This window comes from Dyadobacter chenwenxiniae (assembly GCF_022869785.1).
Classification (GTDB): Bacteria; Bacteroidota; Bacteroidia; order Cytophagales; family Spirosomataceae; genus Dyadobacter; species Dyadobacter chenwenxiniae.
In genome coordinates this window covers 3,979,338-4,037,008 of sequence record NZ_CP094997.1, presented here as the reverse complement: position 1 = coordinate 4,037,008, position 57,671 = coordinate 3,979,338, and the positions used below count along the sequence as shown (strand labels likewise).

At 44.9% G+C, this 57,671-nt stretch carries 41 protein-coding genes (2 of these 41 cut by a window edge); 24 read left to right on the top strand and 17 right to left on the bottom strand.

Features of this window, described 5'->3' with window-relative positions; genetic code table 11:
• The 3 genes from MUK70_RS17220 to MUK70_RS17210 form a co-directional block, all read right to left on the bottom strand.
• On the bottom strand, positions 1–2,360 hold the 5' portion of the coding sequence (locus tag MUK70_RS17220) for an ABC transporter permease (RefSeq protein ID WP_234654029.1). It extends 46 nt beyond the left edge of the window; the window shows 2,360 of its 2,406 coding nt (coding positions 1–2,360); it begins with the start codon at positions 2,358–2,360; its stop codon lies off the left edge, out of view.
• Positions 2,361–2,449: 89 nt separating this feature from the next.
• Positions 2,450–4,825 (bottom strand): ABC transporter permease, encoded by a 2,376-nt coding sequence (locus MUK70_RS17215; protein ID WP_234654028.1) that lies wholly within the window; start codon positions 4,823–4,825, stop codon positions 2,450–2,452.
• Positions 4,826–4,904: 79 nt separating this feature from the next.
• The gene (locus MUK70_RS17210; protein ID WP_234654026.1) at positions 4,905–7,298 is read right to left on the bottom strand and encodes an ABC transporter permease; all 2,394 of its coding nucleotides are present in this window, start codon (positions 7,296–7,298) and stop codon (positions 4,905–4,907) included.
• A gap of 345 nt (positions 7,299–7,643) precedes the next feature.
• Between MUK70_RS17210 and MUK70_RS17205 the strand changes: the two genes are divergently transcribed.
• The 3 genes from MUK70_RS17205 (at position 7,644) to MUK70_RS17195 (ending at position 10,838) form a co-directional block, all read left to right on the top strand.
• Positions 7,644–8,714: a DUF6973 domain-containing protein gene (locus MUK70_RS17205; protein ID WP_234654025.1), complete on the top strand. Its 1,071-nt coding sequence runs from the start codon at positions 7,644–7,646 to the stop codon at positions 8,712–8,714.
• A 39-nt stretch (positions 8,715–8,753) separates the two neighbouring features.
• The gene (locus MUK70_RS17200) at positions 8,754–9,203 is read left to right on the top strand and encodes a hypothetical protein (RefSeq protein ID WP_234654022.1); all 450 of its coding nucleotides are present in this window, start codon (positions 8,754–8,756) and stop codon (positions 9,201–9,203) included.
• Between the two features lie 150 nt (positions 9,204–9,353).
• Entirely contained in the window at positions 9,354–10,838 is a 1,485-nt protein-coding gene (locus MUK70_RS17195) for a glycine--tRNA ligase (protein WP_234654020.1), read from the top strand.
• Positions 10,839–10,911: 73 nt separating this feature from the next.
• On the opposite strand, the gene MUK70_RS17190 is transcribed toward MUK70_RS17195, so the two are convergent.
• Complete coding sequence (locus tag MUK70_RS17190; protein ID WP_234654019.1) at positions 10,912–11,169, bottom strand: helix-turn-helix domain-containing protein; 258 nt, start codon at positions 11,167–11,169, stop codon at positions 10,912–10,914.
• A gap of 319 nt (positions 11,170–11,488) precedes the next feature.
• Here MUK70_RS17190 and MUK70_RS17185 point away from each other — a divergent pair, with 319 nt between their 5' ends.
• Together MUK70_RS17185 and MUK70_RS17180 are read left to right on the top strand one after the other, a co-directional pair.
• Entirely contained in the window at positions 11,489–12,958 is a 1,470-nt protein-coding gene (locus MUK70_RS17185) for a nicotinate phosphoribosyltransferase (RefSeq protein WP_234654016.1), read from the top strand.
• A gap of 10 nt (positions 12,959–12,968) precedes the next feature.
• A complete protein-coding gene (locus tag MUK70_RS17180; protein WP_234654014.1) occupies positions 12,969–13,202 on the top strand; it encodes a DUF3820 family protein in 234 nt (77 codons plus the stop codon).
• Positions 13,203–13,235: 33 nt separating this feature from the next.
• Here the strand turns inward: MUK70_RS17180 and MUK70_RS17175 are convergent, their stop codons facing one another.
• The 5 genes from MUK70_RS17175 to dinB all read right to left on the bottom strand — a co-directional run bounded on the left by MUK70_RS17175 (position 13,236) and on the right by dinB (position 22,040).
• Positions 13,236–16,046, bottom strand: a complete 2,811-nt coding sequence (locus tag MUK70_RS17175) for a M16 family metallopeptidase (protein WP_234654012.1) — start codon at positions 16,044–16,046, stop codon at positions 13,236–13,238.
• Positions 16,047–16,115: 69 nt separating this feature from the next.
• Positions 16,116–16,571: a hypothetical protein gene (locus tag MUK70_RS17170; protein WP_234654009.1), complete on the bottom strand. Its 456-nt coding sequence runs from the start codon at positions 16,569–16,571 to the stop codon at positions 16,116–16,118.
• Between the two features lie 95 nt (positions 16,572–16,666).
• Entirely contained in the window at positions 16,667–17,704 is a 1,038-nt protein-coding gene (locus tag MUK70_RS17165; RefSeq protein ID WP_234654007.1) for a bifunctional transcriptional activator/DNA repair enzyme AdaA, read from the bottom strand.
• 98 nt (positions 17,705–17,802) lie between these two features.
• Positions 17,803–20,772, bottom strand: a complete 2,970-nt coding sequence (locus MUK70_RS17160; RefSeq protein ID WP_234654005.1) for a DNA polymerase III subunit alpha — start codon at positions 20,770–20,772, stop codon at positions 17,803–17,805.
• Between the two features lie 38 nt (positions 20,773–20,810).
• Positions 20,811–22,040, bottom strand: coding sequence for a DNA polymerase IV (gene dinB, locus MUK70_RS17155; protein WP_234654003.1), 1,230 nt, complete (start codon positions 22,038–22,040; stop codon positions 20,811–20,813).
• A 125-nt stretch (positions 22,041–22,165) separates the two neighbouring features.
• Between dinB and MUK70_RS17150 the strand changes: the two genes are divergently transcribed.
• Positions 22,166–22,957, top strand: a complete 792-nt coding sequence (locus MUK70_RS17150; RefSeq protein ID WP_234654002.1) for an XRE family transcriptional regulator — start codon at positions 22,166–22,168, stop codon at positions 22,955–22,957.
• Positions 22,958–22,970: 13 nt separating this feature from the next.
• Here MUK70_RS17150 and MUK70_RS17145 read toward each other — a convergent pair whose 3' ends face one another.
• The 3 genes from MUK70_RS17145 to MUK70_RS17135 form a co-directional block, all read right to left on the bottom strand.
• Entirely contained in the window at positions 22,971–23,363 is a 393-nt protein-coding gene (locus MUK70_RS17145) for a type II toxin-antitoxin system VapC family toxin (protein WP_234653999.1), read from the bottom strand.
• A complete protein-coding gene (locus MUK70_RS17140; protein ID WP_234653998.1) occupies positions 23,354–23,569 on the bottom strand; it encodes a hypothetical protein in 216 nt (71 codons plus the stop codon). The genes MUK70_RS17145 and MUK70_RS17140 overlap by 10 nt, the downstream gene beginning before the upstream one ends.
• A gap of 63 nt (positions 23,570–23,632) precedes the next feature.
• Positions 23,633–25,414 (bottom strand): ABC transporter ATP-binding protein, encoded by a 1,782-nt coding sequence (locus tag MUK70_RS17135; protein WP_234653996.1) that lies wholly within the window; start codon positions 25,412–25,414, stop codon positions 23,633–23,635.
• A gap of 244 nt (positions 25,415–25,658) precedes the next feature.
• Here MUK70_RS17135 and nusB point away from each other — a divergent pair, with 244 nt between their 5' ends.
• The 6 genes from nusB to coaE are packed head-to-tail and all read left to right on the top strand — an operon-like array spanning position 25,659 to position 29,351.
• Positions 25,659–26,825, top strand: coding sequence for a transcription antitermination factor NusB (gene nusB / locus MUK70_RS17130; protein ID WP_234653994.1), 1,167 nt, complete (start codon positions 25,659–25,661; stop codon positions 26,823–26,825).
• 35 nt (positions 26,826–26,860) lie between these two features.
• Positions 26,861–27,163, top strand: coding sequence for a YtxH domain-containing protein (locus MUK70_RS17125; RefSeq protein WP_234608017.1), 303 nt, complete (start codon positions 26,861–26,863; stop codon positions 27,161–27,163).
• A gap of 10 nt (positions 27,164–27,173) precedes the next feature.
• Positions 27,174–27,614, top strand: coding sequence for a DUF1573 domain-containing protein (locus MUK70_RS17120; protein ID WP_234608018.1), 441 nt, complete (start codon positions 27,174–27,176; stop codon positions 27,612–27,614).
• Between the two features lie 51 nt (positions 27,615–27,665).
• Positions 27,666–27,968 (top strand): preprotein translocase subunit YajC, encoded by a 303-nt coding sequence (yajC, locus tag MUK70_RS17115; protein WP_234653990.1) that lies wholly within the window; start codon positions 27,666–27,668, stop codon positions 27,966–27,968.
• Between the two features lie 53 nt (positions 27,969–28,021).
• Complete coding sequence (locus MUK70_RS17110) at positions 28,022–28,714, top strand: YbbR-like domain-containing protein (protein WP_234653988.1); 693 nt, start codon at positions 28,022–28,024, stop codon at positions 28,712–28,714.
• A gap of 28 nt (positions 28,715–28,742) precedes the next feature.
• A complete protein-coding gene (gene coaE / locus MUK70_RS17105; RefSeq protein WP_234653986.1) occupies positions 28,743–29,351 on the top strand; it encodes a dephospho-CoA kinase in 609 nt (202 codons plus the stop codon).
• On the opposite strand, the gene MUK70_RS17100 is transcribed toward coaE, so the two are convergent.
• The 4 genes from MUK70_RS17100 to MUK70_RS17085 are packed head-to-tail and all read right to left on the bottom strand — an operon-like array spanning position 29,348 to position 32,611.
• Positions 29,348–31,117, bottom strand: a complete 1,770-nt coding sequence (locus MUK70_RS17100) for a DNA polymerase III subunit gamma/tau (protein WP_234655380.1) — start codon at positions 31,115–31,117, stop codon at positions 29,348–29,350. The two genes, coaE and MUK70_RS17100, sit on opposite strands and share 4 nt — an antisense overlap.
• A 35-nt stretch (positions 31,118–31,152) precedes the next feature.
• A complete protein-coding gene (locus tag MUK70_RS17095) occupies positions 31,153–31,986 on the bottom strand; it encodes a glycoside hydrolase family 16 protein (protein WP_234653984.1) in 834 nt (277 codons plus the stop codon).
• The gene (locus tag MUK70_RS17090; RefSeq protein ID WP_234653982.1) at positions 31,983–32,147 is read right to left on the bottom strand and encodes a hypothetical protein; all 165 of its coding nucleotides are present in this window, start codon (positions 32,145–32,147) and stop codon (positions 31,983–31,985) included. The genes MUK70_RS17095 and MUK70_RS17090 overlap by 4 nt, the downstream gene beginning before the upstream one ends.
• Complete coding sequence (locus MUK70_RS17085; RefSeq protein WP_234653980.1) at positions 32,144–32,611, bottom strand: DUF6934 family protein; 468 nt, start codon at positions 32,609–32,611, stop codon at positions 32,144–32,146. The genes MUK70_RS17090 and MUK70_RS17085 overlap by 4 nt, the downstream gene beginning before the upstream one ends.
• 93 nt (positions 32,612–32,704) lie before the next feature.
• Between MUK70_RS17085 and MUK70_RS17080 the strand changes: the two genes are divergently transcribed.
• The 7 genes from MUK70_RS17080 (at position 32,705) to MUK70_RS17050 (ending at position 42,954) form a co-directional block, all read left to right on the top strand.
• Entirely contained in the window at positions 32,705–33,709 is a 1,005-nt protein-coding gene (locus MUK70_RS17080; protein ID WP_234653978.1) for a GSCFA domain-containing protein, read from the top strand.
• 107 nt (positions 33,710–33,816) lie between these two features.
• Positions 33,817–34,923, top strand: coding sequence for an Mrp/NBP35 family ATP-binding protein (locus MUK70_RS17075; protein ID WP_234653976.1), 1,107 nt, complete (start codon positions 33,817–33,819; stop codon positions 34,921–34,923).
• Positions 34,924–34,990: 67 nt separating this feature from the next.
• A complete protein-coding gene (locus tag MUK70_RS17070; protein ID WP_234608027.1) occupies positions 34,991–35,248 on the top strand; it encodes a NifU family protein in 258 nt (85 codons plus the stop codon).
• 166 nt (positions 35,249–35,414) lie between these two features.
• Positions 35,415–37,124 (top strand): D-alanine--D-alanine ligase family protein, encoded by a 1,710-nt coding sequence (locus MUK70_RS17065; protein ID WP_234653974.1) that lies wholly within the window; start codon positions 35,415–35,417, stop codon positions 37,122–37,124.
• 89 nt (positions 37,125–37,213) lie between these two features.
• Complete coding sequence (locus MUK70_RS17060; protein ID WP_234608029.1) at positions 37,214–39,904, top strand: MGH1-like glycoside hydrolase domain-containing protein; 2,691 nt, start codon at positions 37,214–37,216, stop codon at positions 39,902–39,904.
• Between the two features lie 49 nt (positions 39,905–39,953).
• The gene (locus MUK70_RS17055) at positions 39,954–41,717 is read left to right on the top strand and encodes a phospho-sugar mutase (protein WP_234653972.1); all 1,764 of its coding nucleotides are present in this window, start codon (positions 39,954–39,956) and stop codon (positions 41,715–41,717) included.
• A gap of 64 nt (positions 41,718–41,781) precedes the next feature.
• The gene (locus MUK70_RS17050) at positions 41,782–42,954 is read left to right on the top strand and encodes a carboxypeptidase-like regulatory domain-containing protein (protein WP_234653970.1); all 1,173 of its coding nucleotides are present in this window, start codon (positions 41,782–41,784) and stop codon (positions 42,952–42,954) included.
• A gap of 1 nt (position 42,955) precedes the next feature.
• Here MUK70_RS17050 and MUK70_RS17045 read toward each other — a convergent pair whose 3' ends face one another.
• A complete protein-coding gene (locus MUK70_RS17045; RefSeq protein WP_234653968.1) occupies positions 42,956–44,434 on the bottom strand; it encodes an FG-GAP repeat domain-containing protein in 1,479 nt (492 codons plus the stop codon).
• A 294-nt stretch (positions 44,435–44,728) separates the two neighbouring features.
• Here MUK70_RS17045 and MUK70_RS17040 point away from each other — a divergent pair, with 294 nt between their 5' ends.
• The 5 genes from MUK70_RS17040 to MUK70_RS17020 form a co-directional block, all read left to right on the top strand.
• Positions 44,729–47,974, top strand: a complete 3,246-nt coding sequence (locus tag MUK70_RS17040) for a SusC/RagA family TonB-linked outer membrane protein (protein ID WP_374759707.1) — start codon at positions 44,729–44,731, stop codon at positions 47,972–47,974.
• A 65-nt stretch (positions 47,975–48,039) separates the two neighbouring features.
• Positions 48,040–49,785: a RagB/SusD family nutrient uptake outer membrane protein gene (locus MUK70_RS17035; RefSeq protein WP_234608033.1), complete on the top strand. Its 1,746-nt coding sequence runs from the start codon at positions 48,040–48,042 to the stop codon at positions 49,783–49,785.
• 90 nt (positions 49,786–49,875) lie between these two features.
• A complete protein-coding gene (locus MUK70_RS17030; RefSeq protein WP_234653966.1) occupies positions 49,876–53,445 on the top strand; it encodes a VCBS repeat-containing protein in 3,570 nt (1,189 codons plus the stop codon).
• A gap of 485 nt (positions 53,446–53,930) precedes the next feature.
• Positions 53,931–57,131 (top strand): SusC/RagA family TonB-linked outer membrane protein, encoded by a 3,201-nt coding sequence (locus MUK70_RS17025; RefSeq protein ID WP_234653964.1) that lies wholly within the window; start codon positions 53,931–53,933, stop codon positions 57,129–57,131.
• A 38-nt stretch (positions 57,132–57,169) separates the two neighbouring features.
• Positions 57,170–57,671, top strand: the beginning of a protein-coding gene (locus MUK70_RS17020) for a RagB/SusD family nutrient uptake outer membrane protein (RefSeq protein ID WP_234608036.1). The gene runs 1,277 nt beyond the window's last position; 502 of the gene's 1,779 nt are visible here — the first part of the coding sequence; it begins with the start codon at positions 57,170–57,172; its stop codon lies off the right edge, out of view.

Sequence of the window (57,671 nt, the reverse complement as noted above, 5' to 3'; positions counted from 1 at the left end):
GTTGTTTGCAAGCATACCAGCAAGGTTACAATCGAGCAAAATCCCAATCCAACCATTGCGAATGGTTCCCAGTTAATTTTGATGCGGAAGGCGTAGGTTTCCAGCCAGCGTTGCATGGTTAGGAATGCCAGCGGAAAAGAAATGAGCATGGCGATGACCATTACCAAAAGGAATTCTCTCAGGAAAAGCATAATAATGGCTGCTTCCGAGGAGCCCAGGACTTTGCGGATACCCAGCTCGCGTGTACGGCGGGCGACGCTTAGAGAAACCATTCCCAAGACGCCAAGTAAGACAATAATTACCGATAAGACAGTCGCTATTTGTGACGCTTTTTTTAACTGCATTTCAGATTTGTACAGTTTTTGCAGCGTATCGTCCATAAAGGCATATTCAAATGGCGCGTCGGGCATGAGTTGCCTCCATTTGTTTTCAACAGCAGCCATCGATTCACCCAGGTTGGCCGGGTTGAGCCGGAACGTGAGGAAGCGGAATGCATTTCCTTCTTTCACATGGAAGAATCCCAACGGCTTGATAACCTGGTGCATAGAAGCAAAATTGAAATCTGCGGAAACACCGTCTACGGTAAGTAAGCCGGGTACATTATGAACCCTCACCTGCTGGCCGACCGCATCTTCCGGATTCAAATATCCCAACGCTTTCGTCGCCGCCTGGTTCAGCACGATTCGATTGGGCTGATGTGCTCCCTGCCTGGCGTTGAAGAACTTTCCAGCCAGTATTTTGATCTGGTAAGTGTCGGCGTACTTTTCGTCTGTGCTTAAAAACTGCGTGTGAATGGCCTGCGCTGAATCCTGCCCAGACTTGTATAATCCTGCATGCCCGCCGTTATTTCCGTTGGGGATTTCGTATGATAAGCTCACATTGCTGACCTCTTTCAACTGCGAAAGCTGATCCCTAATCGCCTCCATTTTTGACAATCCCTCCGGCGTCCAGTCGCGGGGAACGGCGATGGAAACGAGCGATTCTTTATTGTAACCCAGATTTTTGTTAAAAAAATAGTTGACTTGCCTGGAAATGACCATTGCGCCGGCAAACACAAACAATGCTATCACAAACTGCAAAGCAACAAGCCCGCGCCTTAACATGACATTTTCCTTAATTGATTTGAGTTTGCCTTTCATAGAGTCGATTGACGAAATGCCTGACAATACAAAAGCCGGATAGATACCAGCCATTACGCCTATAAAAAATGCGCTCAACAATGGCATTATGAGCGAATACGGGAATAAGGTCAAAGAAGACGGCAATGGTTTTCCCAGAATTTCTGAAAACGCAGAACGTGAAATTTCATAAAATATAATAGAAAGAAACATTGCAAATAATGCGAGAATGATGGATTCGGCCAAAAATTGCCCTACAAGTTGCGTCTTATGGCTTCCAAGCACTTTTCTGACACCAATTTCCTTTAAACGAGAAGAAGATTTGCCAATGGAAATATTCACAAAATTGACAATGGCCATGAGCAGAATGAAGAGTGTAACGCCCGAAAGCGTATAGATCATCTTACGAACCAAACCATTGTTCGCCTCCTGGTAATAATCCTTCAAAGGCGTAAGATACACTTCCAGATTGGCCTTCGTATTCGCAGAAGCATGAGTCGCAAGCGTCTGTGTGACAGGCTTTTCAAGATCTTTTGGCGAAACACCTTTTTGAAGTTCAATATAGGTGATCATATAGGGAAAATCCCAGTTATCTTCGGCTCCCTTCCGGCCGTCCAAACTGCTTAATGGAATAAAAACCTCCGCAGGTTTTGGCAACAGATTATTAACCGAGTTATTAGGCGGGTTTCTCAAGACGGCTGTGACCTGAAACTGCTGTTTGCCGCCGATGAAATTATGCAATGTTAATGTTTCGCCCAGGACATCCGTTTTGCCAAAATATTTTAGTGCCTTTTCCTCGGTAATGGCCACTGAACTCTTCTGGGTCAATGCAGTTTTGGCGTTGCCATGCAAAAGAGGAAATCCATACATGGCCAGCAATGTTGAATCACCTGTCTGAACTTCCTCGCGGAAATGTTTTTCTCCTTTTGAAACAGCGACGGTAATGCCATCGTAACGGTAAAAATTTGCAACCAGATTGGGGTAATCAGCTTTTAATGTTGCTCCCAGCGGCCCGAGTGTGGCTATATCTGTCCCCATATCCGGGTTCTTCCATCTGCTGCGGACGATGTACTGGTTATCAGCATTGCGCAAATCTCTATTAACGCTCAATTCTCCCCATACATAGCTCATGATGAGGAAGGTAAAAGTCATTCCGACCGATAGGCCAAAGATCATTACCAGCGAATGGAACTTGCGTTTCAGCAGGTTACGCAAAGCGATTTTAAAGTAGTTCTGGATCATTTCCAAAACTAAATAATTTCGTCAATCGCAGATTAGCCGGGAGGCTCCTTTAACTATTTTTAACTGTTTTCGAGCCGACAGCTTGCTTGTTAATCTGTTTTCAGCGTTTTTGCAGGATTAGTGATCGCTGTTTTGTAAGTCTGTATACCAATGGTCAGCAATCCGATGAGCGACAAACTTCCCAGGCAAATCAAGAAAACGCCAGGCCCGAGTTTGGCGTGGTAAGTGAAAATATTGAGAAATAAAGATCCGAGAAAATATCCGATAGGCAGGGCTATGGCGGCTGCAACAAGCATTATTTTCAGGAAGGCTGCCGATAGCAGCTGCATGATCTGCACGACGCTGGCGCCCATTACTTTTCTCACGCCAACTTCTTTTGTTCTTTTCTCTGTCGTGTAAGTCACCATGCCCAATAAACCCATGGATGCGATAGCAAATACAATGATGACCATTACTCTGGTAAAGTCACGATCTCCGTTTTCACTATAATTTTCATAGAGCTGTTGGTCATACCAGGAGTAAACAAATGATTCATGCGGATGATATTTTTTCCAGATACCGGATAAGGAAGCAGTGATTTGCCCGCGGTCTGCGGCTTCGGCGACGCGCAGGGAGAGAAGTTTTATTTCCTTTGGATTAAAAGCCAATACGAGTGAGGAAACCGGGAGCTCGTAACGCATGATGCAAAAATCCTTCACAACGCCAGACACAATAACTTCCGCTTGGTTAAGCATAACGGTTTGACCGATTGCGTCTTTTGGATTTTTCCAGCCAAGCGATTTCACAGCCTTTTGGTTTAAAACAACAAAATGGACCGATGTATCAAGGCTGGCGGGTATGTTGTTTCCAGCGACGAACGTGAGCTTCATATTATCAACAAAATTGCCGTCAACCGCATAAATGAATGCGTCTTTTGCCAGCTTATCATTTCCTTTTGCATCCAGATTTCCGATTCGCGCCTTTCCCGCATTTTCATTAAAAGGGGCGGAAGTAACGCCGACGCTTTCGACACCAGCCTCTTTGGAGAATTCATTGGCTAACAGCTTATAGTCGCTCCCGGGCGCCAATGGGATGTTCAGAATATTTTTGCGGTTGAAGTTTTCATTGTCCGTTGCCATATAATCAAACTGGCTGTTGCTAATGCCAATAAATGACATGAAAACGAGCGCCACAACGAATTGGGTTATCGTGAGCACTTTTCGAAAACCAAGTTTTCCGATCCCGGTGGGCGCTAATTCGCCTTTTAAAATTTGGACGGGCTGATAGGACGACAGAATACGTGCCGGTAGAATTCCAGCAAGAAAACCTGTGAAAAGTGTGAAGCCAATGAAAATCAGCCAGAGCAGCCGCGCATCAAGAACCTCCCATGTAAGCCAGCGGACAGGGATGTAAGATTTCATGAAGACCAACCCCAGATAACCAACGCCAAGAGCGAAAGTGGCAACCAGCATTGTCTCTATCAGAAATTGCCCGATCAACTGCCAACGTTTAGCGCCAGCAACCTTTCTGACACCCACCTCACGCGCCCGGCTGAGAGAACGCGTTAACGTCAGGTTTACATAGTTGAAGCCGGATAAAAGAATGATTATTAAAGGGATAAGCAAGCTGAAACTAATCTTCCAAATGGGTTCGACATAAGGATTGTTTAGCAGGTTTTCGAAGTCGGGCGATATTTCACTTAGTTGCTGACTCCGGAAAGCATGACCTTTAATGTCCACAAAATCAACGGTCCTTTTATTGGCCTCGGATATGTCAGTCAATGCCCTGTCAAGTGCTTTCCGTTGCGTGTTTTTTGATACAAGGACGAACGTATATGTATTGTAATCCAGCCAGTTGTCGTAGCTTGCTTTTGGGTTGACTAATGAGAAACTTGCCATCGAAACGACTAAGTCGGAGTTGAGGTGGGTTTTGTATTTTCCCAAAGGCTTAAAAACGCCGGTGACTGTAAATGTGCCAAAGTCCGGGTGAATCAGCGTTTTGCCCACGGGATCTGCATCACCAAAAAAGCGCTCAGCCGTTTCGTGTGTTAGCACCATCGTCCTCGGCTCGATAGCCGCCTTCCCTCTTGCTAATTTGAAACCAAATATTTCGAAATAGGCGGGATCAACAAACATTCCGCTGGTGCGCAACGATTTAAGCCCATTACTAAGATTTCCGTCAAAGCTTCGGTTAATCCGCGCCGATTTTTCTATGACGCTTTGCTCATTTTGCAGTTTCTCCCGCAACGGAAAAGGCGTGGTCGCTAATCTGTAAACATTGCCATCTGCGCCGGTTGCATTCGTAAGAATGCGGTAAGTCCTGTCTGGATAGGGATGAAAAGTGTCCTTTTCAAAGTGGCTTTGAACCTGGATCAACTGCAAGAGGCAGAACGCCATTGCCAAACCCAGGCCAACAATGTTAATAAATGAAAACAGCTTATGTTTCCAAAGGTTACGGATCGCGATTTTAAAGTAGCTAAAAATCATTGGGTTCGCCTATGGCTTCGAATGATGTGATATATTATGCATTATAAATGCTGACAACCGGTTGCCGCCAAAAACGTGGCTATTCCCCTCTTAACGCCTCTACGGGATTAGCCAAAGCAGCTTTCAGGGCCTGGAAACTCACGGTCAGCAGTGCGATAGCCAATGCAGTAAGACCCGACAGCGCGAAAACCCACCAGGATAAATCTTCCCGATACTCGAAGTTTTTGAGCCACGATTGCATGGCATATACTGCAATCGGAATGCCGATTGCAGTGGCGATCAGGACCAGTTTCAGAAAGTCGCCTGATAGCAGGACCACGACATTCTGCACACTTGCGCCGAGCACTTTTCTTACGCCTATCTCCTTGGTTCTGGCTTCTGCTGCAAAAGCCGCAAGTCCAAATAAGCCCAGGCAAGCGGTAACGATAGCCAGAATTGCAAATGATAATAAAACGCTTCCTTGCTTTTGTTCGGACTGATACTGGCGGGAGAAGTTTTCGTCCAGGAAATGGAAATCGAGCTTTGCTTCCGGGTCAAATTGTTTGTAAGTGCTGTTTATGAACGAGAGCGCTTCTTTGGTTTTACCAGGCTGGATACGGACGTAAATGTTGTCCCTGTCGCCCGGCGCAGGCATCTGGATCACCAGCGGCTCGATTTTATGTTGAAGAGAATAAGTGTGAAAGTCTGCAACTACGCCAATCACCTTCGCTTCCTTTGTCGTGCCCTTTTCATCGATAAAATATTTAATCCTTTTCCCGATTGGCTCATTCCACCCTTGTTTCTTGACCATTGCCTCGTTAACCAAAACTGCTCCAACCAAGTCGGCAGGCGATTCATCTTGAAAATTTCTGCCTTGTAACAGCTTGATTTCAAGTGTTTTTAAATAATCTGCATCAGCCGAAAACTTCTGGACTATCTGAGTTGAACCGGGCATTTCACCCGTTTCGGTTTCAACAAACAAGCCGCCACCGCCCAGCGTGTTGTTTCCCAATGGGTTGCTTGCAGCAGAAACACTTTCCACGGACGGGCTTTGATTCAGTTTTTCCTTAATCGCCCCGACCTGGTTTCTGGGTTCATTTTTGTCGATGTGAAAAGTAAGGACCTGATCTTTATTAAATCCAAGATCTTTGTTGCCGACATAGTGCAATTGACGATAGACAATGCCCGTGCAGGCGATCATAACAACCGTAGCCACAAACTGAAAGACCACCAGCGACTGACGTAACTGCACGCCGCCAATCTGGCCGCCGATACGCCCTTTCAAAGCAGCCACCGGCCGAAAGCCGGATAACATAACAGCCGGATAAATCCCACTTACCATGCTGATCAGCAGTAGAAAAGCGCCAGCCGCCAAAGTAGTAGAAAGTCCGTCATTATTGTTCAGCGTCAATGCCTTGTCAGCCAGTTCATTGAAGGAGGGCAATGCTATTACAACCAGTAAAGTCGCTATGCATCCTGCTAAAAGTGTCATTAAGAACGATTCCGTCAAAAATTGTCCGATCAGCTGCGAACGCCGCGAGCCAACTGCTTTGCGAACACCTACCTCGCGCACCCGTTTCATCGAGCGGGCGGTATAAAGGTTGATGTAGTTGATGCAGGCAATAGCCAGGATCAGCGCGGCGACAACCGAAAAAATGTAAATGGTGTTGATATTCCCATTCGTACTAAGCTCATAGGCATAGTGAGAGTGAAGATGAATGGAAGTCAGGGGCTGCAATATCATTTTGTATTCCGCATCTCCCGATTCCTTTTTAAGATATTTTGCAAAAAATCCTGGTAATTTTTTGTCCAGCTTGTCAGGATCTGCGCCTTTTTTTAACAAAACATACGTGTACAACTCAAATTGCTGCCAGCCAGCTGTGTAGTTATCGGGAAGGGAGCGCAATGCGCTGAATTGCAGGTGAGAGTTTGTTGGGCCGTCCGCAATGACACCGGAAACGGTATTTGGAAAATTGTTTGAAAATAAAACCGTTTTACCCAGAGCTTTGGAAGCGTCACCAAACAGTTTTTCAGCAAGCGTTTTCGTTAGGACAATTTTCTGCGTGCCCTGCAAAGCCGTTTTGCGGTCGCCGTAAAGCATGGGATATGTGAAGACATCAAAAATTGAAGCGTCTGTAAAATAGATGTCATTGGCTTCGATCGCTTTCTCGTCAAACCGGATGGTTCCACCGCCTTCCGTACTGATCCGAACCGTTTTCTCGATTTCAGGATAGTCGTTTTGCAAAGCGGGCGCGTACGGAGCCGATGTGGGGGCCATTTTAAAACTGCCTGTGGCCCACTTCGCCTCATGCACAACCCGGTAAATGCGATCCGACTTTTCATGAAAACGATCGTAGCTAAGCTCGTCCGCCACATACAAAACCATCAACCAAACCGCCGCCATGCCAATCGCCAGGCCAAATATATTCAGACTGCTGAACATTCGCTGGTTAAGAAAATTTCGAAATGCTATTTTGAAGTAGTTACGGAGCATGATATCAAGGTGTTATTAGTTAGGATCGGAGAAAAGCAATGTAATGCGTAGTGATAAAATTACATGCCATGCTTGTTAGTATCTCAAAATCAATTTGTTATAATAATTTTCAAAACCTTACCTGTTCACTTTCGAACAGTGATGTCTGGTTTTGAAAAGGGGCTTTGGCTCAAAATTACCGATTGGACAACCGTAGCCGCCGCCAGATAATTGCGCTGCAAATTCAAGCTATTTCCCATCAAATGTCGAATATCTTGCAAAAGAAAGTCCCGCCCCGAGATTGGCGTCGGAAGGGCGGGACGGAAATTATTTAAACAATATTTTACTATTTAAACAGTACAATTTATGCAAAAAGTTTTAAGAAAAGCAGTCCTTATAGCAGTTTTCGGCGCTTTTGTTTCGTCTTGTCATGACCCTCAAACAGGCGAAGTTCCAACCCCGAACGCAGCTATAAAGAGTGAAACAGTTGCCTTCAAAGGAGAGCGGGTTGTTATTCCAGCTAATTTTCCAAAAGAGCTTTTCGAGCAAACGCAGGAAGAGTTTGATTTGTATTACAGAACAGTTTCTGAGGACGGAAACAAGCGTGTTTCGGGTGAAGCACCATTATTAACTTATGAAGAATTGTTGCCAATTTTAGTCAAAAACAATGCTAAATATCCAACCATAACGTCCGAAGATGGCATTTTAGAAAAAGACCTGGAAAGGATCTTCAAAGATTTTCCGGACATTGAAACACACGAGGAAGCGAACGAAAAGCGAGCGCTGATTTACGATTTTTACCAGACGATGTGCAAGCGCAATGTTGTGGCGGAGGTGGTTGCTTTGGAAAAAGCAAAAAGAGAGAGTGGCCGAATATTAGGGCCAGACTCAGGAGACCTGACAACTCCCGAGAAGAATCATTTACTTTTAAATCCGGGATATGCGCAGTGGTATGTGCAAGCAGCGAAAGATGCTATCTACTTAGCTGCGACGTTTTATGGAAACGCTACTATTGGAAACAAAGGGAATGCATTTAAGCATTCAACCTGGAATGCGCTGTCAATTCGCTATATTCTAAAAGGTTCCCCGGCAAGTGAGAACCAAGCAGTTGATTTTACCCAAGACGGGTGTTCAAAGCATGAGCAAACAAACAATGGAGCCCAAATTCATGATAAGGATTCAGCCATGGATCTTCATAATAATATGTCAGCGAGAGAATGGATGGAAAATGAAACTTCTTGGGGATTTGGACCTTTCAGGAAGATGCCGAGCGTAGATGACATAATTAACAATTTGCTTGGGAAAGCCAACTCTTGCGCCATGCATAGCATGACTGATATTCTCAACTGGCACGGCGGAAATAATTCAGTTACCTGGAATAAATTGTATAACAACCTATACAGTCCTAATCAGCATTTGGTGCACGTGGTCCCGTAATAGATTTTTTTATTCCTTATAGGCAACTTAAATTTTACTATGAAAACTACTTATTTGCTCCTTACCATTTGGGCAGCATCACTCTTAATAAGCTGCAAAGAAAGCCCCGATCCGGATGTTGAAACACTTTATATAAATGGACAGGATCGAGAAAAAGAACGCGCAGATGCAACTTCTAAATTGTATGAGCATTATATGAATGGCAAGAGGGACCGGTCGGCATATGAGGTTGTTGCCAAAGGAAATGCCAGGTTTGTAATTAATTATGTCCCTGGCTTAGCGCTTTTGACCTTGTCTGGTGATCCGGGAAGTGGCTGGTCAAATCAATTTAAAGATGTGGACGAAGGCACGCTGCAAAAGTTAATCCATCAAAAGTTGACCTTTAACGATATTGACGACATAGGGAGTGCTGAAAGCAAGTATGACAGCGTTTTGACATTAAACCGACCATTGTACGATGTGAAAACAAATAGCAGTGCCGGTCGCTAGCGAGCAGATCATTAAAACAACCTTTGAACGCCCATCTTTCGCGTAAATACGAATGGGAAACCTTTTTAGTAAGGCAAAATCCCTAATTTTGCCTTACTAATGTTTTTAGAGATTCAATTGTCGTTTTTTACTGATTTTTAACCAAATAGAATGAACCAAGCACCTGCTACTTCTTTACAAGACATTGTTGGGCATGCCAAAGAATACGGTTTTGTGTTTCCCTCTTCTGAAATATATGATGGATTGCAAGCTGTTTACGACTACGGTCAGAATGGTGTTGAATTGAAAAATAACCTGAAAGCTGCGTGGTGGAAGGCCATGACACAATTGCACGACAACATTGTCGGCATTGACGCGGCTATATTTATGCACCCGCTTACCTGGAAAGCTTCGGGGCACGTGGATGGTTTTAATGATCCGATGATTGATAATAAGGATTCCAAAAAGCGTTATCGTGCGGATCAGTTGCTGGAAGGAAAAGCGGAACAATACGAAGCAGAAGGCCAGGCAGAAAAAGGCAAAGCATTGCTTGCTGAAATGGGCCGTTTGCTGAGCGCCGAAGATCTGACCGGCGTTCGTGACTTAATCATCGCAGAAAATATTAAATGTCCCGTTTCGGGAACGGCAAACTGGACAGAAGTGCGCCAGTTTAACCTGATGTTCAGTACACAAGTTGGTTCGGTTGCCGAGGAGTCGAGCCTGATTTACCTGCGTCCTGAAACCGCGCAGGGAATTTTTGTTAACTTCTTGAATGTGCAGAAAAGTGGCAGGATGAAGATTCCTTTTGGAATTGCACAAATTGGCAAAGCGTTCAGAAATGAAATCGTTGCGCGTCAATTTACTTTCCGTATGCGCGAATTTGAACAAATGGAAATGCAATTTTTCATCCGTCCCGGCACTGAAATGGCCTGGTACGAAAGCTGGAAAGAGGCGAGGATGAAGTTCCATAAGGCGATTGGCTTACCTGCTGAAAAACTGAAATTCCATGATCATGAAAAGTTGGCACATTATGCCAATGCAGCCGTCGACATTGAATACCAGTTCCCGTTTGGTTTCAGGGAAATGGAAGGGATTCACTCAAGAACCGATTTTGACCTGAGAAACCACCAGGAATTGTCGAAAAAGAAACAACAATATTTCGATTCCGACCTGGATGAAAATGGCAAGCCTTATGGAAATTACATTCCATATGTTGTCGAAACGTCGGTGGGTGCGGACAGACTGTTCCTGGCCACATTCTGCAACGCTTACACGGTGGAAACGGTTGGAGAAGGTGATAATGTGAAAGAAAGAACATATCTGAAACTGCACCCTGCACTGGCGCCATTCAAGGTGGCGGTGCTTCCGTTGGTAAAAAAGGATGGCTTGGCAGAAAAAGCGCAGGCTATTGCGAACGCATTGAAATCGTCGTTCCGCACAACATATGACGACGGAGCGGCCATTGGAAAGCGTTACACCCGCCAGGATCTGATCGGGACTCCGTTCTGCATCGCGGTCGATTACCAGACAATGGAGGACGACACAGTAACCATCCGGCACCGTGATACCATGGAGCAGGAGCGTGTGGCCATCAGCGAATTGAAGGAGAAAATTGGCTATCAGGTTGCTATGGAGCGAATTCTGGAAGCTATTTAAAATATATTTAAGCAAACAAAAAAGAGCTGTTTCGGAGAAGAAACAGCTCTTTTTTGTTGAAATGTATTCTACATTATTTGGTGGTGTGCGATCGAACCAGATCTTCTGCGTCAGCACTGAGCAGGTCAACCGTATCGACGTCCAGAATGTGCGAAATCTGGATAAGACGTTCCAGCGTAATCCTTGTGTAACCCAATTCTATCTTACTATATGCATTTTGCGAAATGCCCAGCTTCATCGCTAGATACTCCTGTGTGTAATTTCTGTACTCTCTGATCTTCCTGAAATTCAATGCTACAGACCTGATCTTCGTGTCTATTGACTCGTTCATGAAACGTTGTTTTAGTGAAGATGAAACCTCATTATTAGTAGACATACGATCCGAATGGGGATAAAAGATCATTCTAATGCATTCGCCAAGCATGTTCCTCCCTGAGATTATTCGACAAATGGCACCGTAATCAGGTGATGCCTAAATAACCGGCTGATTTTCAGGGAAACAAAAAGGTTATTGAGCTAATGGAAACTTCATGCAGTCAGCAGCAGATCTTGAAAAGATATGTGCCAGGGTAAAAAGCAATTTCCCGCGATGGAAAAAAGTGTCAATTAAATTTATTAATTAGTCCTTTCATCATGTATCAAATTTTGGGATGATTAATCAATTATATAACACATCACTAACCTTACTCACTGATTTATATCAACTTACAATGGCCTATGGCTATTGGAAAGCGGGAAAAGCCGAGCAGGAGGCGGTTTTTAATCTTTATTTCCGAAAGCACCCATTTCAAGGCGGCTTCACCATTGCCTGCGGACTGAGTAGTGTCATTGATTATCTGAATGACTATCGATTCAGCGACGAAGATCTCGTATATGTCGGATCTATTACCGGAAATGACGGTGAAAAATTGTTCGAGTCCGGGTTTTTGGATTATCTTAAAAACATAGAATTCGCCTGTAGTATCGACGCGATCCCGGAAGGAACCGCCGTTTTTCCCAACGAACCTTTGTTGCGCATTAAAGGGCCGATTTTACAATGCCAGTTGCTGGAAACGCCTCTCCTGAATCTCATTAATTTCCAATCGCTCATCGCCACCAAAGCAGCAAGGATGCGTCTTGTTGCCAGGGAAGACACGCTGTTGGAATTCGGGCTACGCAGGGCGCAAGGCCCGGATGGGGGAGTGACAGCCAGCCGGGCAGCATATATCGGAGGCTTCGACGCCACATCCAATGTGATCGCAGGCAAGCTTTATGATATCCCGGTAAAGGGCACGCATGCGCACAGTTGGGTCATGTCGTTCGATAGTGAATTGGAGTCATTTGAGACTTATGCGCAGTATATGCCCAACAATGTAACATTGCTTGTGGATACATATGATTCGCTTAACGGCGTGCGGCATGCGATCAAGACAGGTCATCGGCTTCGGGAACGTGGATATGATTTAGGCGGGATTCGGCTGGACTCGGGTGATCTGGCCTATTTGAGCATTGAAGCAAGGAAATTGTTGGATGACGCAGGTTTTGAAAAAACCAATATCGTCGCCAGTAATGATCTGGACGAACATATAATGGACAGTTTGAAAATTCAGGGAGCGAAGATCGATGTGTGGGGAATAGGAACGAAACTTGTCACGGCCTATGATCAACCGGCATTAGGCGGTGTTTATAAATTGGCGGCAATCCGTTTGGAATCGGGAGAATGGGATTATAAATTAAAATTATCAGAACAAGCGATCAAAGTTTCAACGCCCGGAATCCAGCAGGTTCGTCGTTTCAAAGACAGGGACGGGTTTCTTTCTGACATGATTTTCAACATTGAAACACCGGTGACGGGTAAAGCAACTATGGTGGATCCGTATGATTTTACGCGGAACAGGTCATTTTCCGAAAACACGTCCTTTGAGGATCTGCTGGTTCCTATTTTCGCAAAAGGATATCTGGTTTATAAATTGCCTTCTGTTCACGACACGAGGAGTCGCGTGCAGGAGCAACTATCTAATTTTCACAAAGGCATCAAGCGCTTTGTGCATCCGCATACATATCCGGTTGGTTTGGAAAAAGGCCTTTTTGATATGAAGACCGGACTAATATTGAAGCTGCGCGCCGCAAACGAATCTTAACATATATATTATGGAGGAAATTCAAGGCCCCGATCCGGCGATTTTGAAGGAATTGCTAAAATATAAGATGCCTTTCGGGAAGTATAAGGACAAATTGATTGCCGATTTGCCGGTTTCCTATCTTGAATGGTTTCAGCGGCAGGGTTTTCCGGCGGGGAAGCTGGGAATGTTACTCAGTACAATGTATGAAATACAGATTAATGGGCTGGGGGAGTTGCTGCATAGGCTGAGGAAGATGCAGTAATCTGCTGCATCCTCCTCAAATACACCTAGTCAATTACTTTTTCTCAGGCATCAGCACAACTTTAATGAAGTTGTCATCACTGAAATACTTTTCAGCTGCGGCTTTTGTGCTGGCAACGGTGATGGATTTCAGCAATTTATCCTGCAGGAAAATCTCGTTCAGATCATCACCCAGGAATGTGTTGTCGTCCAGATAATCCAGCCAGAAGTTGTTGGTCTTTAGTGCTGTCTCAGTCTTGCGTTGTGTCTCGGCAACGAATTTTTCAATGTCTTTCGGATCGGCGCCGTTTTGCTTCACTTTGTTTACCTCTTCTCTGGCGCGTTTTACAAGCTTATCTACATTTTCCGGTGCACATCCAAAACCGATACTGAACCGGTAATGTCCGGACGGGAATTTCTCAGTGGCTTCTGACACACTTACACCGTATACACCGCTTTCTTCCTCCCGCAATGCTTCTATGAGCTTAATTTGCAGCACTTCCTGCAATGCTTCGATTTGAATGTTGTTCTCAGGATTGTATTCATATTCCCCGCTCGAAATCAATGTAACACGGCTTTTCGGCTCCAAACCTTTGTAGATCGTTTTGTCGATCGTCCCTTTCGGCGGAAAGATATTGGGATGTTTAAACGTGTCATCACGGTCCGTCGAAGGTAGTCCGCCAATGTATTTTTCGAGCAGTGGTTTGATTTCTTCCGGTTTGAATGCCCCCACAAATGTGAAAACAAAATCAGATGCATCTGCAAAGCGGTCTTTGTACATTTCGACTGCCCGGTCCAGATTGACCTTGTCGATGCTTTCCGGCTTTAAGGGACTGCGTTTTGGATTATAACTCGTTAAAACCGCATTCAGGGAATCGGAATATACTTTTTCCGGTGTGAGCGTTTTCTGCATATTTTCAAGATATGCCTTCTGGTTGGCCAGAATCCCGGTCACCACATCAGCATCTTTCCTTGGGGTAGTAAAATACGCATATATAAGCTGCAATGTGGTTTCCAGATCCTTAGGGCTCGTACTGCCGCCAACCCCTTCCGTCAACTCGCTCACATAAGGGCCGGCGCTGGCGGTTTTCCCCGCCAGGAATTTTTGCAGCTGGGTTTGGTTATATGGTCCTACACCTCCGGACTGGATCAGGTAGCTTGAAAAAATACCTGTTTCACGCTCATCCGGGAATAGCGAATAACCACCTTTGCCGGTTGCCTTTATCAGGATCTCATCATTCTTGAAATCGGTTGGTTTAAGTAAAACCTTTACGCCATTGGAAAGCGTAAGCTCGGTTACTCCCAACTTTTCCAAGTTTTTTTCTTCCGTGACTTTTCCCGGTTTAGGCTCCTGTGGAAGCAATGGTGAATCCACCACATCATCCACATAGGCTGTAACGTCCTTACCTGCTTCTACCAGTAACTTTCGGATTTCAGCTTCCTTTGGCAGGTCGTCTTTGCTTTTCTCAGGCCCCATTACCACCACAGCCCTGTTTTTGTCTGTGATATATTTTTTAGCAAGGCCATTAATTTCCGTCAGCGAAACACCATCCAGATGTTTTTTCATAAACTCAAAATAGGCCTCTGCACTCATATAAGGCTTGTCGTGCAGAAAATGATCCAGATATTCCTGGACATGATTTGCCGATTTGGTTTTATCCCTTTCCTTATAATATTGCTCAATGGAAGTGTAAAAGTCTTTTTTTGCCCGGTCCAGTTCGGGCTGGGTAAATCCGAATTTCTGCACGCGGGCATTTTCTTCAAGTAGTGCAGTCAGCGCAGTTTTCATCGAAGCAGCGTCCTTTGCCAACGCAATGGAGGTGTAGGAATCGAGGTCGCCAAGAAAATCGCCATACTCGCTATCCCCATATAAAAACGGAGGATTTGCCTTTTGGGTGAGTTCCTGCATGCGTTGCGCCATCATTGAATTGTACAAACCCTGGGCGAAGTTATCGCGCACGTCTTTCAGGGATTTTACTTTCTGATTGGGTTGTTTATAGATAAGCTGAATCAGGTTTTGCGGATATTCAGGATCGGTGACAATCGCCACCTGCGTTGATCCGTCCAGCGGAATTGCATATTTTGTGCGTTTCTTGGCATTCGCCGGTGCGGGAATAGAACTAAACTTTTGTTTAATTGTGGCCTCCACTTTTTCCACATCAAAGTCACCAACTGCAATCACAGACATCAGATCCGGGCGATACCAATCCTGGTAAAACGACTTGATTGTTTCTGGCTTAAAGCTTTTAAGGATGCTGTCTTTGCCTATCGGCAGCCGCTCCGCATAACGTGAATTGTTGAGGATTACTTTCAAGAACTTATCGCGCATTCTCTGCTGGGCACCACGTCCCATTCGGGATTCTTCCAATACAACGCCGCGCTCTTTTTCAATTTCGGATGGATCAAGCAGCGCACCGTGCGCCCAGTCTTCCAGCACCTGGATGCCTTTATCCAGCAGTCCGGCCGAGTCAGTCGGAATGGGCAGCATATAAACGGTTTCGTCAAAGCCCGTGTAGGCATTTAAGTCGGCACCGAAGCGGACGCCGGTTTTTTGGAGGAAGTTAACGAGCTCATTCTTTGGGAAATTAGTGGTTCCGTTGAAATTCATGTGCTCCATAAAATGCGCAAGCCCTTGTTGTGCATCGGTTTCCAGTACAGATCCTGCCTTTACCGCAAGACGCAGTTCAGCCCGATTTTTGGGCTCGGCATTTTTTCTAATGTAATAGGTGATCCCGTTTTTGAGTTTCCCCATCCGCACGCCCGGATCCAGCGGAACTTTCTGCGTAGAGAGATCTTGGGCAAAAGCAACATGCAAAGGACTTATTCCAAGTCCGGCGATATACAAAGCGATCAGCACCTTTTTCATTTTTGTTATTTTAAAGTAATATCACTCAGGAGGGTGAAAGATATTTAAAAAGTCCCGACTTTCTCAAAATCAGGGACACGCGGCAGCTCTAAATACCAAACCTTTGGTAAAATCTAATTTGGACCTGTCACTGAAGAACATCGTGCCATTTTTGTCCTCGGCAGGACCGAACCCTTCCACCCAATTGCCACCTTTTTTTAGAAAGGCAACTTCGCGGGTCGATTCGACGCCTTCTGACATAAATTTATAGCTGGCAAATAATGTATCGCCGTGGATCTTTCCATCGATTTTTCCGCGATTCCGATCCTTTTCAAACAGCCTATATTCTAAATCCCCCGTTATCATGCTGTCAGACTTGACCTCGATATGCAGGAACGCGGAATCTTTTTCCGTTGTGTAAGAGTAGCATTCGGAGCCGGGCTGTTCATCACTTTGTACGACTTTCGTGGATTCCGACTCTTTCTTCACACAGGATGCCAGGATGCAGCCCGCTGCTATCAAAATTTGGATTTGCTTTTTTATCATGCTATAAGACATTTAAGTTCGATGAAGATAGCACTGAAAGCGATAAATGCTGGATGAGAACGTAAAAAACCGTTCGGAATTACAGAACCTTTCACTCAACGCTGATTTCTTTCCAGGTCCAGCAACCATTGTTTCCGCCATAAGCCACCTCCGTAGCCTGTTAAGGCACCATTTTCCCCTATGACCCTATGGCACGGCACAATGATAGAAATCCGGTTCATCCCGTTCGCATTGGCAACCGCACGCACGCATTCCGGTTTGGCAAGCGAGATGGATTGCTGTTTATAGGACCGCAGAGAGCCAAAGGGAATGTTCTGTAATTCCTGCCAAACCTGTTGCTGAAATTCCGTCCCGGGCATGAATAACGGGACAGTGAAAACCTTTCTTTTGCCTTCAAAATACTCATTGAGTTGTGTTCTGAGTAAATGAAAATGTCGGTTAGGACCTTGAATAATCACTGCATTCAATAACTTGGATAATGTTTTGAACTCCGTTTCAAGCATTTTACGGTATGTAAATTCGAGCAGACAAATTCCTTGATCGGTTGCACACGCAAACATTGTCCCGAGCGGCGTTTCGAGACGGGTAAGGTCAATCACCTGTTTCTCCCTGCTATTGACAGGGGAGACGCCAAAAATAGATTTGAAAGAATCGTTGAAACCACTTAAAGACTCATATCCCGAGTCAAATGCGGCCGCAGTAACCGTCTCGCCTTCCTTCATTTTCTTGAAGGCCGAATTGATCCGGAACATTCTTTGGTAGGAATGGAAAGTAATGCCATGATTTTTCAGAAACCAGCGTCTTATTTTGCTTGGCTCGATGCCTTTTTGCAATAAATCCCAATCTTTAAATTTCAACGAAGGATCTTCCGCAAGCTCTCGGAGAATGCCGGAAATGTAGGGTGGTGTCTCACCCATTTTCTCGAGCGGATTACATACTTTACACGGACGGTAACCGTGTAAAATCGCCTCCTTTGTGGTTTTGAAAAATGCGACATTCTCTGGCTTCGGCTTCTTCGCCGTGCAGGTGGGGCGACAGAATATGCCGGTTGTTTTCACACCCGCAATGAATGTGCCTTCGTAGGAACTGTCTTTGGCAACGAGTGCCTGATACATCATTTCGTTAGTTAGCATGGCTTTTTTTCTCAAAACTACACTTCGCCCCAGTGACTCAGCAACCGGAATTTTAACAACTATTTTCTTTCACTCACGCTGAAAAGAGCCAGTAGCCTTCATCGCGTTGCGGAATCCATCCTCGTGATCTCGCTGACTTCGATTGTCAGAAAGCTAAATTCTTCTGTCACAACGCCGCGTATTTTATAAACGCCTTTTACCGAAAAATTGAACTTAGTCGCAACCGGCGGGAAATGTACCGTATCAATAAACTGTCCTTCCTGATCCAGAAAGGTGCCGAATTGCATTGTTTCGCCTCGGGTAGTCCGCGTATTTTTCACCGCCACCAGATAGCCATACTGCACAACCTCCCGATTTACGTAAGCATGCAGATCCTTGCTCATAATGCTTTTGGGCAACGCATTCTTTAAAAGGTCGAAAGGGCTGCAAAGCGCAAAACCGAGTAATTCAATCTGGTCATATGCATCGTCGATGGGTGATGAATGAAAAGTCGGCAGCTGATAATCTTTTACTTCGGACTTGAAAAGTTGCTTTTGCGGCACTTTTGCAGGCGTTTTGCTGAGCCTGAAATGCGCTTTCCAAAGCAAAGTTTTCTTGTTAATGCCTGTAAACCGAAATGCATCAATGCGGATCAGGATCGTCAATTGCTCGATTGAAATAGCAACACGGTCGATGAAATTATTGAGTGATAAAAACTCGCCCTCCTGTTCTCTTGCGGAGACGATTTTCAGGATGGTTTTTTCCTCTATTTCATTTAAAAATTGTAAACCAAGATAAATGTCCTTTCCTTTTATGACCGCCTGTGCGATGCTGTGATTCACGCAAGGCGCCAGTATCGTCGCGCCCATCATCCGCGCTTCGTGCAGATAGAGCTCAGGCGTGTAAAAACCACCTCCATTGTTCAGGACAGCCACCATGTATTCCAACGGATAGTAGGCTTTCAAGAAAAGCGTCTGGTAACTTTCCACGGCATAGGAAGCAGAATGGCCCTTTGCAAAAGCGTAGCCCGCAAAACTTGCGATCTGGTTCCAGATTTCCTGCGTGGTTTGTGGTTCGTAACCCATGTCGGAGCAGTTTTTAAAATACTTTTTCTTTACCCGCTCAAACTCGTCACGGCCCCGGAATTTACCACTCATGCCACGCCTGATCACGTCCGCCTCACCCAGCGTGAGCTTGGCAAAGTAATGTGCAACTTTGATCACATCTTCCTGATAAACCATGATTCCGTAAGTTTCGGGCATTAGTTTTAATAATTCGGGATGTGCTTCCTGGACTTTTTCGGGGTTTTGGTGACGTAAAATATATTCGCGCATCATGCCGCTTTTTGCAACGCCGGGCCTGATGATGGAGCTGGCTGCAACCAGCCCAAGATAATTGTCCACTTCCAGCTTGCGTAATAGCATGCGCATCGCAGGTGATTCCACATAAAAGCAGCCAATGCACTGCCCCCGCTTGATCAGATCATTGATTTTTGGGTCATTTTTAAATTTTTTGACGTCATCAATGTCGATCGGACGCTCATCGGGGCGATTGTAACGGATTACTTCCAGTGTCTCTTTGATCTTCGCCAAGCCGCGCTGTCCGAGAATGTCATATTTATTCAACCCCACGTCTTCCGCAATGACCATGTCAAATTGTGTGGTAGGGAACCCTTTTGGTGGCACATCCGTGGCCGTAAAATAATGTATTGGCCGTTCTGATATCAGGATCCCACCCGCATGGATGCTCAAATGGTTTGGCTGATTATTGTCTTGGAAATAGCCTGCATACCTGATGACCAGGCTGGAAATTTGATCCAGCTTTTTTGGGTCAAATTTCCCATTGCTCAGAGCATCGATCTCGTAGGCAGGCAATCCGAACACTTTGCCGAGTTCTCTCACAGCGGCGCTATGTTGAAAGGTGCTGTATGTGGCGAGCAGCGATGCCTGGCCATTTTTACCGAAAGTATCAAAAATGTATTGCGTTACATCCTCGCGGTCGCGCCAGGAAAAATCAATGTCAAAATCAGGCGGATTTTTGCGGTGTAAATTGATAAAGCGTTCAAAATAAAGGTCGAGTTCTATCGGGTCAACATTGGTGATGTTCAGGAGATATGCCACAATGCTGTTCGCACCGCTTCCTCTGCCGACATAGTAATATCCTTTACGACGCGCATAACTGACAATGTCATGGTTAACCAGAAAAAACGGTACGAAATTTTGCTTTTGGATTAAATCCAGTTCCATGGCGATCCGGTCAAAAATCTCGTCAGTCACCTGCTCACCGTACCGATAACCCAATGCCTGATAACTAAGTGATGTCAGTTTCTGATAATCATCTTTTGCACTTTTTCCATACACTCGTAAATTCTGATGCTCCCGGTCGTCACCAAAATTAAAATGAATGCTGCATTCCTCCATCAGCTTCTCGGTGTTATGGATAATGAAATCAAGATCTTTTTCCTTGAAATGATATTCCAGCACCTTCAAAGGCATGATTTGCTCTGTTTCTTCTGCTGTTTCAGTTGCTGACAGTTTGCTTAGCAATGTGTTGCCGTCTATGGAACGCAAAAGGCGGTGCATATTGAAATCGCGCTTATTACGAAAACTAAATGGCTGTAAAACAACGAGCTTGTCCTTGTGTTTGAACAAGGGCGAAAAACGGATTCGATTCAGGTCTTTTTGCGAAATGCCGATGTATTCATTGGGTAACAGTGTTTCTTTTTTCTCCGGAGAAACATTTTGAAATGGGTAAATAAAAACCGCGTTTTCAAGCGCTGGCGCGTCATCGGGAAATGCTTTTTTCATCAACGAGTGATGCGACAGGTAAGCATTCAGCTCTTGAAAGCCCTCATTATTTTTCGCTAATCCTACAAAATGCTGTTTCACACCGTTACGAAAATCAATTCCAACAATTGGTTTAATGTCATATTTGGGCGCTAACCTGATAAAGTTCAGGCAACCGGACGTGTTGTTTATATCGGTCAGTGCAATGCAGCCATAACCGTTTTCCCTGCTTATCTGAAGCAATTCCTGTTCGGGTATAGTCCCAAAACGAAGGCTGAAATAAGAGTGGCAGTTGAGTAGCATGGTATTTTGAAAATGAATTTTCTTTATCGTTGAGCATATCAGGCATTCCGGTGCGCGGGAATAACAGGCGGGTCTCCGTTGAATGGGTTTCCCATGCTGGAAATATTTGGGATGCCGATTGTGGTGCCCCAGCTCAAAATAGAATTCCCCCTTTTGTCAGTGCCATATCGGTTCCTGATGTAATCCATTGCCTGATAGAGGTTTAACTTTTCCTCGGAGTCGTCGAACATATTGATCTGGTGGCTACCTGTCACAAGGTCGCTAAAATTGACCCCAACCAGCCGCACCATCATTCTTCTGTTATGGAGCAGGTCGAATAACCTTTCAATTTGCGGGATCAATGTGTGGTCGGCCGATGTGTAAGGAATTTTGACCTGCTTTGAAACGGTGTTAAAGTCAGAATAGCGGATCTTTACGGAAACGCAGGAAGTGAGTTTATTGCCGTTTCGCAATTGATAGGCTAAGTTTTCGCCCATAGCCCGTAACATTTCGCGCATTCTGCGCACGTCTCCTGTGTCCTTGCCGAAAGTCCTTTCATTGGAAATGGATTTCCGCTCATGAAACGGCACGATAGGAGAGTTGTCTAACCCATTTGCACGGTTCCAGAGGAGTACGCCATTTTTACCCAATATTTCACCCATCATTTCCACCGGCATTTCCTGGATCGTTTTTACGTATTTGATCCCCATGTCGTATAGCACCTTGTTCGTTTTTTCTCCCACCATCGGGATCTTTTGCACATGCATCGGTGCGAGGAAGCTCTTTTCCGTGCCAGCGTCTATTTTCTTGTGGTTATCCGGCTTTGCTTCGCCCGTTGCAACCTTTGATACAACTTTGCTTGTGGAAAGTCCGCAGGAAATGGGCAGGCCGCTTTCGCGTTTAATGCGCTCCCTGAGCTCGGTTGCAAGCTGGTAAGTCCCAAAAAACTTGTCCATCCCTGTCAGGTCTGCATAAAACTCATCAATACTTGCCTTCTCAAACACCGGCACCGTTTCCGCAATGATCTCGGACACAATTTTAGACTCGGTGGAATAAATGCCTGCCTCTCCCCGGATGACCGTCGCTTCCGGGCACAGCATGCGCGCCATTTTCATTGACATTCCCGAGTGAATGCCGAACGGTCTGGTTTCATAACTGCATGCGGCCACCACCCCACGGTCGCCGGTCCCGCCCACCAGGACCGGCCGGTTGTTCAGTCGGCTATCGTGCTTCCTCTCTACAGATACAAAAAATGTATCCAGGTCCAGATGTAGTATTGTGCGATCCATTTGTTTTGGAATTTTTACAAAAATATGGATTATTTCCAAATATATGGAGCATATCCAAAAAAGAAAAGGAAATATTCCAAAATATTTGTATCTTTGCTATTGATAAGGAGTTAGCTATTTTTTGAATGGATCAGCCGAACATGCAAATTGACGAAGAGTTCAAGCGTTTTAAGCAAATAAGGGAAGAGTTGAATTTGACCCAATCCGCGTTTGCGGATGAGCTGGGGATCAGTGCCACCACTGCCGATATCGAAAGGGGGCGGACACGCATTCCTGGTCAGGTTGTGAAGGAACTGCTTAAAAAATACCACATTAATCCGTTGTGGCTTTTTGGCGATAGCATGCAGAAATATCTGCAGGCAGATAAATTATTGGCGAGCCCGAAAGTTGTTACTGTTGATAGTTTGGGTAAGGAAAACATCGTGCTCGTAAGTGCCAAAGCCGCTGCGGGCTATCCTAACAACATCGGTGATGCACAGTGGTTTGAGACATTGCCCGCTTTCACGATCCCACTTCCGGAATATCGCAATGCAACATTCAGAGGATTTCAGGTCGAAGGGGATAGTATGGTGCCCGTGCTGCACTCAGGTGAGTGGATAGTCGGAAAGGCCTTGGAAGACTGGGAGGACGTAAATCCGAAACAGATCTACGTCGTGGTAACTGTCGACAGTATTCTGGTAAAGAAAATACAGCAAGAGACGCAGTCAAGCTTCATAAACCTAATCTCTTCAAACCCGGAATATAGCCCTATCCGAATTGATAAAAGTGAAATCAAGGAAATATGGAGTGTTAACAGCAAGCTGACTTTTGATTTAGAAGCGGATAACAAGCAAGTAAGCCTGCTGAGTTTGCATACGGAAATGAAGGAGTTGAAGGAGGAAATGAAGAGGCTGGTGAGAGACACCGTGTTTAAGTAGCAGTACTTCCGGTTTATCGTTCGAAGGGATTTATCAGTTCTAAACCATCTATATTGGCAAAGTCCTTGGTATTTCTGGTTACAAGTGTTAAATCGTACGCCATTGCTGTTGCAGCAATAATAGCATCCGGGAGTTTCAAGTTGTGTTTTTTGCGAATCTCCGCAGTCTTGATCTTGATGTCTCTTTCTAACTCTATGACGGTCGAATGATCAATAAAAGCATGTATGACTTTCATATCATCCTCTGAGGCGGCTTTCCAGCTGTACAATTCAATCTCGGTTATTGACGAAATGATCACCTTGTAATCTCTTACGATCTCATCAACGAAACTTTCCGCATTTGCAGGAAATTGTTGCTGGAGAAAATAGATGACTGTGTTGGTGTCCCAAAGAAACTTTATTCCCATCCTCCGCGAAGTTCGTCTAATTGCTTATCGACTAGCTCAATGGATTGTTTTTGCATACCTCCCTTATATTTACCGACATTTCCATTGTTCGCTGCTGACGAATCATCCCAATTTTTTCTCAGACTAATCAGTTCCAGGCGCTCCATATCCATCAATAGGTTGATCGCTTTTTCATTGATAATATCAACTGTTACGGTTTGTCTCATAATTCTTATTTGATAGCACTATAAATATACGAACATCCGGTAATTGTTGGATAAAAATCTAGCTTACGCCTCCTCAGCAACCAACTGCTTCTCATACAACTCCTTATATGCCTTATTAAGCGCCATGAGCTCCGTGTGTGATCCTTGCTCAATGATTTTTCCTCTGTCCAGCACCACAATGCGGTCGGCGAGTTTGGCGGATGATACGCGGTGGGATATGATCACGGATGTGCGTTGATCCATGATGCGTTTTAGGTTGTTCAGGATAATATTTTCTGTGTTTGTGTCAACAGCGGAAAGGCAATCATCGAGAACCAGTATTTTAGGATCACGCGCAATGGCCCTCGCAATGGACAGGCGCTGTTTTTGGCCTCCTGAGAGCGTTATACCTCGTTCTCCAAGCAATGTTTGATAACCCTGAGGGAAGTCCTTAATGTTGTTATATAAATCGGCATCTTTAACTGCTTGCTCGATCCGCTCAAATGGCATATCCGTTGTCCCGAAGCGCACATTGTTCTCGATAGAATCAGAAAAAAGGAACACATCCTGCGGCACATAACCGATCTGCCGGCGATAAGCATGCACGTCATAGTCCTTCATGGGAATGTCATCGATCAGGATTTCGCCTTCTGTTGGATCATAGAGGCGGCACAGCAAATGCGCCAGCGTACTTTTTCCCGAACCTGTGGTTCCCAGTATCGCAACGGACTCGCCTTGTCTTACCTGCAAATCGAAATCGTGCAATGCTTTAATTCCCGAGTCAGGATAGGTGAAACCGACATGTTTGAATGTGATTGCACCGCCCAGTGGTTTTTCAATATTTTTTGTCGAAACCAAAGTCGTTTTTTCATTCAGAAACTCATTGATCCGCATCTGCGACGATGCTGCCCGTTGAATTTGGCTGGTGGTCCACCCAAGTGCCATTACAGGCCAGGTGAGCATGTTTACATATAAAATAAACTCGGTAATGTTACCAGGCGTAAGATTTCCATTGATAATTTCCTGACCGCCGACATAAATAACCAGAATGTTACTTAATCCGATCAACAGAACTATAACAGGATAAAAGAAAGCGTCAACCTTCGTGAGGCTCAGCGATTTTTTCTTAAAATCTTCGGCCTCTTTCTGGAAGTTATTAAATGAATGTTTTTCCTGAACAAATGATTTAATCACCCTAATCCCCGAAAACGCCTCCTGAACATAGGTTGATAACGCGGAAAGCTGCTTTTGAATTTCCTGAGAGCGTTTCATGATCATGCTGTTGACAATATAAACGCTGATTGACAGCACAGGAAGCGGAAGCAACACATATAATGTAAGCTTGGTGCTCACCGAAAGCATATAGGAAATCACCAGGAAAAAAAGTACGATAAGGTTGATGCCGTACATGAGCGCCGGCCCAACATACATCCGGACATTGCTCACATCCTCAGAAATCCGCGCCATAAGGTCGCCCGTGCTGTGGCGACGGAAAAAACTGGCTGGCAAGGTTTGGTAATGTTGGTAAATATCATTTTTAAGCGCAAACTCAATGTGCCGGGACATGACAATGATCGTCTGCCTGACGAGGAACAGGAAAATCCCTTTCAAAAGCGCCATGGCCAGGATCAACAAGCCATATAGCAGGATGCTGAAAGCGAAAATGTCATACATCTCCGTTTGCAGCGCTGCGCCGTTGAACAGGTAATAAATGTCCAGCGTTTCCACCACCAGATCCAGCGCATAACGGACCAGCTGAGCCGGGATGATGCCAAAAAGGTTAGAAATAATTGTAAAAATGGTCCCGAGGATCAGATACCATTTGTATTTCCACAAGTACTGGTTGAGGTACTTTAATGCTTTCACTATAAATTATTTTAAACTGCGGATTTTCCTATGCGGGACGGGCAATAACTAACCAACATCCTATCGTTTCAAAACGTTGCAAAATTAAAAGACGGCATTTCATTTTTTCGATTCTAAACAAAATAGTCTATTTTTGCGGTCAATTTTAAACAAGAAATGCAGGGGAAAGTATTCAAATGACCTTGCCAAATGCAGATACGTTCTTTGATTTACTGTACCTTTTATCCAATTAGTGTTCCGGCTTATGCTGAATAGAAGATTATTAAGAACTAAGGCGGTTCAGGCGCTTTATGCCCGTCAGCTTACAACGGATGCCAACCGATTACTGGCCTTAGACCACATTGAAGTGGCTTTTCAGCCTGACCTCAATTCCATGGAACCTCAGAACAGGACAAAACTGGCGGGAATGAGAAAGCTTGCCGGGATTACCCTTGATGAATTTATCAAGCACGGGAAACCCAATGAAGACGAAGAACTTCCCGAGCAGGTGATCAAAGTGGCGAGGAGCGCTTTTGAAGCATACAGCAGACAAACAATTTCAGATGGCGAGAAGATGGTTCGCCGGGTTCTGAACGAAACGGAATCAATTTACGTGGATTTCATACGCGTTCTTTCCATGCTGATTGAGCTTTCACATCAGGCTAAGATTGATCGCGAAAGAAGATATGATGACCCTGAGGCACCCTTCCCAAAAGATGGCGGATTGGATACCAATCGGGTTATCAAGGTTTTGATTGCTGATAAAACACTTGAAGAAGAGATTATCAGGAACGGGATCAGTTGGAGTAATGAAATGAACCTAATCCGGAAAACTTATCGCGAAGCATTGCGTAAGGACGTGGAATATGAAGCATATTGCAAAAATGCATCGCACACGCCGGAGGAAGATCAGGCCATTGTGCAGCATGTTTTACGACAAGTAATATTGAAGCATGAAGTGCCCCTGGATTATCTGGAACAGCGTGACCTATACTGGGTCGATCACAGCGAATTGATCAGAAGTCTCGCTATTAAAACATTGAGATCCGCAGATAACAGCGCTACTTTTGAGATTTCTCCATTGACAAAAGATTGGGAAGAAGACCGGTTTTTTGTGGAAGAGCTTTGCCGGATCGTGGTTGCGGAAAGTGATCAGTATGATGTTTATCTTGATGAACATCTCAAAAACTGGGAACTCGACCGGATCGCGTTGGTTGATCTGATTATCCTGAAAACGGCACTTGCCGAGTTAATCCATTTTCCTGGAATTCCTGTAAAAGTAACCATCAACGAGTTTATTGAAATTGCAAAAAGGTACAGTACGCCAAAAAGCGGTAAGTTTGTGAATGGTGTCCTGGACGTTCTTTCTGTTAAATTGGCCAAAGAAGGCGTAATCAGAAAAAGCGGACGTGGATTGATAGATAACAAATAAGCTGACCGCAATTTTTACAGCTAAAACCAAATGTCATGAGTAAGACCAGCAATAGTTTAATCGCATTTTTGACAGGTTGTGTCACGGGCGCTGCCCTTGGAATCCTTTATGCTCCTGATAAAGGGCAGGTTCTGCGTACACAATTGACATACAGATTGTCTAAATACAGGGAGAAGTTACAAGATGTAATACAAGATCTGGTGGATAAGAAAGACCAGCCAGACAATTTTACAAAAACCGAGGGAGAGCGTGTCGTCAATGACGCGCGCGAAAAAGCAGAGAAATTACTTGAAGATGTAGATCGCCTGATGGCGCAAATCAAAGGTCAGACCAGTTGATTAATTTCCTATGAAAATGCGATCATTGGTTTTCTTATTGGGAATTGCACTGACACTTTCCAGTTGTTCTAAAAGCGATAAAAAAGAAGATTCTAAACAGGCAGACGCAAAGATGCCTGTTTTTACTTTGAGCGATAGTTCGACCTACGAATTTGGAACTATCCAGGAAGGCGCGATCGTGGAGCACGATTTCAAATTCCGGAATGATGGTGAATATCCTTTGATTCTCAATAACATTACATCTTCTTGCGGATGTACGACGCCGGAATGGCCCAAAGATCCCATTGGTCCGAAACAGACTGCAAGCATTAAGGTCCGTTTTGACAGTAAAAACAAGACTGGCCCGCAGGTGAAGACCATTACCGTTTACGCCAACACCGAGCCTGCTTACACGGAGCTCAGGTTAAGAGGAATTGTAAATGCAGCTCCTAAGCCTGACACACTCAACTAATATCCCTGTCACAAACCGAAAGGTTCACAACTTACTAATCCATCCATTACAATGAAGTTTACCATTTTAGCACAAGCAGCAGGCGGCGGTTCAGAAGCCATGATTTACCAGGTTATCATGTGGGTGGGTATCATCGGTGTATTTTATTTTTTCATGATCCGTCCGCAGCAAAAAAAGCAGAAAGAGCAAAAAGAACTGCTTAATAATCTTAAAAAAGGAGATCAGGTCGTTACAATAGGAGGGATCCACGCGCGGGTTTACACCGTTGAGGATGCGACTGTTACGCTGGAATTGGACAAAGGAGTAAAGCTTACTGTTGATAAATCGGCAGTAGCACGTACTATTGCAGCGTAAGTATTATAAACGGCACACATTTTTTGATGTGTGCATTTTCAATTTTTTTTGCTGTGAGTAACGTACCATCAGGCCAGAATAAAGTCAAGACCTTCTTTGTATGCATTCTGGCAGCCTCGTTTTTTTGGTTAATGAATGTGCTGAACAAGGATAATTATTCTATCAAGCTTAATTATCCGCTGGACATTGAGTATGATAATTCTGCCTTCGTTCCGATGGAGCCTCTGCCCAAAAGAATATCTGTAAATGTTTCAGGCGACGGCTGGACGTTATTGCAAAAATCCTGGTTAAATTTTAATGCTAACCCGGTGGTTTATAAGGTGAACAATCCCAATGAAGCAAGTTTTATCAACTCCACAACATTGACGGACCAGATCACCGAATTGTTTCCGAACCTTCATGTGAATTACGTGATCGCCGACACTTTCGAACTGAATTTTGAGCGAAAAATCAGGAAAATAATTCCAATCCGGGTTGATAGTGCAGCCATTAATATTCGCGACGGATATGTTATTTCAAGCATTATCAATGTGTCGCCATCGCTTATTTCCGTCGACGGGCCTATTTCACTGATCCGTTCCTATCCTGACACAATCCGCGTTGCTGTGCCTACGCCGAAAATTCAGAACAATTTTGACGAAAGCCTGCCTATTCCGCTTCCGGTCTCGCCTTTGGTAGAGGTTAGTCACAGGGATGTATATATCAGTTTTGAGGTCGCGCAGTATCTCAATGTGATCACACCTTAATTTTTATCCAGCACAAGCTAATTCCGTCATGTCACTTCCCCTTCAAATTGGAATTACCGGCGGAATTGGATCTGGGAAAAGTGTCGTTTGTAAATTATTCTCGTGCCTGGGAATCCCCGTTTACAATGCAGACAGCCGGGCCAAATGGCTTACCAATCACAATCCGCAAATCATTGAAAGTGTTATCGCTCTTTTGGGAAATGAATCTTACACCAGGGAGGGGAATTACAACACCGCCTACGTCAGCTCCCTGGTTTTCAACAATGAAGAATTACTAAAAAAGCTGAATGCGATCATTCACCCGGTCGTCATGCAAGACACAACAGATTGGGTTGGAAATCATGCAGGATTACCATATGTTGTGAAAGAGGCGGCCATTATGAATAAGGCCGGCGACCGGAATTCACTGGATTATGTGGTTGTAGTGGAAGCACCGCTTGAATTGCGCATCACCAGAATTTTGCAGAGAGACAGGCGGAGTGAAGCGGAGATCAGGGCCATTGTGAAAAGGCAGGTGTCTGACGAAGAGCGGAAGAAGGTCGGTGATTTTTTTATTCAGAATGACGAAGAATCAGCCTTAATCCCGCAGGTTCTAATGCTGCACGACATTTTCAAAACAGGGAAAAGGTCACATTAAAAGTCTACATCCAATCCTAATGCCTGTTTAAGCTCTAATAAGTAGGGGTTTTTCTCAGCCATATAATTGAATTTCTCTGCTGGTGTGTAAGGAAGCCGGTTCACTTTCTGCGGATCGACGCGTGGATTTATTTCCAGTTTCGAAGCATCAATTCGGCCTTTAAGATAGGTGAGCAACTCATAACGCACATTGGCCATTGCTTCGAGCTGATGTGTGTTGTCTAAAGCAATTTCAATGGTCGTGCCTTCCAGTTGGAATTCTTTGTTTAAACTGATTTCTTCTGTTGTTGAGTTGCCTGCAATCCTCCGTTTTTCGGCAAATTCATACCAATGCGTTTGTAATGTCTCGAATGTTAATGCGTCTTTTCGGGCATTATTAGGAGCAGTTGCTGCGACATTTTCACTTTGTTGCTTAGGGACTTCCTTCACAGCAAGGTCAGCAGCGGGCGCAGTTGGGGCTAATGCGACAGTGTTTTTCAGGCGTGATGGAGCTTGTACAGGCTGGACCGTACGTGCAGGAACATCCGTGTAGTTTCCATTGGTCGCAATTCCATTGGTTGGAATTCCGTTGGTCTGCGGTTCTATGGGCGTTGCCGGAGCTGGATTTAGCTCAGGCTCAACTTTTTTTTTTGCCGTTTCATCAACGGCGGCAAGGGAAGAAAGTTGAAGAACGTGGGGTAGATTAGCGAGCTTCATTAAACATAGCTCAACATGTAAGCGCTGGTTCTTGGCCGATTTGTAATTAATATCGCACTGACTTGCAATGCTCAGCGCCGACAATAAAAAGCTCATATCCGCCAAAGCAGATTGCTGCTGATATTTCCGTTCAGCCGATTCGGAAACCTGTAAAAGCGTTACGGTTTGTGGGTCCTTGCAAACCAAAAGATTGCGAAAATGCTCCAACAGGCCGACAACAAACAAATGACCGTCAAAGCCCTTTCTTAAAATTTCATCAAACAAAACAAGCGAGCGTGCAATGCTGCCAGACGTTAGTGCATCTGTGATTTTGAAATAATAATCGTAATCGAGAATGTGCAGATTTTCCAGTACAGCCTCGTACGTAAGCCTGTTGTCCGTAGAAAAAGTAACATTAAGGTCAAACATAGAAAGCGCGTCACGGAGACCGCCATCCGCCTTTTGACCAATTAATTCCAATGCTTCTTTTTCTGTTTCAATTCCCTCCTTCTGAGCAATATCGGCCAGGTGATAAGCAATATCTTTCGGCTGAATGCGATTAAAATCGAAAATCTGGCAACGCGAAAGAATCGTCGGCAGGATCTTATGCTTTTCTGTTGTAGCGAGGATAAAAATGGCGTAACCAGGCGGTTCTTCTAAGGTTTTCAAAAACGCGTTGAAAGCCGCCTGGGAGAGCATGTGAACCTCATCGATGATATAGATCTTGTATTTCCCGGTTTGAGGCGGGTAACGAACCTGGTCAATAAGGTTACGGATATCTTCAACGGAGTTATTAGAAGCAGCATCCAGCTCATGGATGTTGAATGATGCGTTATTTTGAAAGCTTACACAAGATTCGCATTCCCCGCAGGCTTCCACATCGTCGCCGAGGTTCTGGCAGTTAATGGTTTTGGCCAAAATCCGTGCGCAAGTCGTTTTTCCAACCCCTCTTGGCCCACAGAAAAGAAAGGCCTGCGCCAGGTGATTGGTGCGGATTGCGTTTTTTAAAGTTGTAGTGATGTGTGACTGGCCAACCACCGAGTCGAAAGTGACGGGACGATACTTCCTGGCCGAGACAACGAAATTATCCATAGCGCAAGATACTTCCATGCGCTCGAATTTCAAAGCTACTTTTTCTCAACAAGCGGGTAAACACGCACGTAATCGATCTCCATTTTTCGAGGGAAAATGCTGTCATCCACGCCTTTCTGTCCACCCCAGTTGCCTCCAACAGCAATGTTTAAAATTAAATGAAAAGGTTTGTCAAAAGGCCATTGTGCCCAGTCGTAACCGGCTTCTTTGCTAAAAGTAAAATAGTCTTTCCCATCGAGCAGGATTTTAACGGATTCCGGCGTCCATTCACATGAGTATGTATGAAATTCGTCGGAGACGGTCTCGATTATTACATTATTGCCCTTATTTGTGCCGATTGAATGGTTAAATGCTTTGGTATGAATGTTCCCGTGGATTTTGTTCTGGTCAAACCCCACGTGTTCCATGATATCAATTTCGCCGTTATCGGGCCAGCCTTTGTTTCCGTAATTATTTTCACTCGCCAGCATCCAGATCGCCGGCCAGGTGCCGCGACCCTTCGGAAGCTTCGCCCGGATTTCGAATTTGCCGTAAAGGAAATCTCCCTTACCCTTGGATACAAGTCGCGCAGAGCTATAATTAGCTTTCCCCGACTTCCCCTTGATGGCCTCAATGATCAGGTGTCCATCCTCAACTTTGGCATTTTCGATCTTATCCGTATAATTCTGTAACTCATTATTCCCCCAGCCATGGTCACCCAGGTCGTAATTCCATTTTTGGGGATTGGGCTTGCCGGAATAGTCGAATTCATCCTGCCAGGACGGTGTGGCGGCGAACTCGTATTTGGCTGTCTTGTCCGATATTGTGTCGCCCGGTTGAAAGCAACCAAGAATCATGTTAGCAACAAATGCTGTAAGGACTAAGCTCATATTCCTGAGCTTTTCTTAGCTTCTTCCCTTTGTTTTCTCCTTTCGTAAATTGGAGATAGATCAGTTTTGCTAAGCAATTCATTTGCCCGGGCGAGTTTTTTTTGAACAATAGGATGGTTGGTTACATCATTGAGAACAACCAATTTAAATTCTGTTTTCATAGCTTTTCGATTAAATAGTAGTCATAATCTGTATTTGGTTGGAAATATTCTGAAAAGTCGCCGATCACCCCTGATATAATGAAGAACTTGGAGATTTCATGCATTTCTCTATTAATAACAATTCGATACATCCTGTGCCTTCGTTCGTCACTTCCAAGAAACATAACGACGCAATCTGGGTTTCTCTTGAAGAAATGATGAATAATTTGGAAAACTGTGGCTAAGACTTTTTTGAAATCTCCATTTCTCGTTTCGACAAGATCGCACAGACTTCCATCCTGCAAAACATCCAAAAGAGCTAGATTAAAGGTGCCCGAAGCTCCGGTTCCGACAAAGAGAACAACTTTCTGTACTATTTTGGTTGAGCTGATACTAACAAATTCGTATCGAAAATTAGCACTAAATACCGAAAAGGGGTAAGGCTTTATGTCCATGGTAATTATAGCGTGTGAATTGATTTCCAAACATAATCCTTTTTGCCAATTTTTGAAAACACGACACTAGCTAGAAACTGACCAAATACTCGTAATTTTGCAGCAGAGATATCTAACAAATGAATGAGGGAAATTAAGCTCAGTACGGAGGTCGGAATTGCTTCGTCGGATTGGAAAATCAGCCGTCATTCCAGGATTGCAACGATTGGATCGTGTTTTGCAGATGTGCTTGGTAGTCAGCTTGCTGCGTATAAATTTCCGGTTCTCAACAATAATTTTGGGACTGCCTTTAATCCGCTTGCTATTGCGAAGATTCTGGATGCGACGCTGGAAAGTAAGCAGCCGAATCAAGCGTTGTTTTTTGAGAATTCCGACAAAATATGGCTTCATCACGATTTCCATTCGTCATTATATGGTCATGATCAGGCACATTTGCAAGCAGTGTTGGTGGAGAAGTCGTCGACTGCGAAAGCGTTTCTGCAAGAGGCAGATGTTTTGGTCATTACATTCGGGACCGCATTTGCTTACAGGCATAAGCCAACAAATCAAATCGTGGGAAATTGCCATAAGGTTCCGGCCGATCAATTTGTGAAAGAATTGCTGCATCCGGATCAGATCATGATCGCGTATGACCAGTTGATTCAGAAACTACAAGTGTTCCGCAGAAATCTCAGGATTATATTAACCGTAAGCCCCGTTAGGCATACGCGAGACACACTGCCTCTAAACCAGGTTAGCAAGTCCACATTGCGGCTGGTTTGTCACCGCTTATCGGAAAAATATAGGCAGGTTGAATATTTTCCTTCCTACGAAATCATGGTGGATGAGCTGCGGGATTACCGGTTTTATGAAGAAGATCTGATCCATCCGAACAGGGTTGCCGAGGACTACATTTTCAATGTATTTTCCAAAACTTACTTTGATGCTGACGCGTTCAATCTCATGAAAGAATGGGACGCTATCCGGCAAATGATGCTGCACAGGCCTTTGCATGGTGTTACAGAAAGTTATCAGAAATTGCTTAAAAATGTGCTGGCCAAATTAGTCACGCTTTCCTCAAAAATTGACGTCGCCAAAGAAATTGCGGAAGTTGAAGACAAAATCCGTGAATTTTCAGATGCGGGATAAACTCATTAAGGTGAATTCGTGTTGCATTATACCAGAGTAAAAGAATAGCAATTTTAAAGTTCCAGGGCTTCGTCCAACAATCAGTTCACGAGGTCTTAACCAGTATAATGGGAGAATTTACAATTAATAAGGAAAAAGTTTTACAGGCGCTCAGCACTGTCGAAGAGCCGGACTTGAAAAAAGACCTGGTGTCACTGGGTATGATTCAGGACATTGAGATTGGGGTCAATCAGGTGAGGTTTACAGTTGTTTTGACCACGCCTGCCTGCCCTTTGAAAGAGCTGATCCGCAGGAACTGCGAGGCGGCCATTCATGAGCATTTGAGCCCGGATGTTGAGGTTGTTATCAAGCTCACTGCCAATGTTACTTCCACGCGTCAGTCGGGGCCGATTATTCCGGGCGTGAAGAATGTGATCGCTATTTCTTCCGGAAAGGGCGGCGTCGGCAAATCTACGGTTACTGCGAATCTAGCGATGGCGCTGCACCGCTCGGGCGCCAAAGTGGGCATTATTGATGCGGACATTTCCGGCCCCTCGATCCCGGTGATGTTTGGTGCTGAAAATATGCAGCCTACTATCACGCCGAAAGACGGTAAAAACTATATAAATCCAATCCGCCAGTATGGAATCAAAATGATCTCCATCGGCTTTCTGACACCACCCGACAGTGCCGTAGTCTGGCGCGGCCCTATGGCTAGTCAGGCATTGAAACAGTTTTTTGCGGATACGGACTGGGGTGATTTGGACTATCTTCTGATCGACCTTCCCCCTGGCACCAGCGACATTCACCTGACATTGGTGCAAACGGTGCCGGTTACGGGCGCTGTTATTGTTACAACGCCTCAGAAAGTGGCTCTTGCAGATGCTATCAAAGGTTTGCAAATGTTCAGGCAGCCGCAAATCAATGTGCCGATCCTGGGTGTGATTGAAAACATGGCCTGGTTTACGCCGGAAGAACTGCCTGATCATCAATACTATATTTTCGGAAAGGGCGGGGGGCAATTGCTTGCTGATAAATTTAATGTGCCACTATTAGGTCAAATCCCACTAGTTCAGGGCATCAGGGAAGCTGGTGACGAAGGTCGGCCAGCTGTAATGGATGTGAACCCGATTGTGAATAATGCATTCCGCGATGCGGCCGAGTCGTTGGCGCAGCAAGTGGCCATTAGAAATGCAACCAAAGAAAAAACGCAGCCTGTCGAAATCCAGGTGTAAGCCTTAAATGGTAATGATTTGATTTTTTGAATATATTCTTGCATCTTAGCAAATAGATTTTTTAATAATGGATTCAAAAGAAAAAACAATAGAGCTCATTGAGCAAGCGCTGGATTCAGTACGGCCTTACTTGCATGCAGACGGAGGAGATGTGAAATTTGTGGAATTGACTGATGATCTGGTCGTTAAATTGGAATTGCAGGGTTCTTGCCAAAGCTGCCCGATGAGTGCAATGACTTTCCGCGCCGGTCTTGAAGAATCCATCCGCAAAGCTGTCCCGCACGTCAGCAAAGTGGTTGCCGTCAACGTAGCTGAATTGGCCTGAAACTGGTCGTTTTCATAACTGTATTTACTTGTAAAAAGCGGCTTTTCTGATCGAGAAGCCGCTTTTTTATTTAAAATTCTCCTGCATTTTGGCCAGAAATTGATTCGTCCCGATTAGTGCGTTATATTGCGCGTAAGATTTAGAAGATTTTACCTGATTATTAAATATGCGCATCGGAATATTTTTCGGAGGACCGTCCCGGGAACGGGAAATTTCATTTGCTGGTGGAAAAACTGCTTTTGAATATCTGGATAAATCACTTTTTGAGCCAGTTCCGGTCTTTGTTGATAGTTTCGGCCGCTTCATCCTGCTTGAAAAAGCACTCATGTATTCGGGTGAAATCCGGGAATTTTACCCGCCTAGACACATTCATCAGACGGGCTTTTCAACCTACATTGAATCTTACCCTGAGCTCGCCAGCCAGCCCATTCCGTCCGAAATCGGGGCACTATTATCTCCCGATCAATTCAAAGATTATTTTGATTTCGCATTTCTGGCCATGCATGGGCCCGATTGTGAGGATGGTGCAATCCAGGGTTTATTGGAATGGTATAAAATTCCATACAGCGGCCCCGGGTTAATGGGATCTGCCGTAGGCATTGATAAAATCCTGCAAAATGAGATGATCGCGCTGGTGAACGGACAGCAGAAGAAAAGCTGGACGCTTCGTTATGATCAGTGGGTCCCGCAGGAATATTCCATTCTTTTCCAGGTTCTTAAAAAGCATTTAGGCCTTCCATTGGTGATCAAAGCGCCGCATCAGGGATCTTCGATCGGCGTTGCAATCGTAAAAGATGATTCTTTGGAAGAATTTATATCTGCGGTTAACCAATGCTTTTTTCAGGTTGAGCTGGATAGCACGACCTGGAATGCGCTGGATGGCTCCGAAAAACAAGCTTGGGCACAAAAAGTGGCTAATCTTGACGAAGGAATAGGCTTTCCGGTAATTTTGAAGGGTGAGACAATTTACCATCCCGCCAAACTGATCGCAACACTTGACAGTTTTTTCTCAGAGGGGAATGATCATGCATTATTAAGCAGTTCAAACGGTGAAGACCAGGTTTTGATTGAAGAATTTGTGAATGGACAGGAATTCTCTTGTGGATGCATTCAATTTGATGATGGTAAACCACTGGCTTTGCCTCCCAGCGAAGTAATAAAAATGGTCCAGGTTTTTGATTTTAATGCAAAATATAAGCCTGGCGCCAGTCGCAAACGCATTCCTGTTGATACAACGCTTGAAAAGAACCAGGAAATTCAAAAAGTAATTGCCACCGTTTTTGAGCAACTAGGCATTAATGTTTGCGTGCGCATTGACGGATTCCTGACTCCGGATGGCACAATTCTACTGCATGACCCTAATACAATCCCGGGCATGTCGCCTACATCGTTCATTTTTAAACAGATGGCTGAAATTGGGCTGAATGTTACTCAAGCACTCACTTATTTGGTTAGGCAGTCGATCCGGGAAAGGATTCGCTCAGGAAAAAATACCTGGCAACTGAGAAGTTTGCTGGATAGTCTGGATGAAAAGATTACAGCGCAGAAGGAAAAAAGCAAGCCTTTGAAATACTTTGTTTTTGCTTCGACAGACGAGGAATACGCTGCCGCAAGGGTAGAATATGGAAAGTTGAATGCAGCCGGAGAAGTGAAACCTGTTCCGGTTTTGCATGCAACGGATGGGAAATATTATGTGTTGACCAACCCGCTGATGTTTAAGGAATATGTTGCCGACGTGGAAGCATTATTGCATACCGAACGCCATCCCTTACTGACCGAAACATCTGAAAAAGCTGCTGCCACCACGGCATTTTATGCAGGCGAAGTAAGCTTTGAAGTAAAGGTTCACAATCAGTTGGAATCGCTGGAAGTTTGACCTGAAATTTACCGATCCTTCCTATTTTCCTGATTAACTATTTAGCTTTACACTTGAGATTTCATTCCTTTTAGAAAAATATAACATTAATGGCACACGGCGCTGAAAAAGTAAGATTAAGCCTTCAGAAGGAGAATACGGGATGGAAAAAGTGGGGACCTTATTTGTCTGAACGCCAGTGGGGAACGGTTCGTGAGGATTATAGCGGAAACGGAGACGCCTGGAATTACATTACGCATGAAATGGCGCTATCCAAGGCCTATCGCTGGGGCGAAGATGGCATTGGCGGATTTTCAGACAATAAACAACATATATGCTTCTCTTTCGGATTTTGGAATCATAATGATAAAATTCTGAAAGAAAGGATTTTTGGTCTCACAAACCGGGAGTCTAACCATGGGGAGGATGTAAAGGAAATGTACTATTACCTGGATAGCACGCCGACGCATTCCTACACCAAAATGTTGTATAAATATCCGCAAAACCCATTTCCCTACGAAAAGCTGCGCCAGGAAAACGGCCGCCGGGGCAAGGAAGATCCGGAATATGAGATCATGGATACGGGCGTGTTCGAGAATGACGAATATTTCGATATTTTTATTGAGCATGCCAAAGCGGACGAGGAGGACATTATGATGAAGGTGACGGTTTTTAATCGCGGCGCCAAAGATGCTCCCATCACCGTCCTGCCAACGATCATGTTCCGAAATACCTGGTCGTGGGGATATGAGGCTTTCAATTACAAGCCGATTATGAACGGCATTTCGAACCGTTTGATAGAGGTTACCCACAGGAAACATGGGAAATACAACCTTTATCTGGACGGCGCAGACGAACTGCTGTTTTGTGAAAATGAAACAAACTTCAAAAAACTCTACGGCACTGCAAATAACACGGCCTATCCGAAAGACGGGATCAACGACTATATCGTAAGCAATAAAAAGACGACTACGGTTAACCCGAACAGCATTGGCACAAAGGCTTCGGCCCGCTTTACGCGCACCATTAAGGCTGGCGAAAGCACGACATTCAGGCTAAGGTTTGTGAATCACTCTATATCAGAGCCATTTGGCGGGTTTGAAGATCTTTTTGCCAAAAGAATCAGAGAAGCGGACGAATTCTACGACGATTTGCAGCGCGATGTGGCAGATGCGGATTTGCGATCCATCCAGCGCCAGGCGTATGCAGGCATGTTATGGAGCAAGCAATTTTATTATTACAATGTGTATGAATGGCTGAAAGGCGATCCTGCTCAGCCAGGGCCTAATCAGGGTCGGAAATGGGGCCGAAATTCCGGGTGGAAGCATTTGTATGCGGCCAACATTATATCGATGCCCGATAAGTGGGAGTATCCCTGGTTTGCGGCCTGGGATCTGGCTTTTCACTGCGTTCCGCTGGCACGCGTGGATGCGGATTTTGCCAAAAGACAACTCGAAATACTGCTTCGGGAATATTATATGCACCCGAACGGGCAGATTCCGGCTTACGAGTGGAATTTCTCCGACGTCAATCCGCCGGTTCATGGCTGGGCTACTTGGAAAGTATATGAGATTGACCGTGAGCAGAATAATGGCGTAGGCGACATTGAATTTCTTGAAAAAATATTTCATAAGCTGCTTCTGAACTTCACGTGGTGGGTAAATCAGAAGGACGATACGGGGAACAACATTTTCAGTGGCGGGTTCCTAGGTCTGGATAACATCGGCGTTTTTGACCGTTCAACCCCGATGCCTTTTGGTGGAAAACTGCAACAAGCCGACGCAACGGGCTGGATGGCGATGTACACACTGAATATGTTGCGCATTTCGGTTGAGATCGCCCTCGTACATCCGGTTTACCAGGATATGGCGTCCAAATTCTTCGAGCATTTCCTGCACATTGCGGGTGCTATGGAGTCCATTGGTGGGAAAAATTCTTCCATAAGTCTTTGGGATGAGGAAGATCAGTTTTACTATGATGTGATCCACATTCCGAATGGCCAAAGTATCCTGTTGAAAGTCAGGTCGATAGTTGGCCTTATTCCACTTTTTGCCGTGGAAATCCTCGATCCGCAGAACCTGGATAAAATGCCTGTTTTCAAGCGGCGCGTCGAGTGGGTCCTGGCGAACCGGCCCGATCTGGCGAGATTAATATCGCGCTGGTTTGAGTCCGGAAAAGGGGAGAACAGGTTGCTGTCAATCCTGCGCGGTCACCGGATGAAAATGATCATGAAACGAATGCTGGATGAAAATGAATTCCTTTCCGATTATGGTGTGAGGGCGCTGTCTAAATACCATGAGGAAAATCCTTATAAATTCTACATCAATGGCGAGGTGTTGCAGGTAGATTATACACCGGCAGAAGCACTTACCGACATTATGGGGGGGAATTCCAACTGGCGCGGCCCAATCTGGTTCCCGCTGAATTACCTTATTTTTGACTCCCTCATGAAATTCCACGCTTATTATGGTGAGGATTTTATGGTAGAATATCCAACAAATTCCGGAAATTTAGCAACGATTAAAGAAGCTGCCGTGGCTATTGCATGTCGCTTGATTGATATCTTTAAGAAGGATGCGGATGGAAACAGGGCCGTGTACGGGATTGATCAGAAAATGCAGAAGGACCCGAATTTCAACGAACATATTCTGTTCTATGAATATTTCCATGGGGATAATGGCCGAGGTTGCGGCGCGAGCCATCAGACGGGCTGGACGGGACTGGTTGCCGAGCTGATCCACAAAACCGCCAAGGAAACTGCAAAGCAACCCGAAAAAGAAGAGTTGGAAATCAGTAAGTAACTCAACAATTCATAACGTATATTTTTCAAATAATTCCATTAATCAAATTATGACTGCAAAATTGGAACCCAGTGTAATGACCAAAGTAAGCAGCTGGCTCAACGGTGATTATGATATCGATACCAAACAATCCATTCAACAACTAATCGATGAAGGAAACGATACTGAACTGACAGACGCATTTTATAAAGACCTGGAATTCGGAACGGGAGGGCTGCGGGGCCTTATCGGTATAGGTTCCAACCGCATGAACCGCTACACAGTCGGCACTGCGACGCAGGGTTTGGCCAATTATTTGAATCAGGCTTTCCCAGGCGAAGAGATAAAAGTGGCTATTGCTTACGACAGTCGCATTAAATCGGATGAATTTGCCAAGATTATAGCTGACATTTTTTCTGCAAACGGCATCACTGTTTACCTATTTGAAGCGCTTCGTCCTACACCTGAGCTTTCGTTCGCTATCCGTTTGCTCGGCTGCAAAAGCGGTGTGGTTGTAACGGCTTCACATAATCCAAAAGAATATAACGGCTATAAAGCGTATTGGGATGATGGTTCTCAGGTGGTTGCGCCGCACGATGTCAACATTATCAATGAGGTGAATGCGATCGCATCCATTGATGAAGTGAAATTTGATGGGGATGCATCAAAGATCATTAAGATCGGTGCGGACGTGGACGAAAAATACATGGATCATATTCTGTCCCTTTCCATTTCGAAAGGAGCTTTGGAGCGTCAGAAAGGCCTGAAAATTGTTTATACGCCTTTGCACGGAACAGGTGTAACATTGGTCCCCGCGCTTTTGGCTAAAATGGGCTTCGAGGCGGTCACTGTGATCGAAGAGCAGGCTGAACCCAAAGGCAACGGACAATTCCCGACGGTTGTTTATCCAAATCCGGAAGAGAGCGAAGCCATGTCCAAAGCCGTTGAAAAAGCTAAGGAAATCGATGCAGATCTCGTTTTAGGAACGGATCCAGATGCTGACCGCGTTGGAATTGCGGTGAAAAACCATCACGGCGAAATCCAGCTTTTAAATGGCAACCAAACAGCCAGCGTCCTGATATATTATCTGCTAAATGCCTGGAAAGATGCGGGCAAGCTAACCGGCACCCAGTTTGTTTGTAAAACCATCGTTACTACCGACTTAATTGATAAGATGGCGGCGGCTTATGACGTAAAATGTTATAACACGCTGACCGGTTTTAAATACATCGCGCAGGTTATCCGTGAAAAGGAAGGCATTGAGCAATTCATCGGCGGCGGCGAAGAAAGTTACGGTTACCTCATCGGTGATGCCGTTCGGGACAAAGATGCCATTGCTTCCTGCGCCATGATCGCCGAGTTAACTGCTTATGCCAAAGATAAGGGACTAAGTCTTTTTGATATGTTAATGGAGATCTACAAACAGTTTGGTTTCTATTACGAAGGGCTTATTTCTTTAACTAAAAAGGGAAAAACAGGAGCAGATGAAATCCAGCAAATGATGGCCGATTTCCGTGCCAATCCACCTAAAACATTGGCTGGCTCTCCAGTAATCAGAATGGACGATTACAAGGCATTAAGCACTGTTGATTTTACCAGCGGAACTACACATGCTATTCCATCCGGTGAAATGGGCATTGAGCCTTCTAATGTGCTGCAATTCTTCACCGAAGACGGAACGAAGTTTACCTGCCGCCCATCAGGAACGGAGCCGAAAATCAAATTCTACGTGGGCGTTCGCGCTGCATTGGAGAAAAACGAAGATTTCGACAGCGTTTACGCAAGTTTGAAAGAGAAAGTTAGTGGAATCGGCGAGGAGCTTGGATTGAAATAATATTTGAAAAGCATGATGCAGATAGCCACTTACTTCCGAGTGGCTATCTGCTTTTAACATTCAGGTGAAAGCACTGGACATTACAATGCATTTGATTTATAACCGGCCTATAAATAACGCCTTCCGCTCATTCTGGCTGGTTCTTTTCATAGTCATCTGCTGCTCAGGGCAATTACATGCCCAGCAGGGCGGGATGGTTACGCTCACTGGAAAAGTGATAGATGAAAAAACAGGAAAGCCGCTTCCGTTTGCCAACGTTTTTATCAATAATTCAACCATAGGGACGAATGCAGATGAAAATGGAAATTACCGGCTGGCCAATCTGTCCATTGGTAACCTTGAAATGGCCGTTTCGTTTTTAGGTTATGAGACCGTGAAGCAGACATTGCGTTTTGAGCAACCCGGCGTGAAGACGGTTCTTTTCAAATTGAGGGAAGGGATGGAGCTGGAAGGGGTGACCGTCTACGCCAAAAAGAATAAAAAAAGAGAGAAATATTTGAAGATCATTACGCGCGAGTTGCTCGGAAACAGCCGGTTCAGTAAACAATGTAAAATCCTTAATCCGCAGGTTTTGAAAATTTCTGAGGACGATGACAAACATTTGACCGCACAAACAACCAAGCCGCTGATCATTGAAAACCTGGCATTAGGCTATCGCATTCATCAGGATCTGGACGATTTTGATTACTTCAACGGGAAGGTTTATTACGGTGGAAGTACGCGGTTCGAATTACTCGTTCCCAAAGACAGCCTGCAAAAAAAGCAGTGGCGGGCAAATCAAAAAATCGCTTATCAGGGTTCTGTAAAGCATTTATTGTCAAGCATGGTTTCCGACAGTTTGCAGGAACAGGGTTTCAAGGTATATCAGGCCATTCCGGATTCTATGCGCAGGTTCAACACGGTGCGCACGCCGAACGGTTACAACACCATAGCCAATCACGTCCATAACCGTATAGAACCGGTTCGGGGAATGAGGCTGGTCCGTCCCGGCGAGCTGGTAACCGAGCGGTTAGTCGTTTCCGGCACGCAACTGGAAGTGTTTTTTATGAAGAAAAAGGGAAGATCACCTTACTCGGACATGCCTTATGCATACACGCAAATCACGCTGCCGCAGGGTTATATGGTGATCACGCCCTCAGGCTGGGTGTCAATTCCGATGGGATTTGAGATTGCGGGCGATCTGGGAAACGATCGTTTTTCGTCCCTTTTGCCCGCCGATTGGAAAAAGGACGATTAGTTTATTGCAATTTTGCTGGTAATGTATTGTTTTCAAGCAAGACAAATGGCACGTGCACGTTCCAGGTAGGCTTTGAAATTTCCTGGTTCAGGAAGCCCTTGGAAAAGTTTCCCAAAACAATGTCTTCATCGCCGTCCCCATCATAATCCTCAACATCCATACAAATCCATCGTCCATGCTTGTTCACCGGAACAGCATGCGGTTCAAAAATGGGTTTCTTTTCCGGCGTTAAACCGGCCTGTTCGAAATATAGAAAGCCTTCCCCGGGCGTTTTTTGGAAATCTGCAAAAAAAGCGATGGTAGCAATGTCCGTGTCCCCATCCTTGTCAAAATCTGCTGCAACGGCCTTTGTACAGCCATTGATGGGATAAAAATAAGTTTGTTCAAATTGAAAATTTCCTTTTTCCTCGAAAATATAAAGGCCATGATAGGGTTTTAAAATCCTTGAAAAATCGCTGTTGTCGCCTGCTGTGTACACAATATCAAGCTTGCCATCGCGCGTAATATCAGCGAGTTGGAAGCTGCTGGAACCATAAACGGAAGGAAACCGAAGTATGTTTCTTTCAGAAAAACCCCCTTTTTGATTATTTATAAAAACCCATATTCCTTCATCCCCGTGTGCAAAAAGCGTCATAATGTCGGGCCATCCATCTTGGTTGAAGTCGCGTATATGGCTTTCCGTTGCCCCCGGCATTTCTCTTACCACAACCTTCTCGAACTTATGCCCCGGAAGCTGTTTTAGCAAATATAACCCACCGCGGTTATGCCCGAATGCGCAGACCAGGTAATCCTCTAACCCGTCTTTATTATAATCAATGGGCTGGCTTTGTATAGGCCTGATCAGGTCATCAGAAATCAAATCGGGATTCGCGCCGGCTTTTTGATCCAATGTGAATATCTGCCCTCTGGTGATGTCCAGTGCGCGCATGCCACCCATGGAAGTGATCGTCAGCACCGGATTTTTAAGGGTTGGAAAACAAAGGTCAATCGCCGAGGAGGGAAGCTTGGTTACCAGCTTTCGTTGTTGCAAATGATTCGAAATGTACAAACCCGGATTTTCCAGGTCGCTGGTGTAAATACGCTGCCTGGACGAGTCAATTGCTACTAACAATGTGCTACTAACCGCGTCGGGAATGACCTGTGGCTGCTTTAATTCAAAAATCGCCCAGTCATGCGTTTGTTTGTAACCGTTAGAAACTTTAAGTGTGTCCGGTGCAAGGGTTTGATAATAATGTACAAGTTTGTTCCAGTCGGCTGAGGATAATGCAGACTGCTGATTATGCAGATAAATATTCCCCTCTAAAACTTCAATACCCAGCCGCTCGGCCATGGCGGGTAAGACTCCATTTTCCCATGTGGATTTGTCCAAAAGTGCCGGATCCGGGAGCTGATGGCAGTTTGCACAGTATTTTTCAGCTAGTGCTTTTCCCTGTGCAGCCGACTCTTGGGAGCTATTATTGTTACATGAAAAGTTAAACACGCACAGGCAAATAGAAATCAGCAAAAAAGCATATCGAAGCCTGCGAGGATTCCTTAGCATCTGGGGATAGGTAGATTGGGGATTGCAAAATACTAAGATTGTACAATATGCGGCTTAACGGTCCGCTTGCATCCGTATAAATAAACACCCTAAAATCCGTTATTTATGACATTATTTTATCTCTTTATAATACTATTATTTCATTGTTAGAAAATATTAATCTAAAACGGTCAATTATTTGTGGAAATAATGATAGATTTGATTGCTTAATAATTATTAACCTAACCGAGTATTATGAAAAGAATCTACAAGAACTCCGGCAGGAGTATCTTCTTCTCCTTCATGCTAAGTTTCGCAGCAATTGTTGCATTCGCACAAGAACGTAAAGTAACCGGAAAAATCACAGACCTCGCCGGCACAGGCATTCCAGGGGCAACTGTGGTTGTGAAAGGAACCCAAATGGGAACAAACACAAACGGTGACGGCGATTTCTCCATTAATGTTGGAAACAACAGCACTTTGGTAATCAGTTTCGTTGGTTACAAAACAAAAGAAGTAACAGTTGGCAATCAGAGCGTCATCAACATCCAAATGGAAGACGACATTTCGGCGCTGGAGGAGGTTATCGTAACGGGTTACACCATCGATAGCAGAAGAGAAACAACAGGTGCGGTTTCCACGGTTAAGTCGAAAGATTTGACGGCAACCCCATCGGGTAACGTTGAACAGCAGTTGCAGGGCCGTGTGGCAGGGGTTACGGTGATCACAAACGGTCAGCCAGGAACAGCCAGCCAGATCCGCGTAAGGGGTTTTGGTGCTTTTGGTGGTAATGAGCCATTGTACGTAGTGGACGGGGTGCCAACAGGATCAACCGATTTCCTTAACCCTGACGACATTGAAACAACAACTGTTTTGAAGGATGCGGCAGCTGCTTCTATTTATGGAGCGCGTGCAGCGAACGGTGTAATCGTTTACACAACCAAAAAAGGAACGAAGAAAGCAAAAAAGCTCAGCATTACCTATGACGGACTTTTCGGGGTAACGACGCCTGGTAAAGGACAAACCATGCTGACGCCTCAGGAGCAGGCTGACTGGACCTGGCAGGCTATCAGAAATGATGCATTCCAGGGTGATTCACTTCCAAAATTCACCAATGTTGCCAGCGGACAGTATGGTTCGGGCGACAAGCCGGTCTTGCCAGATTACATTAACGTAGGCGGAAAAACAGGTGTTATCGGTGAGCTGGACCTGGCTGCCGAAAAATTAAAATACAATGTTGACCCTACGCGCGGATCTATCTATCAGGTAGTTAGGGCCAATAAGCAGGGGACAGACTGGTATGATGCGATCACAAGGAATGCGCCATTGCAGAGACATTCTCTGGGCTTTTCAGGTGGTGGTGACAACAACCGCTTCTATGCAGGATTCAGTGCTCAGGATCAAAAAGGGATCATGCTAAACAATGGTTTCAAGCGTTATGCCTTTCGTGTGAATACTGAATTTGACGTTTTGAAAAACCTGAGAATCGGTCAGAATGCGCAGTTTACTTACCTTCAGGTGCTTGGCCAGGGTGGTGGAAATGGCGGACAGGGTGTGGCAGCGGATGAAAACGACATCCTTTCTGCATTCCGTATGCCATCAATCATCCCGGTTTATGACGAATTCGGCGGTTATGCAGGAACGGCAGCAAAAGGTTTCAACAACCCGCGTAACCCGGTTGCGAGCAGGGACGGTCTGAAAGACAATGCAGGCTTTGCAGGCAATGGTTTCGGTAACTTCTACATTGAGTTGGATGTAATCCCCGGACTAACATTGCGTTCCAGCGTTGGAGCCCAGTATAACAACTATGCCAACAGAGGTTTCAGCAGATTACAATATGAAAACTCTGAAAACAACTCGGCATTCGGCTACAACGAAGGATCAGGTCACCGTTTCAGCTGGACACTGACAAACACTGCAAACTTCAAGAAAACATTCGGCTTGCATAATCTGGACGTGATCATTGGGCAGGAAGCGTTGAACACAGGCGCTGGAAAAAATCAGAACTCTTCTGGTTTGAACCCGTTCTCTACGGATATCAACTACATTAATATGAACAACGTTGGTTCCAAACAGGTTTTTAGTGATTATTACAAAGGAGTTAACTTCAACTCACTATTTGCCCGCGCCAACTATACATTCAATGACCGCTACATCCTGACCGGGGTTGTTCGTCGTGATGGTTCTTCGCGCTTTGGTGCCAACAACCGTTACGGGGTTTTCCCTGCATTCTCTGCAGCATGGAGAATTTCTTCGGAAAACTTCATGAAGAGCGTTCCTTTTATTACTGAGCTTAAACTTAGAGGTGGTTATGGTTTGATGGGTAACTCTAATAACGTAGATCCTAATAACCAGTACAGCTTATACGGAGCGAGTCTTGGCCAGTCATCCTATGACTTGAACGGAACCAATTCAAGCGCATTGGAAGGTTACTACCGGACGCGTATCGGTAACAAAAGTGCTAAATGGGAAACCAGTATCACCAAAAACATCGGTATTGACGGAACATTTTTTAAAGGCAAACTGGATATCATCATTGACCTTTGGCAAAAAGATACCAAAGATCTTTTGTTCCAGGTGCCGATCACTGCAACTGCGGGATACGATGCCGCTGCACCTTCGGTTAACGTAGGTAAGATGTCGAACAAAGGAATTGACTTACAGATCATTAACCGCGGCCGTATTACCAATGACCTGGGTTATGAAGTGAATTTCACCGCTGGTATTCTGAAAAACAACATTGAATCTCTTGCGCCTGGAATTAAGTATTTGACTGTAAATCCTGATTTCCGCGGCATCAAGCCGATCAGAAACCAGATTGGTTATGCAATCTCATCTTTCTATGGATACAAAGTGACGGGCCTTTTCCAGGACAAAGCAGAAGTAGACGGAGCACCTGACCAAGACGGAGCTGGCCCTGGCCGTTTCCGTTACGAGGACATCAATAAAGACGGTGTGATCAACGCGGATGACAGAACATACCTGGGAAGCCCGGTGCCTAAGTTTACAGGCGGGGTAAACCTGAAATTCACTTACAAAGGATTTGATGTTGAAACTTACATGTACACTTCTGTGGGTAACAAAATCTTCAACCTTTCTAAATGGTTTACAGATTTCTATCCATCATTCACAGGGGCTGCTGTTAGTGATCGCGTAAAAGGATCATGGTTGCCATCCAACAAAAATACGGACACGCCGATCTTCGAAAGCACTTCCAATTTCAGTACGAATACGCAGTCTAACTCCTTTTACGTAGAGGACGGATCATTCTTCCGTATGCAGAACATCACATTGGGTTACACATTGCCAGGCAACATCCTGAGCAAGGTTCGTATGTCCAAAGTGCGAGTATTCGCTTCTACCAATAACTTGTTCACTGTCACCAAATACAAAGGTCTTGACCCAGGGGTTGGTGGAAATGCAGATACAAACTTTGGTATCGACGTTGGTAACTATCCGATCACGAGAAGTTATACTTTAGGTATCAATTTAGGTTTCTAAAATCGAAGAAACGCAAGACATATTTCACATATCGGTTTAGACAGATTTTGATAAAAATGAATAAAATGAAAAATAATATTTCGAAAAAAGGGGGATTAGCACTGTTAATGGTGATAATGCTGATCGGTTACTCCTGCAAAGAGACTTTCCTCGAAATTCCGGCAACCGGCCAGCTTGATGAGGCGCAGCTTTCAACCAAAAAAGGGATTGAAGGCGTGCTGGTATCAGTTTATGGCCAGCTGAACGGGCGCGCAAACCGTATGGCCAGCGCCAGTAACTGGGTATGGGGAAGTATTCGCGGCGGTGACGCCAACAAAGGAACGGATCCTGGGGATTTCAGTGATATTAACCCGATCCAGCGCTTTGAGTATCAGACTACGCAGGGTGTAATTTTGGATAAATGGAAAGGAAACTACGAAGGAGTAGCCCGTGCTAACCTGGTTATCAAGCTGCTGGGTGTTGCGAAGGAAGACGTTACGGAAGCCGATAAGAAAAGAATTGGTGGGGAAGCGCGCTTTTTGAGAGCTCATTACTACTTCGAACTGAAACGCGGCTTTAACAATGTTCCTTTTGTTGACGAGACAAAAGACTATGGCACAGGCATCGAGTCAGTTCCTAACACGGTTGAGCTTTGGCCTTTGATCGAAGCAGACATGAAAAACGCCTACGAAAATCTACCTGAAACGCAAACTGCGGCAGGTCGGGCCAACAAATGGGCAGCTGCAGCTTACCTGGCGAAAATCTATATGTATCAGAAGAAGTTCACTGAGGCAAAAGCGCTTTATGACCTGATCATTGCAAACGGTAAGACGACAAATGGCAAAAAATACGGCTTGGTTCCAAAATTCCAGGACGCGTTTAAAGCGGCTAACGATAATAACTCAGAATCTGTTTTCGCCATTCAGGCTGCTGCCAACACGGGAAGCGTGAACAATGCAAACCCTGAATTTGACCTTAACTGGCCATACAACGTAGGTCCGAACGGTCCTGGTAACTGCTGTTCTTTCTTCCAGCCAAGCTTTGAGCTGGGTAACTCTTTCCGTACAGATGCGAGCGGGCTTCCTTATCTGGATGGTTCCTACAACACGGCAGGTAAAGAGTTGAAAACGGATATGGGCTTGAAATCTTCTGATCCATTCACGCCGGATGCAGGCCCGGTTGATCCACGTCTTGACCACTCGATCGGTCGTCGCGGTCTTCCTTTCCTTGACTGGATCGATCACCCAGGTAATGACTGGATCCGTAACCAGCCGAATGCAGGACCCTATACGCCTAAAAAGTACGCGTATTACAAAACTGACGTTGGTTCATTGCAGGACAACAGCTCATGGACGCCAGGTTATACAGCGATTAACGTAAACATTATCCGTTATGCAGACGTCCTTTTGATGGCGGCAGAAGCTGAAATCGAAGTGGGGACACTTGAAAAAGCCAGGCAGTATGTAAACCTCGTGCGTACACGTGCTGCGAATCCTGAAAGCTTTGTAAAACGTGCTAATGGTGCTGCTGCTGCAAACTATGTGATCAGCACTTATAAAGCACCTTTTGCAAGCAAAGATGCAGCCCGTAGTGCGGTTCGTTTCGAAAGAAAACTAGAACTATCCGGCGAAGGACATCGCTTCTTTGACCTTGTACGCTGGGAGATCGCTGATTCTGTGCTGAATGCTTACCTTACTTACGAAGGCAAAAAGCTAAGCGGAGCTTTGGGCGGAACAAAATTCACAGCCAAGAAAAACGAGTTCCTGCCAGTTCCCCAGGAACAAATTGACTTGCTGGGCAAAGACATTCTCGTGCAAAACCCTGGTTATTGATATTTAGTATAAGTTTTAAATAAAGGAGGTGGTATTAGTTTACCATCTCCTTTTCTTAATTTTAAGATATACCAATTTTTATTGTTTCAAATGAAGTCACTTGTGCCCTCAAAATATTTACTATCAGCACTTTTCATAGCAGTATTGCTCACCTCCTGCAACAAAAAACAGAAAACATTCACCCAGCTCGATAGCGATGAAACGGGGATTCAGTTTTCCAATCGCATTGCGGAAAATGATACCATGAACATTCTTGCGTTCGAGTATGTGTACAATGGTGGAGGCGTTGCACTGGGTGACTTTAATAATGACAGCCTGCCGGATGTGTATTTCACGGGAAACTCGGTCGATAATAAATTGTATCTCAATAAAGGCGATTTTAAGTTTGAAGACGTCACCCAAAAAGCGGGCGTTGAGGCCAAAGATAAATGGTCAACCGGTGTGGCGCTAATTGACATCAATGCCGACAATCTGCTTGATATATACGTTTGCGCTTCGGTAAGAAAGGTCGCAAGAGAGCGCGAAAATCTGCTTTACGTAAATCAGGGTTTAGATAAAAACAATGTTCCTGTTTTCAAGGAAATGGGGAAGGAATATGGAGTGGCAGACACTACGCACACAACAAACGCTGCATTTTTAGATTATGATAATGATGGAGATTTGGACTTGTTTTTGCTCGTTAACGAAATGGACGACAACAATTTTCCTAACAAATACCACAAAAAGATCGTCGACGGATCTTCCAGGCGCACAGACCGCCTTTATCGCAATGACTGGGACGAGAAGTTAAAGCACCCCGTTTTTACCAATGTTTCAAAAGAAGCAGGAATCCTGATAGAAGGTTATGGTTTGGGCGTGAATGTTACAGATATCAATCAGGATGGTTACAAAGACATTTACGTTACCAACGACTACCTGACCAATGATCTGCTTTATATCAACAACGGGAACGGCACATTCACAGACAAAGCGCCCTCATCCTTCAAACACACCTCTCATTCGGCTATGGGCAATGACGTGGCCGATATTAATAATGATGGCTTGGTAGACGTAATTGCGGTGGATATGATGCCCGCCACCAACCGAAGAAAGAAAATGATGACGCCGGCGAACAGTTACGTCACTTACCAGAATAATGAACTTTTTGGCTATCAATATCAGGTTGCAAGGAATACCCTGCAGCTGAATCGCGGTTCTGTCGACGGCAAAAGCAAGAATCCGGTTTTCAGTGAAATAGGCTTGCTGAGCGGCATCGCTGAAACCGATTGGAGCTGGACACCCATGGTTACGGATTTCGACAATGATGGCTTGCGGGATATGATCATTACCAATGGTTTCCCCAAAGACATTACAGATCTCGATTTCATTGCATATCGTAACGAGGTTTCGAGTGTGATGGAACCCATGATGATGCTGGACTACATTCCAACTGTGAAGATTGCCAATTTTGCATTTAAAAATAAAGGAGATCTCCGCTTTGAGGATGTGTCGGAACAATGGGGTCTGGAATCGGCAAGCTTCTCAAATGGTGCTGCTTATGCCGATCTGGATCGTGATGGGGATCTGGATTTTGTCGTGAACAACATCAATGATTCTGCGTTTGTTTACCGCAACAACAGCATTCAGATCAGACCAGAAGAAAGCAATTATTTACGTATTGCATTCAAAGGGAGCCGCTATAATAAAGCCGGGATTGGGGCGATTGTGGAAATCACTTGTGCCGATTCGGTGAGGCAGGTTTCGGAAAATTCACCTTACCGCGGTTATTTGTCCACCATTGAACCTTTCATTCATTTTGGGCTAGGGAAAACAAGGAAAATAGATCAGGTTAAGGTGACCTGGCCTGGCGGTAAAACACAGATTTTAAAAAATGTGAAAGCAAATCAGGTGTTGACGTTCCAAGAGGCTGACGCGAAAGATGCTATTGAATCACATCAAAACGAAGACCTGTCGACTCCGCTGTTTACTGACATTACGTCTATCATAAATCTGCCTTATAAACACCAGGAAACAGACGTCATCGATTTTAATATTCAAAAATTACTTCCGCACAAATTGTCACAATTCGGGCCTGCTATGGCCGCTGGCGATGTAAATGGGGATGGTTTGGATGATATTTTTATCGGTGGTGCGATGCATTATAAAGGGCGCTTTATTTTACAGCAGTCCGACGGGAAATTCAAGGTGACTGATTTGCTGCCTGGCCTGGAGGGCATCACGAAGGAAACAGAAGATATGGGCGTGCTGCTATTTGATGCTGATAATGATAAGGACCTTGATTTGTGCATTGTAAGCGGAAGCTATGAAATACGCGCAGGCGCACCCGGATTAAAAACAATGCTGTATACCAATGACGGAAAAGGGAAATTCAGTATTGATTCCGCTGCATTACCCCAGTTCCTGGTGAATGGTTCCTGTATAAAAGCCGTCGATTATGATAAGGACGGCGATCTGGATCTTTTTATAGGCGGCAGGGTGGAATCGGCAGCCTATCCCAAACCGGTCTCCAGTCACATTCTCAGAAATGACACGCAAAGCAGCACATTGAAATTTTCCGACGTAACGAAGGCGGTCTTGCCCGAACTTGAAAACATTGGCTTGGTGTGTGATGCAGTATGGACAGATTATGACAATGATGGCTGGATGGATTTGCTCGTGGCAGGAGAATGGATGCCGCTTACCTTTTTCAAAAATGAGCAAGGTAAATTTAAAAAAGCAGTGTCCGGATTAGAGGATAAAAAAGGCTGGTGGGGAAGCATTACCGCCGGTGATTTTGACAATGACGGTGACATGGATTACATAGCCGGCAATCTGGGTATCAATTCCCTTGCACGTGCTTCTGAAAAACAGCCCGTAAGCATGTATGCCAAGGATTTCAATAACGACGGCTATTTTGACGCCATCCCGACCGTTTATTACCGCGCAGACGACAACACATATAAGGAGTTTCCTTACAACACACGGGACGACATGGGCAAACAAATTATCCAGGTTCGCCAGCGTTTTCAGGAATACAAGAAATTCGCACAAATTGGTCTGACCGAAATTTTGAAGCCCGAGGAGCTGAAAGATGCACTGCATGTAAGCGCTACCTGGATGAAGACCAGCTATATTGAGAACCTCGGTGGCGGAAAGTTTGCTACGCATGAGTTGCCAGTCCAGGCACAAGTTGCGCCGGTTTTTGGCATGATCGCCGATGATTTTGACCAGGATGGAAACCTGGATGTAATGCTCACCGGTAATGATTACGGATCAGAGGTCTCCGTGGGCCGATATGATGCATTTTACGGATTGATTCTGAAAGGAAACGGAAAGGGAGGGTTCAAGTCTTTGAGCCTTTCGCAGAGCGGATACGCATCGATGGGCAATGCAAAAGGGCTCATTAAGCTTGCTTCGGCTGGCAGCAACTGGATTACCGCTACATCGCAGAACAGAGATTCGGTTCGGTTTCACAAGGTTCGAATGGAAACGAAAAAGGTTTCGTTGTTGCCCACAGAAACGACCGTGTTGTTAGAACTCAAAGGAGGCAGAACCAGACGCGAGGAACTGGGTTATGGTTCTTCGTTTTTATCGCAGTCTTCGCACGTGTTGTTCTTGCCTGCCTACGCCCAAAGTGCAACCGCCATTGATTCAAAAGGAACAAAGAGAAGGTTAAGGTGAAACAGGGCTAATGCCTGCCACTCAAAACAAAGCCCTGATGAGGTTAACTCATCAGGGCTTTTTGCGTATGTTAATTATAATATTTCCTATATTAGTAAAAAATGTCATATTTACAATTGTAATCTATCTAATTTATTATGTAACTATTTTTATACATAATTCTGACGGCTTTTTGCGCCTGATTTCGCTCGTTAGCCTCACGAAATAACCAACAGAATTTGTATTTTGTAACTCTGTTTATATTATAAATAGCTCATATACTGATATTTGTAAACTTGACACTTCCAGGTTTGCGCATTAAAACCAGATTAAATTTTTTTTGGGAAACGGTTGCGTATATAGGAAAAGTTCAATCTTGTTAATATTATATTATTAAAATAATGCAAATAAATATTTAATTATATCTATTGTTAAAAAGTTGAATTATTTAATGATTAAAAATTATAGTTTTGATCGTAATACTAATATTAACCTAACTAGATACGATGAAACAAAATTACCTTCTCCTGGGAAGCAGGCTGATCTTAAGTGCACTTCTGTTTCTCATTTGTCAAAATGTATTTTCCCAAGATTTAACAATTACTGGGAAAGTCATGGATGAGCAGTCCGGTTCAGGCCTGCCCGGTGCCTCCGTTACTTTGAAGGGTTCCACAAGTGTCGGTGTCACCACAGACGCAGATGGAAAGTATTCCATCAAAGTGCCATCCAGCGCACAGTCAATCGTTATTTCTTTCATTGGTTACACCGCAAAGGAAGTTGCTATCGGAAACAGGTCTGTTGTCGATGTAACGCTGACAAGTGATGTGAGTGCATTGGAAGAAGTAATTGTAACCGGTTACGGCTCTCAATCCAAGCGCGACATCACGGGTTCGGTGACCACGGTGAATGCCAAAGACCTGCAATCCGTTCCGGCCACCACTTTTGCCCAGCAATTACAGGGGCGTGCATCCGGCCTTAACATTGTCAATGACGCTACGCCCGGCGGAAATGCGACTGTGCGTATACGGGGCTTCGGTACGATTGGTAACAATGATCCGCTGTTTATTATTGACGGTGTTCCGACTGAGAACCAGGGTAACCTGAATCCCAACGACATTGAGACCATTCAAATCTTAAAAGATGCTTCATCTGCGTCTATCTACGGTTCCCGTGCAGCAAATGGCGTTGTAATCATCACAACCAAACGCGGTAAGATCGGCAAACCTGTGATTTCCTTTAATGCTTATTATGGAACCCAGAAAACATACAAGGACGCAGAAGCGCTGAATGCGGAGGAATTGGGCAAGTATTTATATCTCGCAGATAAATATGCCGGAAAAACACCCTCACACGGCCAATACACATTCGGGCCAAATGGCGAGGTAACCATTCCGGATTATGTATTTCCAAGCAGAGGAAAAGAGGGCACCGCCGAAGTCGATCCTGCCAAATACTCGCTTGTGCCGGGCAATATTTATGCCATTACAAAGGCTGCGGACACCAATTGGTGGAACGAGCTGACCCAAAGTGCACCCATACAAAACTATCAGCTATCTGCATCCGGCGGGACAGAAAACAGCCGCTATGCGCTGTCGATTGGCTATTTTAGTCAGGATGGCGTTGTGAAATTCATTGGATATGACCGTTACACGATTCGTGCCAATACGGAATTTTCTGCTTTGGGCAAACGGCTTCGCGTAGGAGAGAACCTGGCCGTTTCTTTTGACAACAGGAAAGGAGGATTTGGCAACAACCAGGAACAAAATGCGGTTTCGGGAAGTTACAAGCACCATCCGTTGCTTCCGGTTTATGACATTGCAGGTAACTTTGCCGGATCAAGAGGAGCCAATTTAGGTAACAACTCCAATCCTTACGCGACACTTTTCCGTGAAAAAGACAATACAACTTATCGTTTGCGCGCATTTGGCAACGTGTACGGTGAATTCGATATTATTCCAAACCTGACAATTAAAACCAGCCTTGGTATTGACGGCGTGAGCCAGAGAGGTCGTTACATCGGTCGTGCTAACCCGGAATATGTGGAAGGGAGCTTCAACAACGGATCCACTTCAACCGATTATTATTCCTATCAGTGGGTTTGGACCAACACATTGAGCTATTCCCGCAATTTTGGCACTAATCATAAAGTGGACGCCTATATTGGGATAGAAGCAATCCGCGAATTTGCTGAGGAATTTGGTGCAGCCCGTTCGGGATATGCATTTGAAATTCCTTCAATTATTAATTATCTGAATCTTGGGGATGCGACAAAGGCAACAAACTATGGCGGTGTAAACAGGGATTACAGCCTTTATTCGCAGTTCGGGAAAATTAACTATGCCTATGCGGATAAATATTTGCTGCAATTTATCCTGAGAAATGATGCTTCATCCCGTTTCCAGGCGGCTTCCAGAAGTGCATTGTTTCCTGCCTTCAGCGTAGGATGGCGCTTGTCGGAGGAAATGTTTATGAAAGAATTCGGCTTTATCAATGATCTTAAAATCCGTTACGGATGGGGTAGGACAGGCAACCAGAAAATCGGGGATTACAATGCGTTTACCACTTACCGTGCTGATATATTCCATGCCGGTTATCCCATTGACGGTTCACCAAGCCAGCCAACGATCGGATATGATGCATCTTCATTTGGTAATCCTAATGCGAAATGGGAAACCACAACATCTAATAACCTAGGTCTGGACGCAACATTCCTGAACGATGCATTAACATTCGAAATCGACTTTTGGAATAGAAAAACGGCGGATATGCTGTTCTCTACTCCAATCACATTCACAGCCGGTGACGCCAATGCACCTTCATTCAATGTGGGAGCGATGACGAATAAAGGAATTGACCTCGGAATCAGCTATCGGAACACATTGATGAAGGGTGATTTCCGTTACGGTTTGTCAGCGAACTATTCTATGTACAGAAACACGGTGGATAAGCTGGACGAAAGCGCCAACACCAAATATTTTGGTGCCGGGTCGCGCGTTCCTGCCGTAACATTGACACAGGCCGGGCTGCCGCTTTCTTCCTATTATGGTTATAAAGTGTTAGGGATCTTTCAATCGGACGAGGAAGCAAAGGCATGGGCTCCTTACGAAAAATATAACAAGGCAGGAAAATTCAAAATGGCGGATATCAATGGTGATGGTAAGATCACAGACGATGACAGAACCGTTATAGGAAATCCCCACCCTGATTTTGTTTACGGGATTAACCTGAATTTGGGTTATAAAGCTTTTGATCTCACTGTCTTTGGTAACGGTGTTGTTGGAAATGAAATATTCAACTATCTGCGTTATTTCACCGATTTCAACACTTTCCAAGGCAATCGTGCCAAGCGCGCGCTTTATGACGCCTGGCAGCCGGACCACAAGGAAGGCACTGTGCCCATTATGGATGCGGATGACCAGATCAGCAGTCGCCCTTCAAGCTATCTTGTTGAAAAAGGCACTTATTTCCGCCTCAAAAATGTTCAGCTAACCTACACATTGCCAAAAGTGGCATCGTCAAAAATTGGGTTCAGCAATGCGCAGATCTACGTTCAGGGCCAGAATATGCTGACCGTGACAAAGTATACGGGTTTGAATCCGGAAGTTCAGAGCAACAGCCAGCCGGGACAAGATAATACACTTGGCTTTGACGGTGGTTTTATGCCCGTTTCCCGGACGTTCCTGGTCGGTCTGAATTTCTCGTTCTAAAACCGGCTTTTCAAACAGATTTAAAATACTGAACATATATGAAGACGACATTATTAAAATATCTGCTTTCCATCGGCCTGGCGATCGGGATCGTGACGGCTTGTAAGGATTCATTTTTATCAAAAGATCCACAGGGGCAATACAGCCCAACTGCTCTGAAAACGCCCAGTGGCGTGGAAGGTTTGCTGATTGGCGCTTATGCGATGATTGATGGGCAAGGCCTGGATGGACAGGATTCCTGGAACAACGATATCCAGAGCTGGGTTTTTGGCGGACTGGCTTCCGACGATTCTTATAAAGGAACGGATGCAGGTGACCAGCCCGAGCAATCTTTTATCGAAAAATATGATTTCCAGCCAACCAATAATCACATTAAGAACAAATGGCGCGGTCTCTACAAAGGCGTTGCGCGCACAAATGATGTGATCAATACGTTGGCGGAGGTTCCGGAAGTGGGTGAGGCCAGAAGAAAACTGATCATTGCAGAAGCCAGATTCCTTCGCGGTCTTTTCCATTTTGAGGCAAAAAAAATGTGGAAAA

Excerpts from the sequence above, each read along its gene's own strand:
- MUK70_RS17215 (WP_234654028.1), bottom strand. The coding sequence starts at position 4,825 with ATGATTTTTAGCTACTTTAAAATCGCGATCCGTAACCTTTGGAAACAT.
- MUK70_RS17210 (WP_234654026.1), bottom strand. The coding sequence starts at position 7,298 with ATGCTCCGTAACTACTTCAAAATAGCATTTCGAAATTTTCTTAACCAG.
- MUK70_RS17205 (WP_234654025.1), top strand. The coding sequence starts at position 7,644 with ATGCAAAAAGTTTTAAGAAAAGCAGTCCTTATAGCAGTTTTCGGCGCT.
- MUK70_RS17200 (WP_234654022.1), top strand. The coding sequence starts at position 8,754 with ATGAAAACTACTTATTTGCTCCTTACCATTTGGGCAGCATCACTCTTA.
- MUK70_RS17195 (WP_234654020.1), top strand. The coding sequence starts at position 9,354 with ATGAACCAAGCACCTGCTACTTCTTTACAAGACATTGTTGGGCATGCC.
- MUK70_RS17190 (WP_234654019.1), bottom strand. The coding sequence starts at position 11,169 with ATGAACGAGTCAATAGACACGAAGATCAGGTCTGTAGCATTGAATTTC.
- MUK70_RS17185 (WP_234654016.1), top strand. The coding sequence starts at position 11,489 with ATGATTAATCAATTATATAACACATCACTAACCTTACTCACTGATTTA.
- MUK70_RS17180 (WP_234654014.1), top strand. The coding sequence starts at position 12,969 with ATGGAGGAAATTCAAGGCCCCGATCCGGCGATTTTGAAGGAATTGCTA.
- MUK70_RS17175 (WP_234654012.1), bottom strand. The coding sequence starts at position 16,046 with ATGAAAAAGGTGCTGATCGCTTTGTATATCGCCGGACTTGGAATAAGT.
- MUK70_RS17170 (WP_234654009.1), bottom strand. The coding sequence starts at position 16,571 with ATGATAAAAAAGCAAATCCAAATTTTGATAGCAGCGGGCTGCATCCTG.
- MUK70_RS17165 (WP_234654007.1), bottom strand. The coding sequence starts at position 17,704 with ATGCTAACTAACGAAATGATGTATCAGGCACTCGTTGCCAAAGACAGT.
- MUK70_RS17160 (WP_234654005.1), bottom strand. The coding sequence starts at position 20,772 with ATGCTACTCAACTGCCACTCTTATTTCAGCCTTCGTTTTGGGACTATA.
- dinB (WP_234654003.1), bottom strand. The coding sequence starts at position 22,040 with ATGGATCGCACAATACTACATCTGGACCTGGATACATTTTTTGTATCT.
- MUK70_RS17150 (WP_234654002.1), top strand. The coding sequence starts at position 22,166 with ATGGATCAGCCGAACATGCAAATTGACGAAGAGTTCAAGCGTTTTAAG.
- MUK70_RS17145 (WP_234653999.1), bottom strand. The coding sequence starts at position 23,363 with ATGGGAATAAAGTTTCTTTGGGACACCAACACAGTCATCTATTTTCTC.
- MUK70_RS17140 (WP_234653998.1), bottom strand. The coding sequence starts at position 23,569 with ATGAGACAAACCGTAACAGTTGATATTATCAATGAAAAAGCGATCAAC.
- nusB (WP_234653994.1), top strand. The coding sequence starts at position 25,659 with ATGCTGAATAGAAGATTATTAAGAACTAAGGCGGTTCAGGCGCTTTAT.
- MUK70_RS17125 (WP_234608017.1), top strand. The coding sequence starts at position 26,861 with ATGAGTAAGACCAGCAATAGTTTAATCGCATTTTTGACAGGTTGTGTC.
- MUK70_RS17120 (WP_234608018.1), top strand. The coding sequence starts at position 27,174 with ATGAAAATGCGATCATTGGTTTTCTTATTGGGAATTGCACTGACACTT.
- yajC (WP_234653990.1), top strand. The coding sequence starts at position 27,666 with ATGAAGTTTACCATTTTAGCACAAGCAGCAGGCGGCGGTTCAGAAGCC.
- coaE (WP_234653986.1), top strand. The coding sequence starts at position 28,743 with ATGTCACTTCCCCTTCAAATTGGAATTACCGGCGGAATTGGATCTGGG.
- MUK70_RS17100 (WP_234655380.1), bottom strand. The coding sequence starts at position 31,117 with ATGGATAATTTCGTTGTCTCGGCCAGGAAGTATCGTCCCGTCACTTTC.
- MUK70_RS17095 (WP_234653984.1), bottom strand. The coding sequence starts at position 31,986 with ATGAGCTTAGTCCTTACAGCATTTGTTGCTAACATGATTCTTGGTTGC.
- MUK70_RS17090 (WP_234653982.1), bottom strand. The coding sequence starts at position 32,147 with ATGAAAACAGAATTTAAATTGGTTGTTCTCAATGATGTAACCAACCAT.
- MUK70_RS17080 (WP_234653978.1), top strand. The coding sequence starts at position 32,705 with ATGAGGGAAATTAAGCTCAGTACGGAGGTCGGAATTGCTTCGTCGGAT.
- MUK70_RS17075 (WP_234653976.1), top strand. The coding sequence starts at position 33,817 with ATGGGAGAATTTACAATTAATAAGGAAAAAGTTTTACAGGCGCTCAGC.
- MUK70_RS17070 (WP_234608027.1), top strand. The coding sequence starts at position 34,991 with ATGGATTCAAAAGAAAAAACAATAGAGCTCATTGAGCAAGCGCTGGAT.
- MUK70_RS17065 (WP_234653974.1), top strand. The coding sequence starts at position 35,415 with ATGCGCATCGGAATATTTTTCGGAGGACCGTCCCGGGAACGGGAAATT.
- MUK70_RS17060 (WP_234608029.1), top strand. The coding sequence starts at position 37,214 with ATGGCACACGGCGCTGAAAAAGTAAGATTAAGCCTTCAGAAGGAGAAT.
- MUK70_RS17055 (WP_234653972.1), top strand. The coding sequence starts at position 39,954 with ATGACTGCAAAATTGGAACCCAGTGTAATGACCAAAGTAAGCAGCTGG.
- MUK70_RS17040 (WP_374759707.1), top strand. The coding sequence starts at position 44,729 with ATGAAAAGAATCTACAAGAACTCCGGCAGGAGTATCTTCTTCTCCTTC.
- MUK70_RS17035 (WP_234608033.1), top strand. The coding sequence starts at position 48,040 with ATGAAAAATAATATTTCGAAAAAAGGGGGATTAGCACTGTTAATGGTG.
- MUK70_RS17030 (WP_234653966.1), top strand. The coding sequence starts at position 49,876 with ATGAAGTCACTTGTGCCCTCAAAATATTTACTATCAGCACTTTTCATA.
- MUK70_RS17025 (WP_234653964.1), top strand. The coding sequence starts at position 53,931 with ATGAAACAAAATTACCTTCTCCTGGGAAGCAGGCTGATCTTAAGTGCA.